49 protein-coding genes (2 of these 49 running past the window's edge) are annotated in these 56969 nt (G+C 62.4%); 29 read left to right on the top strand and 20 right to left on the bottom strand.

What is annotated here, in order from left to right; genetic code table 11:
- A protein-coding gene (locus MRBLMS1_RS23775; protein ID WP_485882394.1) for an SDR family oxidoreductase crosses the window boundary here: on the top strand, window positions 1–407 show its 3' portion. 310 nt of this gene lie to the left of the window's left edge; only the last 407 of its 717 coding nucleotides appear in the window; its start codon lies off the left edge, out of view; it ends in the stop codon at window positions 405–407.
- Window positions 408–426: 19 nt separating this feature from the next.
- Here MRBLMS1_RS23775 and MRBLMS1_RS23770 read toward each other — a convergent pair whose 3' ends face one another.
- Window positions 427–948, bottom strand: coding sequence for a DUF1993 domain-containing protein (locus MRBLMS1_RS23770; RefSeq protein ID WP_485882392.1), 522 nt, complete (start codon window positions 946–948; stop codon window positions 427–429).
- A 133-nt stretch (window positions 949–1081) separates the two neighbouring features.
- Between MRBLMS1_RS23770 and MRBLMS1_RS23765 the strand changes: the two genes are divergently transcribed.
- From MRBLMS1_RS23765 to MRBLMS1_RS23710, 12 genes are all read left to right on the top strand, one after another.
- Complete coding sequence (locus MRBLMS1_RS23765) at window positions 1082–1504, top strand: hypothetical protein (protein WP_485882390.1); 423 nt, start codon at window positions 1082–1084, stop codon at window positions 1502–1504.
- Window positions 1505–1574: 70 nt separating this feature from the next.
- Window positions 1575–2531 (top strand): bifunctional helix-turn-helix transcriptional regulator/GNAT family N-acetyltransferase, encoded by a 957-nt coding sequence (locus tag MRBLMS1_RS23760; RefSeq protein ID WP_485882388.1) that lies wholly within the window; start codon window positions 1575–1577, stop codon window positions 2529–2531.
- 94 nt (window positions 2532–2625) lie between these two features.
- A complete protein-coding gene (locus MRBLMS1_RS23755; protein WP_485882386.1) occupies window positions 2626–3264 on the top strand; it encodes a TetR/AcrR family transcriptional regulator in 639 nt (212 codons plus the stop codon).
- 116 nt (window positions 3265–3380) lie between these two features.
- A complete protein-coding gene (locus MRBLMS1_RS23750) occupies window positions 3381–4202 on the top strand; it encodes an alpha/beta fold hydrolase (protein WP_485882384.1) in 822 nt (273 codons plus the stop codon).
- Window positions 4203–4350: 148 nt separating this feature from the next.
- A complete protein-coding gene (locus MRBLMS1_RS23745) occupies window positions 4351–6555 on the top strand; it encodes a TonB-dependent receptor (RefSeq protein WP_485882382.1) in 2205 nt (734 codons plus the stop codon).
- 84 nt (window positions 6556–6639) lie between these two features.
- Entirely contained in the window at window positions 6640–7635 is a 996-nt protein-coding gene (locus MRBLMS1_RS23740; protein WP_485882380.1) for an extracellular catalytic domain type 1 short-chain-length polyhydroxyalkanoate depolymerase, read from the top strand.
- A 213-nt stretch (window positions 7636–7848) separates the two neighbouring features.
- Complete coding sequence (locus MRBLMS1_RS23735) at window positions 7849–10644, top strand: type VI secretion system Vgr family protein (protein ID WP_485882378.1); 2796 nt, start codon at window positions 7849–7851, stop codon at window positions 10642–10644.
- 18 nt (window positions 10645–10662) lie between these two features.
- Window positions 10663–12954, top strand: a complete 2292-nt coding sequence (locus MRBLMS1_RS23730; protein WP_485882376.1) for a T6SS effector phospholipase Tle3 domain-containing protein — start codon at window positions 10663–10665, stop codon at window positions 12952–12954.
- Between the two features lie 58 nt (window positions 12955–13012).
- A complete protein-coding gene (locus MRBLMS1_RS23725) occupies window positions 13013–14629 on the top strand; it encodes a type VI lipase adapter Tla3 domain-containing protein (protein ID WP_485882374.1) in 1617 nt (538 codons plus the stop codon).
- Window positions 14630–14642: 13 nt separating this feature from the next.
- Entirely contained in the window at window positions 14643–14909 is a 267-nt protein-coding gene (locus MRBLMS1_RS23720) for a PAAR domain-containing protein (protein WP_128140402.1), read from the top strand.
- Between the two features lie 85 nt (window positions 14910–14994).
- Window positions 14995–15669 carry a hypothetical protein gene (locus MRBLMS1_RS23715; RefSeq protein ID WP_485882371.1) on the top strand — a complete coding sequence of 225 codons (675 nt, stop codon included), beginning with the start codon at window positions 14995–14997 and terminating at the stop codon, window positions 15667–15669.
- A gap of 39 nt (window positions 15670–15708) precedes the next feature.
- Entirely contained in the window at window positions 15709–16143 is a 435-nt protein-coding gene (locus MRBLMS1_RS23710) for a DUF695 domain-containing protein (protein WP_052755885.1), read from the top strand.
- Here the strand turns inward: MRBLMS1_RS23710 and bla are convergent, their stop codons facing one another.
- On the bottom strand, window positions 16144–17037 hold the full coding sequence (gene bla / locus MRBLMS1_RS23705; protein WP_128140400.1) for a class A beta-lactamase: 894 nt from the start codon (window positions 17035–17037) through the stop codon (window positions 16144–16146).
- Complete coding sequence (locus MRBLMS1_RS23700) at window positions 17030–19705, bottom strand: hybrid sensor histidine kinase/response regulator (RefSeq protein WP_485882368.1); 2676 nt, start codon at window positions 19703–19705, stop codon at window positions 17030–17032. The genes bla and MRBLMS1_RS23700 overlap by 8 nt, the downstream gene beginning before the upstream one ends.
- Here MRBLMS1_RS23700 and MRBLMS1_RS23695 point away from each other — a divergent pair.
- Together MRBLMS1_RS23695 and MRBLMS1_RS23690 are read left to right on the top strand one after the other, a co-directional pair.
- Entirely contained in the window at window positions 19704–19916 is a 213-nt protein-coding gene (locus MRBLMS1_RS23695) for a hypothetical protein (RefSeq protein ID WP_485882366.1), read from the top strand. The genes MRBLMS1_RS23700 and MRBLMS1_RS23695 overlap by 2 nt on opposite strands.
- Before the next feature lie 299 nt (window positions 19917–20215).
- A complete protein-coding gene (locus MRBLMS1_RS23690) occupies window positions 20216–22462 on the top strand; it encodes a TonB-dependent receptor (RefSeq protein ID WP_485882364.1) in 2247 nt (748 codons plus the stop codon).
- 77 nt (window positions 22463–22539) lie between these two features.
- Here MRBLMS1_RS23690 and gluQRS read toward each other — a convergent pair whose 3' ends face one another.
- The 7 genes from gluQRS to MRBLMS1_RS23655 all read right to left on the bottom strand — a co-directional run bounded on the left by gluQRS (window position 22540) and on the right by MRBLMS1_RS23655 (window position 28574).
- Window positions 22540–23460 carry a tRNA glutamyl-Q(34) synthetase GluQRS gene (gene gluQRS / locus MRBLMS1_RS23685; RefSeq protein ID WP_485882362.1) on the bottom strand — a complete coding sequence of 307 codons (921 nt, stop codon included), beginning with the start codon at window positions 23458–23460 and terminating at the stop codon, window positions 22540–22542.
- Between the two features lie 163 nt (window positions 23461–23623).
- The gene (locus tag MRBLMS1_RS23680; protein WP_485882360.1) at window positions 23624–24013 is read right to left on the bottom strand and encodes a VOC family protein; all 390 of its coding nucleotides are present in this window, start codon (window positions 24011–24013) and stop codon (window positions 23624–23626) included.
- Between the two features lie 267 nt (window positions 24014–24280).
- On the bottom strand, window positions 24281–24433 hold the full coding sequence (locus MRBLMS1_RS23675) for an RHS repeat-associated core domain-containing protein (RefSeq protein WP_485882358.1): 153 nt from the start codon (window positions 24431–24433) through the stop codon (window positions 24281–24283).
- The gene (locus MRBLMS1_RS23670; RefSeq protein ID WP_485882649.1) at window positions 24378–24533 is read right to left on the bottom strand and encodes an RHS domain-containing protein; all 156 of its coding nucleotides are present in this window, start codon (window positions 24531–24533) and stop codon (window positions 24378–24380) included. The genes MRBLMS1_RS23675 and MRBLMS1_RS23670 overlap by 56 nt, the downstream gene beginning before the upstream one ends.
- 235 nt (window positions 24534–24768) lie before the next feature.
- The gene (tssG, locus tag MRBLMS1_RS23665) at window positions 24769–25809 is read right to left on the bottom strand and encodes a type VI secretion system baseplate subunit TssG (RefSeq protein WP_485882356.1); all 1041 of its coding nucleotides are present in this window, start codon (window positions 25807–25809) and stop codon (window positions 24769–24771) included.
- Window positions 25773–27632, bottom strand: coding sequence for a type VI secretion system baseplate subunit TssF (tssF, locus tag MRBLMS1_RS23660; protein WP_485882354.1), 1860 nt, complete (start codon window positions 27630–27632; stop codon window positions 25773–25775). The genes tssG and tssF overlap by 37 nt, the downstream gene beginning before the upstream one ends.
- Window positions 27633–27710: 78 nt before the next feature.
- On the bottom strand, window positions 27711–28574 hold the full coding sequence (locus tag MRBLMS1_RS23655) for an outer envelope protein (RefSeq protein ID WP_436835961.1): 864 nt from the start codon (window positions 28572–28574) through the stop codon (window positions 27711–27713).
- Window positions 28575–28961: 387 nt separating this feature from the next.
- Between MRBLMS1_RS23655 and MRBLMS1_RS23650 the strand changes: the two genes are divergently transcribed.
- The 6 genes from MRBLMS1_RS23650 (at window position 28962) to MRBLMS1_RS23625 (ending at window position 36271) form a co-directional block, all read left to right on the top strand.
- Window positions 28962–30476 (top strand): ABC transporter ATP-binding protein, encoded by a 1515-nt coding sequence (locus tag MRBLMS1_RS23650; protein ID WP_485882352.1) that lies wholly within the window; start codon window positions 28962–28964, stop codon window positions 30474–30476.
- A complete protein-coding gene (locus tag MRBLMS1_RS23645; RefSeq protein ID WP_475413413.1) occupies window positions 30469–31545 on the top strand; it encodes an ABC transporter permease in 1077 nt (358 codons plus the stop codon). Before MRBLMS1_RS23650 ends, MRBLMS1_RS23645 begins: the two co-directional genes overlap by 8 nt.
- Window positions 31538–32467 carry an ABC transporter permease gene (locus MRBLMS1_RS23640; protein WP_485882349.1) on the top strand — a complete coding sequence of 310 codons (930 nt, stop codon included), beginning with the start codon at window positions 31538–31540 and terminating at the stop codon, window positions 32465–32467. Before MRBLMS1_RS23645 ends, MRBLMS1_RS23640 begins: the two co-directional genes overlap by 8 nt.
- Before the next feature lie 21 nt (window positions 32468–32488).
- The gene (locus MRBLMS1_RS23635; RefSeq protein WP_485882347.1) at window positions 32489–33565 is read left to right on the top strand and encodes a BMP family ABC transporter substrate-binding protein; all 1077 of its coding nucleotides are present in this window, start codon (window positions 32489–32491) and stop codon (window positions 33563–33565) included.
- Window positions 33566–33681: 116 nt separating this feature from the next.
- The gene (locus MRBLMS1_RS23630) at window positions 33682–34518 is read left to right on the top strand and encodes an HDOD domain-containing protein (protein WP_128140386.1); all 837 of its coding nucleotides are present in this window, start codon (window positions 33682–33684) and stop codon (window positions 34516–34518) included.
- Between the two features lie 136 nt (window positions 34519–34654).
- A complete protein-coding gene (locus tag MRBLMS1_RS23625) occupies window positions 34655–36271 on the top strand; it encodes a M28 family peptidase (RefSeq protein WP_485882345.1) in 1617 nt (538 codons plus the stop codon).
- 22 nt (window positions 36272–36293) lie between these two features.
- Here MRBLMS1_RS23625 and MRBLMS1_RS23620 read toward each other — a convergent pair whose 3' ends face one another.
- A complete protein-coding gene (locus MRBLMS1_RS23620; RefSeq protein ID WP_485882343.1) occupies window positions 36294–37307 on the bottom strand; it encodes a zinc-dependent alcohol dehydrogenase family protein in 1014 nt (337 codons plus the stop codon).
- A 174-nt stretch (window positions 37308–37481) separates the two neighbouring features.
- Between MRBLMS1_RS23620 and MRBLMS1_RS23615 the strand changes: the two genes are divergently transcribed.
- Window positions 37482–38402 (top strand): LysR family transcriptional regulator, encoded by a 921-nt coding sequence (locus MRBLMS1_RS23615; RefSeq protein ID WP_338680981.1) that lies wholly within the window; start codon window positions 37482–37484, stop codon window positions 38400–38402.
- An 11-nt stretch (window positions 38403–38413) separates the two neighbouring features.
- On the opposite strand, the gene MRBLMS1_RS23610 is transcribed toward MRBLMS1_RS23615, so the two are convergent.
- Together MRBLMS1_RS23610 and MRBLMS1_RS23605 are read right to left on the bottom strand one after the other, a co-directional pair.
- Window positions 38414–39628: an MFS transporter gene (locus MRBLMS1_RS23610; protein ID WP_485882341.1), complete on the bottom strand. Its 1215-nt coding sequence runs from the start codon at window positions 39626–39628 to the stop codon at window positions 38414–38416.
- A gap of 144 nt (window positions 39629–39772) precedes the next feature.
- Window positions 39773–40768 (bottom strand): LLM class flavin-dependent oxidoreductase, encoded by a 996-nt coding sequence (locus MRBLMS1_RS23605; protein ID WP_139090224.1) that lies wholly within the window; start codon window positions 40766–40768, stop codon window positions 39773–39775.
- A gap of 260 nt (window positions 40769–41028) precedes the next feature.
- On the opposite strand from MRBLMS1_RS23605, the gene galT reads away from it, so the two are divergent.
- The 5 genes from galT (at window position 41029) to MRBLMS1_RS23580 (ending at window position 50105) form a co-directional block, all read left to right on the top strand.
- The gene (gene galT / locus MRBLMS1_RS23600; protein WP_485882339.1) at window positions 41029–42132 is read left to right on the top strand and encodes a galactose-1-phosphate uridylyltransferase; all 1104 of its coding nucleotides are present in this window, start codon (window positions 41029–41031) and stop codon (window positions 42130–42132) included.
- Window positions 42129–43235: a M24 family metallopeptidase gene (locus MRBLMS1_RS23595; protein ID WP_485882337.1), complete on the top strand. Its 1107-nt coding sequence runs from the start codon at window positions 42129–42131 to the stop codon at window positions 43233–43235. The genes galT and MRBLMS1_RS23595 overlap by 4 nt, the downstream gene beginning before the upstream one ends.
- Window positions 43232–44299 (top strand): galactokinase, encoded by a 1068-nt coding sequence (gene galK, locus MRBLMS1_RS23590; protein ID WP_485882335.1) that lies wholly within the window; start codon window positions 43232–43234, stop codon window positions 44297–44299. The genes MRBLMS1_RS23595 and galK overlap by 4 nt, the downstream gene beginning before the upstream one ends.
- A gap of 180 nt (window positions 44300–44479) precedes the next feature.
- The gene (locus MRBLMS1_RS23585; RefSeq protein ID WP_485882647.1) at window positions 44480–46219 is read left to right on the top strand and encodes a glycoside hydrolase family 2 protein; all 1740 of its coding nucleotides are present in this window, start codon (window positions 44480–44482) and stop codon (window positions 46217–46219) included.
- 55 nt (window positions 46220–46274) lie between these two features.
- Window positions 46275–50105: an NAD(P)-binding protein gene (locus tag MRBLMS1_RS23580; RefSeq protein WP_485882333.1), complete on the top strand. Its 3831-nt coding sequence runs from the start codon at window positions 46275–46277 to the stop codon at window positions 50103–50105.
- 455 nt (window positions 50106–50560) lie between these two features.
- Here MRBLMS1_RS23580 and MRBLMS1_RS23575 read toward each other — a convergent pair whose 3' ends face one another.
- Entirely contained in the window at window positions 50561–51103 is a 543-nt protein-coding gene (locus tag MRBLMS1_RS23575) for a hypothetical protein (protein WP_485882331.1), read from the bottom strand.
- A gap of 278 nt (window positions 51104–51381) precedes the next feature.
- On the opposite strand from MRBLMS1_RS23575, the gene MRBLMS1_RS23570 reads away from it, so the two are divergent.
- Complete coding sequence (locus tag MRBLMS1_RS23570) at window positions 51382–51681, top strand: hypothetical protein (protein ID WP_485882329.1); 300 nt, start codon at window positions 51382–51384, stop codon at window positions 51679–51681.
- Here the strand turns inward: MRBLMS1_RS23570 and MRBLMS1_RS23565 are convergent, their stop codons facing one another.
- From MRBLMS1_RS23565 to MRBLMS1_RS23545, 5 genes are all read right to left on the bottom strand, one after another.
- Window positions 51682–52095 (bottom strand): VanZ family protein, encoded by a 414-nt coding sequence (locus MRBLMS1_RS23565; RefSeq protein WP_485882327.1) that lies wholly within the window; start codon window positions 52093–52095, stop codon window positions 51682–51684.
- A 568-nt stretch (window positions 52096–52663) separates the two neighbouring features.
- The gene (locus MRBLMS1_RS23560; RefSeq protein ID WP_485882325.1) at window positions 52664–53428 is read right to left on the bottom strand and encodes an SDR family NAD(P)-dependent oxidoreductase; all 765 of its coding nucleotides are present in this window, start codon (window positions 53426–53428) and stop codon (window positions 52664–52666) included.
- An 84-nt stretch (window positions 53429–53512) separates the two neighbouring features.
- A complete protein-coding gene (locus MRBLMS1_RS23555) occupies window positions 53513–54034 on the bottom strand; it encodes a TPM domain-containing protein (protein WP_485882323.1) in 522 nt (173 codons plus the stop codon).
- Window positions 54034–54870, bottom strand: a complete 837-nt coding sequence (locus MRBLMS1_RS23550) for a TPM domain-containing protein (RefSeq protein WP_139090233.1) — start codon at window positions 54868–54870, stop codon at window positions 54034–54036. Before MRBLMS1_RS23550 ends, MRBLMS1_RS23555 begins: the two co-directional genes overlap by 1 nt.
- Before the next feature lies 1 nt (window position 54871).
- Window positions 54872–55486, bottom strand: a complete 615-nt coding sequence (locus MRBLMS1_RS23545; protein WP_485882320.1) for a LemA family protein — start codon at window positions 55484–55486, stop codon at window positions 54872–54874.
- Between the two features lie 157 nt (window positions 55487–55643).
- Here MRBLMS1_RS23545 and pyrF point away from each other — a divergent pair, with 157 nt between their 5' ends.
- On the top strand, window positions 55644–56468 hold the full coding sequence (pyrF, locus tag MRBLMS1_RS23540) for an orotidine-5'-phosphate decarboxylase (protein WP_485882318.1): 825 nt from the start codon (window positions 55644–55646) through the stop codon (window positions 56466–56468).
- Window positions 56469–56701: 233 nt separating this feature from the next.
- Here pyrF and sbcB read toward each other — a convergent pair whose 3' ends face one another.
- On the bottom strand, window positions 56702–56969 hold the end of the coding sequence (gene sbcB / locus MRBLMS1_RS23535) for an exodeoxyribonuclease I (protein WP_485882316.1). 1181 nt of this gene lie beyond the right edge of the window; 268 of the gene's 1449 nt are visible here — the last part of the coding sequence; its start codon lies off the right edge, out of view — the gene reads right to left on this strand; the stop codon is at window positions 56702–56704.

Genomic DNA, 56969 nt, shown 5'->3' with positions numbered 1-56969 from the left:
TCAATACCAACATCACGGCAACGATATTGCTGCTCAAGCGCCTCGTGCCCCGCTTGCTGGCCAGCGACAAGCCGCAGCTGATACTCACGGGGTCGACGTCCGGCTTGCGCCAGAGCGGCCGCCCGGAAGTGACGTTCAGCGCGTCGAAATTCGCGCTGAACGGCATTGCCGACGCCTTGCGCGAAGGTTTCCGCGAACAGGGACTGGCCGTGACGGCGCTGCAGCTGGGCTACCTGAATACCTATGATGGCTTGGCCGTGCCGCTGGCGGACGCTGCCGCGCGTGGCGAAGGCGAGCTGATCCCCGTGCATGACGTTGTCGCCGTCGTGCGCATGCTGCTGAGCCTGTCGAATGCCTCGTTCGTGCGCGAACTGGTGATGCCGGCGCTGCGCGACGAGCGCTTTTAGGATTTACGCGCCCTCGTCGTTATGCCGGGCGTGCATAGGCAAACATATGCTGTACATACTCGGCCTTGCCAAGCGGCACGCCGTTATGGCGCAGGATGTTGTAGGCCGTCACCATGTGAAAATAGAATTGCGGCGTGGCCCAGTTGACGGCGTATTCCTGGCCCGTCATGTCGAAGGTCAGGTCGCCGGCCAAGGTGATCGATACTTGCCGCTCTGCGCCAGCGTCGACCGCTGCACGGTCCGCCGCAGCGAGCATTGCCAAGGTGTCGTCGATCAGTGCCCTGGCTTGCGGCAGGTTGGCGGGCGTGGCGAGCTGGGGTAGTGCTTGCCGCGTCAGCCGGCACACGGCTTCCTGTGCCTGGGTGCACGTAAATTCCACCTGGCGCGCCAAGGTGTGCATGTCGGGCGCCAGGCGCGCATCGAGCAGGTTTTGCGCATCGAAACCCAGCGCCTGGGCGCGTTCTTCGCCTTTGTTTAACAGCGTCGTCAGGGAGCGCAGCATCTGTGCAAAGCAGGGGATGGTGATGGCGTAGACCGACATGGATTTCCTCAAGTAAAGGGCGAGAGCGATGCCGGCATTATGCCCGGGCCAGCCGTGTTTCAGCGTGCCGGTTGAACATGCTACAGTCCGCCTTTGCCGCCAGCCCAGCGCGGCTTTGCCTGGATCATGCGCTATGCCCACCTGGACTCCCCCGCCCCAACTCGTCGCCTTGGCCGCCTTTTATGAACAGGCGCAAGCCCATCCGGAAACGCTCAGTGATGCTGTCTTCCTGGACACCGTGAAAGCCGCCCACTGGCCCACCAATTGCTGGAGCTATGTGGAAGCGTCATTCGCCATCATCGCGCCCGCTTGCCTGCTGCGTCCGCATTTGACCACCGAGCTGATCGCCTTGCCCATCGCCGCCATGATCGCCGGCGGCCTGGAGGATGCGGAACAAGTCATCGCGATCGGCCTGGCCTGCGCCACGCGCGACGCGCCGTATGTGGAGCCGAGCGAGGAGGGCAGGCGCTGGCTGACGCAAGTGTGGCCGGGACTGGGCGAGATGGCTGGGGCGGTATTCCGGGCCAAGCTCCAGGCGGCGATGGAAGAGGACTAAGCCTGCGCTTGACCTGCAAGACCGGTTTACGTTACGGTATACGTAACTACTTACATATATCCTGTTAAACATGTCCTCCACCCTGCAAACCTACGGCTCCCTGATGCTGGCCAGCCGACTGCGCCGTCTTTCCGATCAACTGTATGCCGGTGTCGATACCAGTTATGTGGCGGCTGGCGTCGAGCTGACGTCACGCTGTTTCCCTTTGTTATTGCTGCTGCGCGACAACGGCCCCACGTCAATCACGGTCCTGGCCGCACAGATCGGGCAGACGCATCCGGTGGTGGTGCAACTGGGACGCAAACTGCTCGATGCGAGTATGGTAGTGGAGATGCCGGACGCCAAGGATGAGCGGCGGCGCCTGCTGGCGCTGTCCGACGCCGGGCTAGCCTTGCTGCGCGATATGGCACCGCTGTGGGACGACGTGCGCGCGGCTGTCGACACCGTGTTCGAGCACGATACGCCGCAACTGATGGTCAGCCTGGACCGGGCGGAAGCGCGCCTGCAGGCGCAAGGTTTCGGCGAGACGATCGCCGCCTGCCGGCGCCAGCGCGAGCGGGCCGCCGTGGAGATCATCGATTACGCGGCACCCTATGCTGCCGACTTCAAGCGCCTGAATATCGCCTGGCTGGAACGCTACTTCTATGTCGAGGCGCTCGATGACAAGGTGCTGTCCGATCCGCAAAGTTCGATCCTTGATGCTGACGGGCAGATTTTCCTCGCGCGCCTCGATGGCAAGATCGTCGGCACGTGCGCCCTGATCCGCGCCGATGGCGCCAGCATCGAGTTGTCGAAGATGGCCGTCACGCCAGAGTGCCAAGGCCTGGGCATCGCGCGCCGGCTGATCGAACGGGCTTTCGACGCCTTCGAGGCCAGTGGTGCGCAACTGCTGTTCCTGGAGTCGAACAGCAAGCTGGCGCCCGCCATCCGCCTGTATGAAAGCAGCGGTTTTACGCACGTGGCGCGGCCGGCCGGCGACGCCCATTACCAGCGCGCCGACGTCTACATGGAGTGGCAGGGCCGGTAGCACATTTGAACGCACCCATCGGCCGTCTCCCGCGTTACAATACGCGCACCCATAACGGAACCACGGTTCCACTATCGAGAGACGCCGACGCCGCATGCCTTCCTTTCCGATGCCCTTCCCGCAGATGATCGTTCCCCCCGAGCCCACCCAGGCGCGCAGCAAGCAAGCGTTCGAGCGCTTGCTGCAGGTCGGTGAACAGTTGCTCGCGGAAAACCGTTTCGATGAAATCGGCGTGGCCGACCTGGCGAAACTGGCGGAAACCTCGGTGGGCACGTTTTACCGTCTGTTGGGCGACAAGGACACCTTGAGCCGTTTGCTGCTGCAGCGTTTTTTTTCCGACATGGTGGAAAAGGTCGAAACCCTGACGGAGCTGCGCCAGTGGGAAGGGCGCAGCCTGGAAGAGTTTATCCGCGCCATGGTGGCCATGTTCGTGGCCGTGAATGGCGGGCGCAGCGGCGTGCTGCGAGCCCTGATCACGCGGGCGTCGCAGGATGCGCAATTTCGCGACAGGGTGCACCAGATCAATCATTTGATTTCTCAACGCACTGTCGCCGTGCTGGCCAGCAAGTCATCGAGCATCCGCCACCCGAATCCGACAAAGGCGATGATGGTGGTGCCACCCGTGCTGCTGGGCATCCTCAACCAGCACACCCTGACGGGCTCGCTGTCCTTTTTGTCGGGCGCGGCGCTCGAGGATGAACTGGTGCGTGTTGCTTTAAATTACCTGACTTGAACTATTTAGCGATTTAACTTGAAATCGGAATTCGGATTCCGTATTATGTTTTCCAACAGCGGGAAAACATATTCCTGCACCTGAACACAAAGCATGTTCAACAGCAAGGAGACAGAATGCGGCGTCACACGACATCCGATGTTCCATTGCATTACCTCGACCTGGGTCTCGGCACTGAGACGGGGAAGGGCGAGCCTGCGCAGTCAGAGCCCGTTTTCTTGCTGCACGGCCTCGGTTCCTGCGCCGAAGACTGGCGCCCGCAAATCGACGCCCTTGGCGGTACCTTTCGTCTGATCGTGCCCGACCTGCGCGGCCATGGCCGCAGTCCCGCGCCCAATGGCGACTGGCAGATCGGCGACTTCGCCAACGACCTTTTCAACCTGATGGACCAGCTCGACGTGCCGCGCGCGCACATCGTCGGCTTTTCCCTGGGCGGCATGGTGGGCCTGGAGATGGCCAACCGCGCGCCGGGCCGGGTGGCCAGTTTGTGCCTGATCAACTCTCAACCGTTCCAGGGCAGCAAACCTGCCGCGCTGCTGTTTGCCTACTGGCTGCGCCGCACCGTGATCGCCACGTTTGGCCTGAAAACCATGGGCAAGATTATCGGCAAGAAATTGTTTCCCGACCCTGCCCAGCACGCGCTCGTCGAGCGCTTCGCCACGCAGATGGCGGGCATGGACAAGCGCGCCTACCTGGCCGCGCTGGACGCCATTTTTCACTGGGATATCGACATCCATTTCCAGGCCCTGGCCATGCCCGTTTTCATTATGGCGGCCGACCAGGATTACACGCCCGTCGCCAGCAAGCGGGTCTTTGCCGCACAGTTTCAGCATTGCGAGTTCGAGGTCATTGCGAATTCGCGCCACGCCACGCCCCTGGACCAGGCGCAGCGTGTGAATACCTTGTTGCAGTCCTTCCTTACCATAAATTCAAAATAAACAGGCCACTCGCCGCACGGGCCGAGGGCCGGGAAACAGTCATCGCAGGGCAGGTGCTCGCATTGCGCGCGCGGGTACCGTTACGTCTTGCGATCCTGGCATCCGGCCGTCTTCCCTGGCAGTAAGCAAGCCTGACATTGGAGACGCTATGAAACTTGCTTTGAAATTGATGCCCGCCGCCCTCGCCGTTGCCGGCGCTTTTGCCACCCAGGCCCAGGCGCAGGAAGCCAGCCCGGCTACTGCCATCACCACCCAGGAAGCCAGCGACGCGAAAGAACGCATGGAAACCGTGACGGTCTCCGCCCGCCGCCGCGAAGAACGCCTGCAGGACGTGCCGCTGGCCGTTACGGCGTTTTCCGCCAAGGCGCTGGAACGGGCGAATATCCAGAACCTGGCCGACTTGCAGGAGCGCGTGCCGAACCTGACCGTGTACGCGTCGCGCGGCACGAACACCACCTTGACGGCCTTCATTCGCGGTGTGGGCCAGGCCGATCCCGTCTGGGGTGTGGACCCGGGCGTGGGCATATATTTCGACGACGTCTACATGGCACGTCCGCAAGGCGCGCTGCTCGACGTGTTCGATGTGCAGCGCATCGAAGTGCTGCGCGGCCCGCAAGGGACCCTGTACGGCAAGAACACCATCGGCGGCGCCATCAAGTACATTTCGCGCCCCTTGGCGAAGGAAAACGGCGCGTCGGCGGAAGTGGGTATCGGCAACTACAACCAGCGCAATTTCAAGGCCGCCTTCAATCTGGCCAACGAGAGCGGCACCTGGCGCGCGCGCCTGGCGGCCGCCAAGCTGGACCGCGATGGTTTCGGCCGCAACACCTTCAATGGCGAACAGGTCAGCGACCAGGACAGCACCGCCGCGCGCCTGTCTGTCGGCTATTTTCCGCAAGACATCCCTTTGACCGTCGTGCTGAGCCTGGACGCCACGGACGACAAGTCCGGCGTGCGCGGCTTCCAGCGCATGGGCGTGAGCGCGTTCGACCCGCTCAAGCGGCCGGCCAGCACAGATGCGTACGATATCCAGAGTGGCATGCCGGGTCATAACTTCACGCACAACCGGGGCGGCTCGCTGGTGGCCAACTACACCTTGTCGAACGACTGGTCCGTCAAAGTGATCGGCGCCAAGCGGCGCAGCACGTCCGAGCAAACCATCGACTTCGACGGCTTGCCGCAGCCGATTGCCGACGTGTTCGGCGACTCGCGCGACGAGCAAAAGAGCCTGGAATTGCAGGCGTCGTACAGCGGCGATTACGGCGCCGGCGTGATTGGCCTGTACCGCTTCGAAGGCACGGCCGGCGGCGGCATCTACAACAATTTCCTGGGACGCCAGTTCACGGCCGCCGTCAGCACGGTGGAGACGGACAGCACGGCGCTGTACACGGACTGGACCTGGCCGCTGGGCAAGGTGTGGAGCATCAATGCGGGCTTGCGCCACACGCGCGAGGAAAAGCGCGCCATCGTGCTCAACCGCGCCTTTGCCGACGTGGGTTTTACGCGGCCCATTCAGACGGCGGCCGATTTCGATAAATCACTCTCCGTCAGCAATACTTCGCCGAAACTGTCCGTGCGCTACGAAGCGTCGAAGACAACGAATTTCTACAGCAACCTGTCGCGCGGTTTCAAGTCGGGCGGCTATAACGTGCGCGCCAACAACCTGGTGGTGCCGGACTCGGCGCGGCCGTACAAGGATGAAAAACTCGACGCGCTGGAAGTGGGCATGAAATACGCGGCGCCGGACGACACGTTCGACGCCAACGTGGCCCTGTTTTACAACCGCTACAAGGATATCCAGTTGTCCGTGTTTACCAGCTATGTGCAGCCGGGCGGCGTGCCGGGCTTCTATGGCGACTTCACGAATGCGGGCAAGGCGACCGTGAAAGGCGCCGAGTTCGAATTTTCGTGGCGGCCCAATCGCCAGTGGGAAGTCAACGGTTTCCTCGCCCTGCTGAACGCCAGCTATGACGAGTTCATGAGCGGTGGCAAGAACATCGCGGATACGCAAAAGTTCAGCAACACGCCAGCCCGGCAAGTGGGTTTGAACCTGACGCGCACGGACCGCGACGTCTTCGGCGGCGCCTTGCGCAGCATGGTCGGCTATGGCTACCGCAGCAAGGTCTACCCGACCACGGACTTGAGCGAAACGCTGGCGCAGGGCGGCTACAGCATCTGGACGGCTGGCGTCGTGTGGGAAGCGCCGAAGAACTGGACCTTCAGCCTGCACGGCAGCAACCTGGGCAACAAACGCTATCGCACGGATGGCTACAACATTCCGGCCGTGTTCATTCTCGACGGTTTCTACGGTCCGCCGCGCCAGATCATCGCCAAGGCCGGCTACAAGTTCTAAAAGGTTGTTGAAGTGCCAGCCTGGTTAGCGCCAGGCTGGTTTGTTGTCGCTGTTTTCGTCGTGAATAACAATCAGGAGACTGGCATGGCACATCTGAATCATCAACTGCGTCACTACTTATCTGCACTCATCGCCGCCTGCGGCTTGCTGGCCGCGCTGCCGGCTGCCGCCGGGCAGTGGGACTTCGGCCTGTATGCGAGCCTGTGGGGATCGCGCGAATACCAGGTCTGGCTACCGAGCAACTACAATCCAAACACGCCGCTGCCCGTCGTGCTGATGCTGCACGGCTGCGGTTCCGAGCCCAACAGTATGGCCGCCGTCAGCCGCTACAACCAGCTGGCCGACAGTGAAAACTTCATCGTCGTCTATCCGCGCCAGAACGTCACGGCCAACCCCATGCGCTGCTGGAATTTCATGTTGCCGCTGAACCAGGAGCGGGGCACGGGCGAGCCCGCCGTGCTGATGGGCATCTTGAACAAGGTCAAGAACCAATATGCGGTGCAGGATAGCCGCGTGTATGTGACGGGCATTTCGGCGGGCGGCGCCATGGCTTCCATCATGGCCGCCTGCTACTCGGACGTGTTCGCCGCCGTGATGGTGCATTCGGGCGGCATGTACAAGGGCGCCACCGGCCTGGTCACGGCCGCCGACTCGCTGTTCAACGGCAGCTCGTTCGATCCGAAAGTACGGGGCAAGGATGCGTGGCGCTGCTCCGGCTCGCCGCGCCGCCTGATGCCGACGATGGTGTTCCACGGCACGTCCGACATCGTCGTCAATCCCGTCAACGGCGAGCAAACCATCGAGCAATTCCTGCAGACCAGCGACTATGGCGACGATGGCCTCGACAATGACAGCGTGCGCTACCGTGCCGACAGCATCGTGCGCCAGACGGTGCCGTACGGCCGCAGCTACTCCATCGACACGTATCTGCGCAACGGCGCCGTCATCGCGCAAAAATACACGGTCGAGGGCATGAATCACGCATGGAGCGGCGGCCCTCCCGGCTGGCCCTTCAGCGATGAACTGGGCCCGGACGCCACCGTGATCAGCTGGAATTTCTTCAAGAATTACCAGCGCTGATGGCGTGAGGAAGTTGCAGCTTGGAGCATGGGGCGCTGCGATGGCGCCCCATTGTGCTGCTCAAGGCCGGCCCTGCTGGCCAAGCGGAAAAGGTTGATGGAAGTATTGGACACCTTGGCGGATTCTTACTAAATATCAAGTATTTCCCTGTCATCCCATGGCATTGTCGGTTCTCCAGCTTGATTAGAGGCAAGTGTGAACGAGGAGAACGCCATGGACGGTGACGAGTTGATATCGGGTACCCAGCGTCCCTTGCGCCTGCGCTTGGGTGTCTCGCCCAAGGTGCCCGCCGGTGTGCTGATACCGCAGCGTATTGCCGGCAGAGAGGCGATATGTGGCGGCCTCGAATACCGCGTGCTGTGTGTCTCGACACATGCCGACTTGCCGCTCAGTAGTTTGATTGCCTTGCCCGCGGCTCTCGATATCGTCACCGACCAGGGTCAGCTGCGCAGCATCTGCGGTCTTGTCACGCAAGCGAGCGCCGGCGACAGCGATGGCGCGCTGGCCACCTACCAGCTGGTGCTGACGGATGCCTTCGCCATCATGGAAAAGCGCTGCAATACGCGCGTCTTCCGGCGTTTGACGGATATCGAGATCGTCAAGACTTTGCTCGACGAATGGATACGCAGCAATACCGTGCTGGCGCATGCGTTTCAGTACGCGTTTGCCGATTTCTTCGAAGCGCAGACATATCCGCAGCGCGAGTTTGTCATGCAGCACAATGAGTCGGATGCCGCCTTTGTGCGGCGCCTGCTCAAACGCAGTGGCGTCGCCTGGTTTTTCCGTGCGGAGGGCAATACGGATGCACATGCCGAGCCGGCGCATACCTTGGTGCTGTTCAACCATGCCGACGGCTTGCGAAAAAACATGGCGGACACCGTGCGCTATCACGCGGACCGGGCAACGGAAGAACGCGACACCCTCACCTCGTGGAGCGAAGTGCGCAAGCTGCAGGCGGGCAAGGTAACGCGCCATAGCTGGAATGAAGAACACCCGCGTGCGCGGCCGTTCATGGCTGCCGATGCCTTGGGACGGGGGCAGCAGGGCATGCATGGCAATGCCATTGCCGCCACCCTTGATGATTACCGCGTGCTGCCACCGCGCGCGGGCGTTGACCATGAGGCGTTGTGCCAGCTGGGCCTGCTGGCCATGCAGCAGCACGATTACGAGAGCCATTGCTTTCACGCCGAAGGCAGCGTACGCGACCTGTGTCCGGGTGAATACTTTACTCTGGCCGAGCACCCCGACATCGACGCCTTGCCAGCGGCCGAGCGCGATTTTGTCGTCACGTCGCTGCAGGTGGCGGCGCAAAATAATTTACCTAGGGAGCTAGCCGCCAGGGTGGCACGCCTGTTTGCGCGCAACCGTTGGCTGGACGATGAGGGCGTGCACAAGCAGCGTGATCTGGCGGCCGAAGTGGACGGCGGCCCCTTGCGCATGCATATTGAACTGACTGCCGTGCGGCGCGGCGTGCCCATCGTTCCGGCCTACGACACACGCATCGACCTGCCGCCAGTTCCCATGCAAAGCGCCGTGGTGGTGGGGCCGGCCAATGAGGAAGTTCATTGCGATGCGATGGGCCGTGTCAAGGTACGCTTCCCCGCCACGCGCAAGGTGGACCACGAGCATGCCGGCGGAACGGGCGCTTCCGACACGGACGCCGATTCGGCCTGGGTAAGAGTCGCGTCGAGCTGGGCGGGAAGCGGACCCGGCAGCATGCTGCAATGCGGCTATCTGGGTTTGCCCCGCGTGGGCAGCGAAGTCTTGCTGGCCTTTCTCGGGGGCGACCCGGACCGGCCCATCATCGTGGGACAGTTGTACAACCATAGCGCGCAGCCGGTTGCCTTGAGCAAGGCAGGCGACCTGCCCGGCAACCGTTATTTGTCCGGCATCAAGAGTCGCGAGATCAAGGGCACGCGTGGCAACCAATTACGCTTTGATGATGTCCATGGACAAATCAATGCCCAGCTTGCCAGCGATCATGGTTCCACCCAGCTCAACCTGGGCTGGCTGACGCAGGACCGGCGCAACGGCCAGGGCGACGCGCGCGGCGAAGGCGCCGAACTACGCACCGACGAGCAGTTGGCCATGCGGGCGGGCAAGGGCATGCTGATCTCGGCCTGGAAGCGCCTGAATGGCGATGGTAGCCACATGGCGCGCAGCGAATATCTGGGCCTGATGGAAAACTGCCTGGAATTGTTTCGCTCGCTGGGCAGCTATGCCGCGACGTATCAGGCACTGGAGCAGGACGAGCAGGCGCAGCAGGAATTGCAGCACAGCTTGAAAGGCTGGGAAGGCGGCAGCAATACGGAACCCCGTGCCGAACTGGGCGGTGCGGCGGCGATCACCATGACGGCGCCCGCGGGCATCAGCTTTGCCAGCTCGAAAGCCATCGTCAGCTATGCCGTCAGCAATATCGATACGGTGGCGCAGCAGCACCTGCAAGCGGTGGCAGGCCAGCGCTACAGCGTGAATGCGGGCAAGGGCATTTCGCTGTTTTCCCACGCAGACGGCATCCGCGCCATCGCGCACCATGGCAAGTTCCTGCTGCAAAGCCAGCATGACGACATGGAACTCAATGCGGGGAAAAACCTGAAGCTGACGGCCAGCGACGGCAAGCTGACGGGCATGGCCGATGAAATCGTGTTGATTTCCAAGCACGGGGCTTTCATCCGCATCGCCGATGGCATTACCTTTGGCAGCAAGTCGCCGCTGAACTTCAATGCGCCCAACTTCGTCTTCAACGACCCGCAAAGCATGGAGGTGCAATTGCCAAGTTTTGCCGAGGGCAAGGCCGATCAGCAGTTCATCTTTCAATATGAGGGCGATGACCATCCCGCCGATGGCGTGCCGCCAGCACCGCAACTGGCGCCGCAGGCGCACTTTGCCGTGAAGCTGGGCGATGGCTCGTCCGCCGATGGACGCAGCGACGGGGGCGGCAAGACGGTCGTGCTGGAGCGTGCAGCGATGCACCTGGCCGCCATCGAAGTGTTCAACAACAAGGATTGATGACGCCAGGAGAGTGCGATGGGTAGCTATCCGAAAATACCGTACGTCGTGGGCGAGGACGTGGCGATCCTGCATTGCGAACGCAGCGTGTGCAAGAAGGTCAAGATACGCCGCAATTTGCCGGGCAATATCATCGTCATTCATGGCGTCAACGATGTTGGCGTCAGCTACAAGGCGGTAGAGGACGGCTTGTGTACCGGCCTCGCTGCCAGGCTGGGCCGTTCATTTACGCCTGCCACCTACCGCATGCCTGTGGCGGCGGACAAGGACAAGCTGGAAGACGATCCAGACGCCGTCTTTTTCAAGCGCACTGTTGCCAAGGATACCAACAGCCCCGTGATTCCGTTTTACTGGGGCTGCCGTGAAGTCGAAGGCAAGAGTAGCACCATCAATGGCCAGTTTGTCGACCGCTACGGCAACCGTCTCGACAAGGACTTGTCCAAGGAAGGCGGCCCCTTCGGTAACGCTACCAGCAATTTGCCCGACATGTGGCGTCCGGGAATCTATGCGCCAGTCGATCCCATGGGCGATGCCTTGCGTCCATTGAGGACTGCACCCGGGCGCATGTACATGGTACTGGCGGCCCAGCGGCTGGCCGCACTGATTTCCATGATCCGCGATTACGACGCGGATGATACCGTCAGCATCGTTGCGCACAGCCAGGGCTGTCTGCTGTCGCTGCTGGCGCAAGCGATGCTGATGGAAAAGGGCTTGGCGCCGGCCGACAATTTGATACTCACGCATCCGCCTTACAGCCTGGTGGACAGTCTGCCTCTGTTGATGCGCGGAGCCGCCTGGTTCGATGGCGGCGAAGATGCGGCGATGAAGCCCTATTACCATTTGCTCAGTGGCGCGCAGACGCTGGGTGCGCGCCTGAAGACCTTGGTGAATATCGTGGCTGGTGTGGCGAAAGGCAACGGCCAGGCTCGCCAGCCGCCGTTTGTCGACTTGAAAAAGGATGAGCATCGCGGCATGGTTGGCAGCCGTTGGCAGAGTGCAGAGGACCGCGATAACCGCCGCAAGGTTTATCTATATTTCTGCCCGGAAGACATGACGGTGGCACTGGATAACATCCAGGGAATAGGCTGGGATGGCGTGCCCGATTATGCATCTGGAAGCGAATTGGTTGAAGAAGAGGAGACATCCAGTCTTGATGGGTACAGTGTCTCATCCGGGCACACCAAGATAGTGGAACATAAAAAGGTGCGCAGCGCGCTGGCGGAACTGGGCGGCAGATTTTATCAGCGGGTATTCAGCAACAAGACCAGACTGGATCCAGCTACGGGAAAAACCACAGCGTCGTTGGTTGGAAAGCCGCCGCCTTTTGATTTTCCATTAAGGCTCATGACAGAAAGCGAACAGTCCCATGTGGAGCTTTCCTTGCGTAGTCATCGTGCACAACACAAGGCGGTGGTTTGGCCTGTCAATACCAGGTTGAGCAAAGTGGAACAACGTAATGGCGTACGCACCATCAATGGGGAAGCGTTGAAACAGCCGGTGTTGGCTGATTTGCGTGGCACTTCGCAAATCGATCCAGCCAATGTTCCCACAACGTCCGTGATGAGAAACCGTAATGTGGCAGATCAGGGTCCTGCAGAGGAAGTCGATTCCTGCGACGCTTCGGTAGCACCGACCAGCGGAAGTGGCATGCAGCTACGCAGCGAATATCGTCCTGACCCGGGAGGCTATCAAAAGTTTCCTGAACGGGAAGAGCATCTCAGCCCTCGGGAACTGGCATTGATGACGGCAAGCTACAACAAGGAAAAAGGACTGGACGTGAAAGACAAGTTGGATCAACGCGAAGTTGTTTCCGCGAAACGCTACCCAGACAGCAAGGTCGTGGCTCAGATTCAGGAAAGTCCGAATGAGTCACGCTTGCGTTGGCAACGCGAAGTCAGTCCCAAGTCTTTTCATAGTTCGATTATCGGTAGTGCTAAAAATCACAGCCAGGTAACTGCGTATGACGTGGCGATTGGCAGCGGAAAGGCATCATCCGATCCGCTGTTTTATGCGTATCTGTGTGCGGTGGCGGATTGGCGGGTGAAGATGCTGAAGAAAGGTGAGCAACCGAGAGACGGAATAATATTAATGCATCGATTTCGTGCTTTGTATTCTTCTTATCTGGATGTCGAACCAGCATGGCGGCAATCAATTATTGAAGGAAATATTGCCTATTACAACAGCGGAAATTTGCCTGCTGGCCTACCATTATTGTCGGGCGCTTTATGGAAGATTGTTGTATCGCAAACAAAAAATATGAAAATAGTGGCTGAGAAAACGATAAGTAGCGTGTCCAAGATGCATCGATAACAGCTTATTTGGACTGATTGTGCTTCCTTCGGAACTGCAGACTCAAAAGGTGAAAAACATGTTGATGCTTCGTTGGCTGGGGATATCGATAGTTGTTGTAATTTTATTTGCCGGCTGGTTATGGCTAGGCGCCGCATCTAAGAGTCAGGCACGTGAAATTGCGTCACAGTTGCAGGCGCAAAAGCCAAAGAAACCTGTGGAGCCAGGGCAAGAGTACGTGCTGGAAGTGATCGGATTGGGTGTGACGCTGGATAAATACCGTCAGGGAAAACTGTGGGAAGCCTTGCAAAAAGGAAGTGCTTATACCAGCATACGTGAGAAGGATCCGACGAAGTATCCGTGGAAAGGAATGGATAAGGATGGGCAGGGGGGAGGCCGAGCGTGCGACGCATTGGAAAACGGCGTTAATTTCACACCTATGTATTGGGGCTTGCCATCGTTTTATGCTGGTTCTCCTGTTCTTGATCCTGATGAGCAACCCAGTTTGTACGGGCCAATGGCTGGACTGGTAGCTGGTGCATCGACAATTGGCCTGCCAGCACATTTATTTTCGATAGGTCCTTGGAAATTGGATGAGAGACCGGATCGCTTGTTGATTGAAGTCTTTGAATTTTTCGACCAACATCCAGAGCTGCCTTATGTTGTCGTACATTCCGAAGATAGTATGGGTACGCGCGATGGGAGTCGCAAGCCGGGTGATGCGATGAGACTAAAGGATGGCTATTACATCCCTGAGATGCCCGATGCCACTGCCGTGTTTGTGCTGGCGCGCCGCGAAAGAATAGATCCTTTGCGCTCTTACGTATGGGAGGATCCCGAGAATAAGTTTGTACAGGGGTACTTCAAGGCCATGTATTACGATTTGAAGAGTTCATTGGCCAGGCCAGTCAAATCAATATGGTCCAGTTTTAGTATGCCTCGTCAACCCACCGTCGCAGAATGGCTCGCCGCTGCTGCCGCCTTCGCCCAGCGCCCCGATATCCGCGGCGTGGGCTTGCATACCTTTGACAAACTCAATCCCTGGGAAAATCGTCCCCCGCGCGACTGGAAGCCGACGCCTTGGTTTCCCATTCCGTGGAATCGGGAACAGATGGAAACCTTCGACCGCTTGCCCTCGTTCGGTTTCGTGCACCGGCCCGTCTTTGTCAAATTCGCGGATGAAGAGGGCAAGCCTGTCACGCGGCGTGACCAGCGCCAGAAGATGTTCAATGCGGGCTGGCAGCAGGCGCTGCAAACCTTGCCGGTGGCGGAGCGCGGCATGGGGCCAGCGCGCATCGTGGCCGGCACGGGAAATCAGCCGGAACAGTTGCTGATGCTCGAAGGTATGTTGCATGACTATGCGTCACAAGGCGGTCCGGAAATCGACAGCAGCAAGAGCACGCAGTTCATCAATACCGATCATCGCCTGGGCAACACGGGCGCGGCCACCTGGTTCATGCAGATGGCTATCGGTGTGATGGGCAGCTATCGCGATGGCGGCGCCAGTGCGGCGATTAATTTGCGCGACGGTAATGAGGCCAGCATCATCTTTATCACGCCGCCATCGGATGCCAAACGCCAGCAGCAGGATGCCAATGGCGATATCTTCCGCAGCCGCGTCACGCCGTCCGTCGATCCGGCCAACTATGCGGCGCCATCGGTGGAAGCCATCCTGGAAAGCCAGGCGGGACAATAATTCGGGAGGCAGCATGCGCAAAGTCATCCGGTTGGGCGACGCCACGTCGCACGGCGGCAAGGTGCTCAGTTGTGCCGCCACGCATTTTACGGTCAATGGCATTGCCGTCGCTTGCGTCGGGGACTTGTGCAGCTGCCCCATCAAGGATCATCAGGGCTGCAAGATCGCCAGCGGCTCGTCCCGGCACAGCATCAACGGTATCGCCATCGCCTTCGAAGGCGATACTACCACTTGCGGCGCCAGGTTGCTCGCTGGCGGCGTCAACTTCCGCACCTCCTGACGCCGTACGCTCCCGGTATTTCCTGCTAACTATATAATCTGCGCTTGGGCGATACCCGCCCTTGAACGTCGATTGAAGGAATGCCATGCCAGGATACATGCCAGCTTATTTCGTGCGCCCCTTGGCGCTGTGTGTCGTGTCGGCACTGTGCCTCTCTGCCAGTGCCGCCGAGGCGGTGGCGGTCGATGCGCAGCAGCGCGCGTCCTTGCTGGAATTTTATGCGCAGCAATATCCGGGCGAGCCGGCTGCACGCACCGTGTTCGAGAGCGTGCCCGTGGTGGGCGGACGCGGCAGCGAAGTGGTGGGCAGCGTGGAAACGTCGCCGTATCGCGGCCATGGTGCGCTGTGCCGGACGCAGCGCACCAAGTTCGTGCTGCACGGCGAGGGCAAGCAGGCGCGCTGGCAGGAGGCGGGGATGGAGTATTACGCCTGGCTCGACCGTGGCACCTGCCGCGCGGTGGCAGAACCCGTGCGCATGCTGCAGCGTGTCCCTGATGGGGAACTGGAAGGCGTGTTGCTTTATCAAAAGTCGCTGCTGGAACGGGCGCGCTTGCTGATGGCTGGCAATACGGCCTGCGCCCCGTTGCGGGCGCTGAAGTTTTCGCTGGCGGCCGTCGATGTGGGCGCCGCCGCACCGCGTGCCGAAGAGCGCTATGCGCTCGTGTTCAAGAGCGAGCGCGACAGCTACGCCCGTGTCTGGCTGCGCAAGAGTGGTGCCCAATATGACGCATGGAATGTGACTTGCCCGCCAGTGCTGTAAGCTGCGCACCCTCGATTTATTTTTTTGACTGTTGCAACCATGAACGAAAATTCCACTTCCGCCCGCAGCTGGGGCACCATCGTCACGCATAGCGACGAGATGGCCATCATCTACCGCTATGTCGACACCTTCCATGACGACTGGGACCTGTCGTCGCAGCCGGACCGCATCATCATTGCCTGGCGTTACGAGGACGAAACGGGCATGCCCGCACCGAACGAGCGCGAGCACATGGAAGAACTGGAAGCGGCGCTGGCGCCCGTGGTGGAAGAAGACGGCTTCGCCACGCTGGCGCTGGTGTCCACGGGTGAAAACTTGCGCGAATGGATTTATTACACGCAGTCGGGCGAAGAATTCTTCAATCGCCTGAACACGGCGCTGGCGCCGCGTCCAAAGTTCCCGATCGAAATCCGCAGCGCGGCCGACCCCGCCTGGTCCACGTATGCGGGGTTTATGGCGGCGTTACCGAAGTAATTACACCAATGCGGCCGTCACGATGCGTGTGGCGGCCGTGATGATGTCCTGATTCGTGTCCGCTTTTTTCTGTTCGCGCGTGTAATACACGGCGATCACCAGCGGTGCGCCGCTGGCCGGGTAGGCGACGCCGATGTCGTTGACACTGCCATACGCGCCCGAGCCCGTTTTATCGGCCACTTGCCAGCCGGCCGGCACGCCGGCGCGGATGCGTTTGTCTCCCGTCGTGTTGCCGCGCATCCAGGTATCGAGTTGCTGGCGCTGCGGTGCCGGCAAGCTATTTCCCAACAACAATTGCTGCAAGCTGTGCGCCATCGAAGCGGGGCTGGCCGTGTCGCGCACTTCGCCTGGGATGGCGCTATTCAATTCCGTTTCCCAACGTTCCAGCTGGAACACCGTATTGCCGATGCTGCGCGCAAACGCCGTCACGGCTTGCGGCCCGCCTAATAATGTCATCAAGAAATTGGCGGCGCTATTGTCGCTGTACTGCAAGGTGGCGGCGCACAGGTCGGCCACGTTCATGCCGTCGGCCAGGTGCTTTTCCGTGATGGGCGAGTAGGTGACCAGTTCTTTTTTCTCGTAACGCACATGCTGGTCCAGCAAGCCCGGCTGGCTGACGCTGCGGGCCAGCACGGCACCCGCCAGCATGGCCTTGAAAGTGCTAGCCAGGGGAAAGCGTTCGTCGGCGCGATAGGCAATGCGCAGCTCGCTGCCCTGGCGCCAGGCGGCAACGCCGAGGCGTCCGCCTGCGGCTTGTTCCAGCGCGGCCAGTTGCGTCTGGGCGGTGGCGATGCTGGTGGCGGGTGCGGCAAACAGCAGCGGTGCCGGGCACAGCAGGGTAGCGCCGCCGGCCAGCAGGAGGTTGCGGCGGACGTGGTTCAGGGATTCAGTCATGGTTTGTCGATGCTTTCGGAGTGGAAAGGGTGGCCAGCAGTTCGCCGATGGCGAGCAGGTTGGCCGGTTTGGTCAGATGGTGGTCGAAGCCGGCCGCGCTCGATTGGCTGCGGTCGTTTTCGGCGCCCCAGCCCGTCAATGCGACGAGCACGACGTTGGTGCCGGCCGGTATCCGGCGCAACGCGCGCGCCACTTCGTAGCCGTTCATGCCGGGCAAGCCGATGTCGAGGAAGATGACGTCCGGTAAAAACTGCGGCGCCACGGCCAGGGCCTGTGCGCCATCATGGGCCACTTGCGTGGCATGGCCCATCATGTCGAGGACGGCAGCGAGGGTAACGGCCGCGTCGACATTGTCGTCGACCACCAGCACGCGGAACTGCGGTCCGCTGGCGGTGACGGTGGGCACGGCAGGCGCGACGGAGGCGGCTGGCTGCGCCGCCAGCAGGGGCAAGCGTACGCTGAAGGTACTGCCCAGGCCGGCGCCGGGACTGGCCACCGCGGCACTGCCGCCATGCAACTCGGCCAGGCGACGCACGAGCGACAGGCCGATGCCCAGGCCGCCCTGAGCCCTTCCCATGTTTTGCCCCACTTGCGTGAACATGTCAAACACGGTCGTAATCGATTCAGCGGGTATGCCCACACCGCTGTCTTCCACCTCGATCAGCGCCGCGTTGCCGTCGCGCCGCGCGCGCAAGGCGATGTGGCCGCCGGCCGGCGTGTACTTGGCGGCATTGTTGAGCAAATTGCCCAGCACTTGCGCCAGGCGCGTGGGGTCGGCCTCGAGCGGCAGCGCCTGTTCGTCGAATTCTACACGCAACTGGTGACGGCCCGCTTCGATCAGCGGCATGCTCGTCTCCACGGCGCAAGCGATGATGGCTTTCAAGTCCGTGCGTTCGAGCTTGAGTTCGATCTGGCCCCGCGTGATGCGGGCCACGTCGAGTAAATCATTGACCAGATGCACCATCTGATTGACTTGCCGCTCCATCACGTCGCGCACGCGCGCCACGGTGGCGGGCTTGTCGGCGGCCAGGCGCATGATCTGCAAGCCGTTGCGGATCGGCGCGAGCGGGTTGCGCAGTTCGTGCGCCAGGGTGGCGAGGAATTCCGTCTTGCGCCTGTCCATTTCGGACAGATTGTCGGCCAGCTGGCGCAATTGCTGCTCCGAGCGCTTGCGCTCGCTGATGTCGCTGAACAATACCGTCAGCAGGCGGCTGCCGGGGCCGCCAAGGCGCGCGGCGAAGACCTCGAACCAGCGCTCCATGGCCACGGCTTCGTTTTCATAGCGCACGGGTTCGCCGGTCTTGACGACCTGGTCGTACAGGTCAAACCAGTGCTGGTCGTGGTCGGGCACGAAGCTGCGGATGGTCTTGCCGATGGCATTTTCCAGTCCCGACTGCTTGACGAAGGAGGGATTGCCTTCGAGGTAGCGGAAATCCACGGGGCGGCCCTGCTCGTCGTACAGCATTTCGATCACGCAAAAGGCCTGGTCCATCAGTTCGATCAGGGTGCGGTAGCGCTCCTCGCTGCGGCGCAGCGCATCTTCCACCTGCTTCTGGCGCGTGATGTCGAGCAGGACACCGGGCAATTGCAGGGGCGTGCCATCGGGCGCGTATTCCGCGCGGCCCCGCGCGATGACCGAGCGGTACTGGCCATCGCCGGCGCCGACGCGATAACTGGCCTCGAACGGCGTGTGCGCCTGCAGCGCCTCGGTAATCTGCGCGCTGACTTGCTCGCGGTCATCGGGATGGATGATGTCCATGTAGCGCGCCAGCGGCGCCGCCGTGGCCGCATCGGCATTGACGGGGAACAAACGCGCCATATTGCTGTCGGCTGTGACCCGGTCGGCAACGATGTCCCAGTTCCAGGTGGCCACTTCGCCGGCCGCCAGGGTCAGGCGCAGGGTTTCCTCGTTTTGCTTGCTGGCCGTCAGGTCGAGCGAGATGCCGGACAGGGCGATCACATTGCCGGCGCCATCGCTGGCGCAGGTGCCGCGCATGTGCGCCCAGTGCAGCGAGCCATCGGGCCAGCGCACGCGGATGTCGATTTCGAAATCGCCGGCGCTGGCGATGGCCGCGTGCACTACCGCCTGCCAGTGCTGCAGGTCGCCGTCGAGCATGGCGCCCGTCAGCTGCGCGTAATCGATGTGGTTGTCAGGGGGCAGGCCCAGATTGGCCTTGAAGGCATCGGAGCCGGCCATGCTGCCGCTGCCCAGGTCGATTTCCCACGTGCCCATGCGGCCACCTTGCATGGCCAGGCGCAGCCGTTGTTCCGTCTGCCGTTGCTGCGTCACGTCGCAATGCGAGCCCAGCCATTCAACGATGCTGCCATCGGGCGCCAGCACGGGCAGCATGCGTACGAGCATATTGCGGTAGGCGCCGCTGACGTGGCGCAGCCGGTATTCCGCTTCGAACACGCTGGTCAGGTGCGAGGGCACGACGTAAGGCAAGTTGCGGTCATCCGGATGCAGGGCATTGACCCAGCCGCGGCCCAGCAGTTCGGCCTCGGTCTGGCCCGTGAAGGCGCGCCACGTGGGCTGGTCGGCATCGAACTGGCCGAAGGTTTTTGTGCTCCAGACGATGTCGCAATGGGCGCTTAGCAGTAAATGCGCCGCCTGGGCGGCGACGGTGGAGGACGGGACGGCATTGCTGGGCAGGCTGGGTTCTGGCATGGCGGCGATCAACGATGGTGCAGGGGGCCGCCGCCGCACTGGAATGGGGCGGCATGGCAGCGCAAGTCTGGCGATATTACAACTATTTTTACCGTCGGGGCTGTCTTGCAGGATGCCAATTCCGCTTTCGTCTGGCCTGGCGAAAAAGGCATGCCATACGGAAAGTCATCAGGGCAAATTGCAAGGCAAGGGCGTTATTGTGGCTGAATAACCACTAGTGGGCCCTTTATGTTGATGAATGAATATTTTACATAACAATATTCTTGCAGCGCATAAGGCGCTTGAATTAAATTGGCGCCTTACTCAAAAGTTGGTGTTCATCAGACATCCCGGAGATGCGGCCGCTACCGCTGTCAGCCAGCACGACAGCCAGGGCAGAGCCAGTGACGCCAGGAGCGGAGAGACATCCGCTCGCGCTGCTGCACCGTGATGGTGCACACGATCATCCAGCGCCGTACATAAGCCGGAGACAGGTTTCGCAATTCTTTTTTTAAACTTCTGGGAAACAACATGATCAAGATGTCCAAGATGCACAAGCGGTTGTGCGCCAAAAGCGCCGCCATGCTGGCACTGTCCGCTGCCCTGCCTATCGGCTCGGCTTATGCAGATGAAGTCGCTGCTGATACGGCGCCTGCCGCCAGCCAGCTGGAAACCGTGACCGTGACGGCGCAGCGCCGCAAGGAAAATATCCGCGACGTACCCGTCTCTGTCTCGCTGCTGCGCGACGAGAAGCTCGACGTGCTGGTCTCCAGCGGTCAGGATATCCGCGTGCTGGCCGGCAAAGTGCCGAGCCTGAATGTGGAATCGTCGAACGGCCGCACCTTCCCCCGCTTCTACATCCGCGGCTACGGCAACACCGATTTCAACATCTTTGCATCGCAACCTGTTTCCCTGATTTACGACGATGTCGTGCAAGAAAATCCTATCCTCAAGGGCTATCCGATTTTCGACGTGGCTGGCGTGGAAGTATTGCGCGGCCCGCAAGGCACCTTGTTCGGCCGCAATACGCCTGCCGGCGTGGTCAAGTTCGAATCCGTCAAGCCGAACCTGGACAAGGTTGAAGGCTATTACAACGTTTCCGCCGCCACGCACAACACGACCAACTTCGACGGCGCCGTCAACGTGCCGCTGAGCAAAGAATGGGCGCTGCGCTTCTCGACCCTGCGCCAGCACCGCGACGATTACGTCGACAACACGTTTACGGGCCAGAAAAACGCGCTGGACGGCTACGACGAACACGCCGAACGCGTACAACTGCTGTACGCACCGAACACCATGTTCAACGCCCTGTTCAATGTGCACCAGCGCAGCACCACGGGCAGCGCGCGCATCTTCTACGCCAACATGATCAAGCAGGGCACGAACGATATCGTTGACGGTTTCGACCCGAACAAGTCGTTCACGAATGCACCGAATTTCCAGCGCCTGCGCACCAACGGCGCCAGCGCCCGCCTGAGCTGGGACCTGGACGGTATTAAACTGTACTCGATCACCGGCTTTGAACAGGTCGGCAATTACGTGTCGCATGGCGACATCGATGGCGGCACGCCGAACGGACTTGGCCCGACCAGCCCCAACTTCATTCCTTTCCAGGTTGAAACGGCTGGCGGCATCACCAGTGTGAAGCAGTACTCGCAAGAATTCCGCGCCGAATCGAAAAATGCCGGTCCGCTCAATTGGCAGGCTGGCGTGTACTACTTCAATGAAGATGCCAACGGTTTCACCGACAACTTCGATACCAACACGCATGTGCTGACCACGCATCTGGCCAGCCGCCAGAAGAACTCGGCCTGGGCAACGTTTGGTTCCGTCAACTACGCCGTCAACGATGACTTCATGCTGCGCGCCGGTTTGCGCTACACCAAGGACAAGAAGGATTTCAACACGGTGGAAGCGACCAACATCGTGCAGGTCAGCCCGACCAGCGCCGATGTCAGCAAAGCCAAGGTCAACTGGGACTTGAGCGGCACCTATAAATACAACAAGGACGTGAACTTCTACGGCCGTGTCGCCACCGGTTTCCGCGCGCCAAGTATCGCTCCGGCCAGCACCAGCGTGCCTGTCACCGTGGCCGATGCCGAAACGATCACCTCGTTCGAAGCCGGCATCAAGGCCGACCTGTTCGAGCGCCGCGCCCGCGTGGCCTTCAGCCTGTACAACTATCAGGTGAAGAACCAGCAGTTGACAGTCGTTGGCGGCACCTCGAACGTGACGCGTTTGATCAATGCAGCCAAGACGAACGGCCGCGGCGCGGAACTGGAACTGGAAGGTTTTGTTACGCCGAGCCTGAAGATGTCCCTGGGCGGCAGCTACAACTTCACGGAAATCAAGGATCCAAGCCTGTCGATCGCTACCTGCGCCCAAACGCGTTGTACCGTGACCGATTCGCTGACCACTGGCAACCGTGCCATCATCGACGGCAATCCATTGCCGCAAGCGCCGAAGTGGACGATCACTGCCACGGGCCGTTATTCGATCCCGATGGAAAACGGCGAATTCTTCGTCTTCACGGACTGGGCTTACCGCAGCAAGATCAACTTCTTCCTGTATGAAGCAACCGAGTTTACCGGCAAGGCAATGGTCGAAGGCGGCTTGCGCGTGGGCTACACCTGGGATGCCGGCAAGTATGAAATGGCCGTTTTTGGCCGCAACATCACCGATACCCAGCGCATCACGGGCGCCATCGACTTCAACAACCGTACGGGCTTCATCAATGAGCCACGCCAGTTTGGGGTACAGTTCAAGGGCAACTTCTAATTGCCTGATACCAGGCGCCGGCCCTTGCGGCTGGCGCCTGCATTGCTACCCGCCGACGGTTCGCCGCGGCGGGTTTTTTATGCCCGCTCGGGAAGTTGCCCCAGCCGTTGCGCCCAGGCGGGAATGGCTTGCCGCCAGAAATCTTCCACGTTGTCGGCACGCACATCAAGGCCGAGGAAGCGGGCGGCCGGCAGCAGTGCCGACGCTAGCAGTTCGGTGGCTTGGGTTCCTGTATCGAAGGCGAGGGCGCCCGTCTGCTTGGACAGCTTTTCGCCGCTGTCGTTCGTAACGACAGGCACGTGCAGGAAGCCGGGGTGCGGCAAGCCCAGCACATCCTGCAGATACAGCTGGCGCGGTGTGGAGTCGAGCAAGTCCGCCCCGCGCACTACCTGCGTGATACCCTGCGCGCCATCGTCCACCACCACGGCCAGCTGGTACGCCCAGTAGCCATCGCCGCGCAGCACGATGAAGTCGCCCACCTCGCTGGCCAGGTCCTGCTGCTGCGGACCCGCCCAGCGGTCGGCAAAAGCGTACATCGCATCGGCCCCCTGCGGCACCCGCAACCGCAAGGCCCGCGCCACCTTACCCGGCGCCAAGCTGTGACGGCACGTGCCCGGATACACGGCGGCCCCATTCTTCGGCGTTCCCGCCTGCAAGTTCGAATCCTGAATCTCCTTGCGCGAACAGCCGCACGCATACACGAGCCCATCGTCCTGCAATTGCTTGAGCGCCGCCTCGTACAGCGGCAACCGCCGGCTCTGCCACGTCGCCTCGCCATCCCAATGCATGCCGCAGCGCTGCAGGCTGGCCAGGATGCCGGCGTCGGCACCTTCGACATTGCGGTCATAGTCCAGGTCCTCGATACGCAACAGCCACGTGCCCCGATGCACCTTCGCATCAAGATAACTGGCCATGGCGGCAACGAGCGAGCCCATGTGCAGGGGACCGGAGGGGGAGGGGGCGAAGCGGCCGATGTAGGGAAAATTGAGGGAGGGCATGCGGATGGATATTGATGGAGATCTGGTGTATTGGTATTGCGTTTACTGAATAACTTGCCAAAGGCGTGCAAGGAGAAGTATGGTTCAGAGTGAAAGCCAAGTCAAATGTGGAATATTTACTGGTGAAAATTGCAATAAATGCAAGATAAATATTCTATTTTTTTTAAGCTCTTTCATAGAGGCAAATATTATTTCCCATTGGATCTTCTACGGTTAGAAAGCTGGCATATGGTGTCTCTATATAGTTTATGAAAAATAGAGTGTTCTCTAGCTTATTTTTCAGTGAGTCTATATTGTGTGTTGGTAGAGTTAAAAGATTAATTGTTCCTCCACTTTTCCCAATTCTGTTAGCCTCTTCGAGGCATGTTGGTGCGATAAATTCTATTTCTAAATTAAGTGCCAATGCGTGAAGAAGAATTGTTCGCCTACTTTCCTCTGATTGAATTTCAGTTTTTTCATTGAATTTAGATTTGAAACCAAGGTTTTCGATGTAGAATTTTTTTGCCTCATCAAAATCAAGACAAAGTATTCCAATATAAATATTCTCGTCCATTTTCATTTCATCGTTATTTTGTAGATATTTTTATAGTTTCTTGTTTTTATTTCGTTTAATTCCATTATGTAGAATTTACTTTCTGGCGTCTTACCTTTAGGTCCTATGTCATATATGGTACATTTTTGATCCATTTTTTCATTGATCCATTTTCGATTAATTCAATAGATTTTTTCTCATGCAGTTCTTCAATGTATGGGGAATAAATGAGGTGTTTTGGCCACTCATCTGTAATAACAGTTGCGCCCAATTTTTTTGCAGCAGGATTTACTCGCCTTCTTTGATCTTCCCCAATGTCAGGTATCTTGCTACATCCGGATCATAGTAGCGGTAACGGTTATAAAACAGCCCAGTCTCTTGATCCTCATACTGCCCCTGAAACCGCAGCGGCTGCTCGATTTCTCCCTCTACTTGCAGCAAACGCCCCCCAAGCCTTGTAGCGCCCGCTCCAGACCACGTTCCCTTGCGCATCCGTCAGCTCGCGCGGCGTGCCCAGGTGGTCGCAGTGGTAGTGGGTGATGTGGTCGTGTGCTGCCGCATCATCGGCTGCTGTTTGGGTACCTTGCCATGCCGATGCATGAAGCGCTTCGGTGTCCGCTTGTTCTTGCGCAATCGCGGCCTGCAGTTCGGCGTCGTGCCGGGTTGCGGGTAAATTCCACTGCGAGGAACTGACTCATCGCGCGTCGCTTTACGGTGGGAATCGTTGGCCGACTGTAAGCAATAGCGAACACAAGCGTGTTGCGCGGCCGCAAGTATTAATCGTTGAATGAGGGCATCAATTGCATTTCATAATGTTTGTCATCGCGGTGGCGTGGCGTTGCCGCATCGCCAAGGAAACTGTTGCAGCCTAAGCCGCCTTGTGGCGCGGCCGTCAATGTCATTCCTCGCACATCGCTGGCGCGCAGCACCAGCACGATGTCGTAGCGCACGAGCGGCTGGCCGAACAGCATCAGCATGCGCCGAAGCGCTTGGCTGCCAGGGGCGCGCGGCAGGAAGCTGGCGTGCTGCTTGGCGGTGAGCGGGCCCAGGCGCAGGCGCACGGCCAGGTCGGGGCGGCGGCAGCGCTCGCCGACGAGGGCGCGCTGGCCCAGCACGGCATTGTCCGCGCCCAGCGTCGTTTGTTCGCGCGGCGCGAGCGCGTCCATGGCGCCCGTCGCCTCGTCAATGTGGCAGGGCACGCCGAAGTGGTCGGCAAGGATGCGCGCCATGACGATGGACGAGATGTTGCGCTGCTGCAGCAAGCCGCTGTACAGGCCGGCGGCCGCCTCGTCCTGGCCCGGGTGGCATGCGGCCAGAGCCAGCAGGCGCGACAGGAAGTCCCCGCTGTGGCCGGCCTGTTCGATGCGGTATTTTTGCCAGGCCTGGTAAAACAGGGCCACGGCGCGGCTGGAAAACAGGTCGAGAAAGGCGCGTGCGCTGTTGTCGCGTTCGCTGTATTGGTGCGCGGCGATGCGCTCCGAATAGTGGCTGGGCAAGCTGCCCTGGCAACCCAGCAGGCCCATGAAGGCGGGCGTGAGGTGGATGTGCTGGCCGTGGCCGGACAGCAGCGCTTGCAGCAGGGAATCCGCATCGTCGGCGCCGCCTGTCGTGAGCGCCTCGAGCTGGCTGGCGGGAAAGCGTAGCGAGACGCTATTGTCGAAGCGCACGAGCTTTGCCAGCGCCGTGTGTTCGTCGACGCCGTGTTCGGCCAGCCAGGCCAGCAGCAGGCGCAGTGCCTGGAAGCACTCGAAGCGCTGCGGCGCGTCGAGCAATTGCTGGATCACGCTGGCGTGGCGTCGGCGCTGCGTTCTGGGCATCGGATGAGTTCCTCGCCGCTGCGGTGCGACAGCAGCGTCAGTTGGCTAAAGCAGTTGAGCTGGCTGTTCAGGGCGAAATAGCGCTGCAGCACCTGGGCAAAAATATAGATGCTGCAGCCGACGAAGGCTTGCTCGTCGATGCCCAGGCGGATGGCGATGCCGGGCATCAGGGTGGGAAACGGCACGGTGGGCATCCACGCGCGCGTGCTGCCGTGCTCGAGCATGACGATGCCCTGGATCAGGCGTTGCGTGGTGGGCGAGCGGGGCAGGTCGTACAGGCCCAGCATTTTCTGGAATTCGCCCAGGCCCGCTTGCGTCAGGCTGGAATAGTTGAGCGACAGGTGCGCAATCAGCCGCCAGTGCGCGCTATTATCGGCCAGGAAACGCACGCTGGACGTGGGCTTGCGCAGGAAGCGCGCGGGGATGCCGTCGGGCACGTCTTCGGCCAGCAGGTCGCCGCCGGGCAAGCCGTAGTGCAACTGCGTGGGCAAGTCGCGGTTGCTGCACAGCAGCTGCGTCGAGACGGTGGCGCAGGCCGCGCTGCTTGGTGAAAACTGCGGGTCGATCAGGCTCAACCGCGTTTCATGACCGGGACTGATGGCCGCCACGGCGTCGTCGCGACGTGCCAGCCAGTACTGTCCATGCTCTGGTCCATGCTCTGCCTGGGCGCCTTGCAGCGAGGCATACAGCGGCATGAAGGTGCTCAGGCGCTCGCCGGTCTCGTCCTTGCGCACGAGGGTGACGGCCTCGATGCTGTGGATGTCGTAGGCAAACGCATGCGTGGCATCGGCCACCAGGGCGTAGTCGGGCTCGGTATGCGTGAGGCGGATCGGCACGCCGGACTTGGCAAACAGGTTGACGACGGGCGTGCAGCCAGGCAACAGGTTGTCGCGGCTGACGCCGGACAACAGCCGCGCTTCGTGGCTGTCGCTGCGCACGCTCTTGAGCGGCAGGTGCAAGGTGAACTGGCGGCACTGTTTCGGCAGCAAGGGCGCCAGCAACGACCAGGCGATATCGATGAAATGAAATTTTTCCGGAAACGCGAAATACTCGGTCAGCAGGCGCAGGGCCGGGTGCGAACGGGCGGAAACGGGGATCAGCGCCTCGTCGTCCGCATAGCCGGCCGGCGCCAGCAACGCGCCATCGACGGCTTGCCATGGGCCGTGTTTGTCCAGCGCCACGTACGCGCCCGCGCCGTGCAGGAACAGGGCGTCGAGCAGGGCCGCGCGCACCGATGGTTCGCCATCGGCAAACAGGCGCAAGCTGGCAAAGCCGGCCTGGTCAAGGTGGTAGTTGTCGCTGCCGCTGGTGAACTGAATGCTGAGCAAGGCGCTGGCGCCATCGGGCAGGCGCAGGCCGGGCGGGGCGTCGATGATTGGTGAGAAATGCAGGCGAGAAATGGCCAGCGGCGCCAGGGTCACGTCGTATGCGCTCGTGAATTTGCAAGCCACGCCCTGCACCGGCTGCGAGCGCAGCACCGTGCCGCGTGCAATGTGGGCCACTTGGGCCAGCTGGTTGCCGGCTGGCGCTTCGTCGGCGGCGATGCGCATGATGGAGCACGATGGAAAGGGCCGCAGGTAGTGCGGGTACAGGGTTTCGAGCAGGGAATGGGTAAATTGCGGATAGGCGTCATCGAGGCGCTTGGCGACCCTGGCAGTGAGCAGGGCAACGGACTGGATCAGGCGCTCGACGTGCGGGTCTTCGCACGTCTCGCCGGCGATCAGCAGGCGCCCGGCCGCCTTCGGATAACGGCTGGAAAACTCGCGCGTGTACTGGCGGAACAGGCCCAGCTCGCGCTCGTAATACGGTAATAGTTGTTCCACGGTCGCGCTCTCCGCCAGCAGGAAAGCTTCATGCTGGCATCAGGCGCGACCGTGAGTGTTGATACGAAACAATGAATTTTAGAAATGATACTCCGCACGTATCATCGGCGTCTTCGCCGTCTGGCCCACGTTGCCCGTGGTGGCGGGCGAGTTGCCGAACTTGTTCTTCCAGTACTGGTATTCCAGGCCCACGCGGAAGGTGTTCTTGGCGCTGCCCAGGGCCGCGCCCACGTCGAACATCACTTGCATGTCGATGTTCGTTTCCACCGCCGTATCACGGCCGACTTCATCCTTGCCTTTCGAATCGATGAGGTTAAAGAAGCCTTCGAACGAGAACAGCGGCGACAGGGGGATGGCCCAGGCGCCCGTCAGCATGGCGTGCGTTTTATAAGTGTAGCGGCCCGTCACTTGCGAGATGGGCGGGAAGGCGCCGCTGGGGGCGTTGCTTTCGCGCAGCAACAGCAGGCTGGTGTTGAAGAAGCCGGGCACGTCCCACATCAAGGTGGGGCCGGCTACCAGCATGCGCTTGCGCGAGTTGTAGCCGACGTCGTTCTTGGTGTTGACGTCAAAGCCCAGGGTGACGCCGACACCGCGCACGGGGCCGAACTTGATGTCGCTGCCGCGCACCTTGCCGATGTCGATGGTGTTGCGGTACACGAGATACGCTTCCTGCGCGCCGGATGTTTTACCGAGCGCGCCAGGGTCCTTGCTGTCGGACATGAGGAAATCGAGGTTGACGAAATTGCTGCCGTATTTGTAGCCGCTGGCGTGCGTGATGGCGAAGATGTTTTTCTTGATGTCGTCCGGATTGAACGGCTCGCGGTAGTCGTTGCCGGCGCGCCAGCTCAGCGCGGTATCGCTCCATTCGGCAGCCTGGGCGGTTGCGCCCGCGCCGAGGGTGGTAGTGAGGCAGAGCAACAGACACGGTAGGGTTTTTGGCACTTTCGGCTCCTGATGGTGTGAGAAAACGGGAACGGGAATAGCAGGGTGCGTAGTGCGCACGAAGCGTTGCGATGAGGAAAATTGCGCACCGTTCAATCCATGATGCGAGAAGCGCCGCGTCGGGCGATATGTCTTGTCTGCATACTTACTATCAGTTCTTGCATATAATCATCGCACCTTCCCACCCTTGCGGGGCAAGGCGGCCGCTGTAAAGCTGATAATTTTTTTCAAAATTGTATACAGGTGTTGTTTTTTTGCGGAAATAGAAATGCGCGCCGCGGCGCCCGCTCCCCAAGCGCCGCGGATGCCGATACGATAGAGACAGAGTGTTGATTTTTTTCACCGATCAACATCCCGCATACCACGCAGCGAGGCACGAAAAAAACAATGACGGCACGCCTGGAACTCCTCGATATCAGCAAGCGCTATCCGGCCGTGGTGGCCAATGACGGCATCCATTTGACCGTCGCGCCCGGGCAGATCCATGCCGTGCTCGGCGAAAACGGCGCCGGCAAATCGACCCTGATGAAAATCATCTACGGCGCCGTGCAGCCCGATGGCGGCCGCATCCTGTGGAATGGCCGCGAAGTCGAGATCGCCAACCCGTCGGCCGCGCGGGCGCTCGGCATCGCCATGGTGTTCCAGCACTTTTCCCTGTTCGACACCTTGACCGTGACGGAAAACATCGCCCTCGGTTTGCCGGCCGGCACCAATATGGCGGAGCTGGCGCAGCGCATCGAAGACACGGCGCGCCAGTACGGCCTGGACCTGGAGCCGCAGCGCCACGTCCACACCTTGTCTGTCGGCGAATGCCAGCGCGTGGAAATCGTGCGCGCCTTGCTGGCCAAGCCGCAACTGTTGATCCTCGACGAGCCGACTTCCGTGTTGACGCCGGGCGCCGTGGAAAAATTGTTTATGACTTTGCGCCAGCTGGCGGCCGAAGGCTGCAGCATCCTCTACATCAGTCACAAGCTCGACGAGATCCGCGCCCTGTGCCATACGTGCACGGTGGTGCGCGCCGGCAAGAACGCAGGGGTATGCGACCCGTCGCAAGAGTCGGCGGCCAGCCTGTCGCGCATGATGATCGGCGCCGAGCCGCCCGCCGTCACGCGCGTGGCGCGCACGCCCGGTGCGGCCATGCTGAGCGTCAGGGGCCTGAACTTGCCGAAGAGCCACCCGTTTGCCACGCAATTAATCGATATCCATTTCGACGTGCGCGCGGGCGAGATCGTCGGCATCGCGGGTGTGTCCGGCAATGGCCAGCAGGAATTGCTGGCCGCCCTGTCGGGCGAGGACATGCGCGCGTCCGCCGACAGCATCGTGCTGAATGGCACGCCGGCCGGACGCTTGCCGCCGGGACGCCGGCGGTCCCTGGGCTTCGGCTTCGTGCCCGAGGAAAGGCTGGGACGCGGTGCCGTGCCCGACATGGCGCTGGCCGACAACGTGCTGCTGAGTTTGCAGACACCGGCCACCATCCGCCACGGCTTCGTGCGTCATACCGTCATCGCGCAGCGGGCGGCCGCCATCATCGCCCGTTTCCAGGTGAAAGCAGGCGGGCCGCAGGCGCTGGCGCGCAGCCTGTCGGGCGGCAACTTGCAGAAATACATAGTTGGCCGCGAAGTCATGCGCGAACCCACGGTGCTGGTGGTGGCACAGCCGACCTGGGGCGTGGACGTGGGCGCGGCCGCGCAAATCCGCGCCGAATTGCTGGCCTTGCGCGACGCTGGCTGCGCGCTGCTCGTCGTATCGGAGGAGCTCGATGAATTGTTCGACATCAGCGACCGCTTGCTGGTGATGGCGAAGGGAAAGATTTCGCCGTCGCTCGACGTGGCCGAGGCCAGCGTGGCGCAGGTGGGGCAATGGATGAGCGGGCTGTGGCCGCAGGAGGCAGCCCATGGCTAAGTTTGCCTTGCGCCTGGAAGCCCGTCCGTCCCCGTCGCGGCTGATGTCGTGGCTGTCGCCCGTGCTGGCCGTGCTGCTCACCGTGCTGTGCGGCGCTTTGCTGTTTCTTGCGCTGGGACACGATCCGCTGGCGGGACTGGCCGTCTTCTTTGTCGAACCCTTGCGCGACGCGCACGGCTGGTCCGAGCTGGGTATTAAAGTCGCCCCTTTGCTCTTGATCGCCGTCGGCCTGGCCATCTGCTTTCGCGCCAACATCTACAACATCGGCGCGGAAGGGCAGCTGACCCTGGGCGCCATCTGCGGTGGCGCGGCCGCGCTGTACCTCGATGACGGCGTCGGCGGCGCGGCCATCATCGGCGTGTCCTTACTGGCCGGCATGGCGGGCGGCATGGCGTGGGCGGGCCTGGTGGCGTGGCTGCGCGACCGCTACAACGCCAGCGAAATCCTCGTTTCGCTGATGCTCGTCTACATCGCGCAATTGCTGCTCAGCTATCTTGTGTATGGCGTGCTGCGCGACCCGGAAGGATTCAACTTCCCGCAGTCGAAACTGCTGTCCGACGGCTTGCTGTTGCCGATGGTCATCAGCGACACACGCTTGCACGTGGGTATCGTGTTTGCCTTGCTGGCCTCGCTGGGCGGCTGGCTGTATTTATCCCGCAGCATCGCTGGCTTCCGCCTGCGCGTGGGCGGCATGGCGCCGGCCGCCGCCCGCTATGCGGGCTTTTCCTCGCGCAAGACCTTGTGGTCGTCCTTGCTGATCTGCGGCGCCCTGTCGGGCCTGGCGGGCGCCTGCGAAGTGCTGGGACCGATGGGGCAGTTGACCCCCACGGTCTCGCCCGGCTACGGCTTTGCCGCCATCATCGTCGCCTTCGTGGGCCGCTTGCATCCCGTGGGCGTGATTTTTTCCAGCTTCGTCATGGCCCTGTTTTATATCGGCGGCGAACTGGCGCAGTCGCGCCTTGGTCTGCCCAGCGCTATCACGGGCGTGTTCCAGGGCATCTTGCTGTTCGCCTTGCTCGCTTGCGACGTGCTGATCCAATACAAACTGCGCTGGAGAAAACATGGATAACCTGCTGCTGACCATCGTGCCCTTGATCGCCGCCAGCATCAATGCGGGCACGCCGCTGATGCTGGCCGCGCTTGGTTTATTGGTGAACGAAAAGGCGGGCGTGGTGAACTTGGGCGCGGAAGGCATGATGCTGGTCTCCGCCATCACGGGCTTTGCCGTGGCCGTCAACACGGGCAGCCCCACCCTGGGCTTCCTGGCAGGAGCGGGCGCCAGCATGGTGCTGTCCGGCTTCTTTGCCTGGCTGACCGTGTGGCTGGGCACGAACCAGTATGCGACGGGTCTGGCCTTGTCGCTGTTTGGCGCGGGCGCGTCCACGTATATCGGCTTGAAGTACGTGGGCAACAGCTTGCAGAACGGCCGCTTCGGCATCCCTGTATTGGAAGACATTCCCGTGCTGGGCCCGGCCGTGTTCCGCCAGCATCCGATGGTGTATCTGTCCTTGCTGCTGTGCGTGGCCATCGCCTGGTTTTTGTACCGCACGCGGGCAGGATTGGTGCTGCGCGCCGTGGGCGAGTCGCCCGCGTCCGCGCATGCGCTCGGCTATCCCGTGCGCCGCATCCGCCTGGCGGCCGTGCTGTTCGGCGGCGCCTGCTGCGGTCTGGCCGGCGCCTTCTTGTCGCTCGTCTACACGCCGCTGTGGGTCGAAGGCATGGTGGCAGGACGGGGCTGGATCGCGCTGGCGCTCACCACGTTTGCCACCTGGCGTCCCGCGCGCGTGGTGGGCGGCGCCTATCTGTTCGGAGGCATCACGATTCTGACGTTCCACGCACAGGCGCTGGGCGTACCCATCGCGTCGCAACTGCTGTCGATGCTGCCGTACGTGGCGGCCATCGTCGTGCTCGTGCTCATTTCCAGCAATGCCAATTACATCAAGCTCAACATGCCCGCTTCGCTGGGGAAAAATTTCAATCCCGGAAATTAATCACTGACCACAAGGAAAACCATGTCCAAGAAACTGTTGTGCGCCGCCGTTTGCAGTGTTGTTTTGATGCCCGCCATGGCCGCCGCGCCCGCGACTGCTCCGCTGAATGTCGGCTTCGTGTATATCAGCCCCATCGGCGACGCGGGCTGGACCACCCAGCATGATCTGGCTCGCAAGGAAATGGAAAAGGCGCTGGGCAGCAAGATCACCACCAGGTACGTGGAAAACGTGCCGGAAAGCGCCGATGCGGAACGGGTGATCCGCGACCTGGCGCAGACGGGGAGCAAGCTGGTCATTACGACCTCGTTCGGCTACATGAATCCCACCTTGAAAGTGGCGAAACAATTTCCTAATGTGAAGTTCATTCATTTGACGGGCTACAAGACGGCCGTCAATGTGGCCAACACGAATGCCCGTTTCTACGAGGGCCGCTACCTGGCCGGCGTGTTGGCCGGCAAGATGAGCAAGACCCACGTGGCCGGGTATGTGGCGGCATTCCCTATCCCGGAAGTGTTGCAAGGAGTCAACGCTTTTACGCGCGGCATGCGCAGCGTCGACCCGAAGGCGGAAGTGAAAGTGGTGTGGGTCAATAGCTGGTTCGACCCGGGCAAGGAACGCGACGCGGCCATCACCCTGATCGGCCAGGGCGCCGACGTGGTCACCCATCACACGGACTCGACCGCCGTGGTGCAGGCGGCCGAAGAGAAGGGCAAGTATGCGATCGCCTACCACTCGGACATGAAAAAATACGGACCGAAAGCGCAGCTGGCCGCCGTCACTCACCATTGGGGCGACTACTACACGAAGCAGGCGCAAGCCGTGCTGGACGGTACGTGGAAGTCCAGCAGCACCTGGGGCGGCATCAAGGATGGCATGGTCAAGCTGGAAGGCATCAACGCCGCCGTGCCCTCCGACGTGAAACAGTTTGTATTGGCGCGTGAGAAAGAGTTGGTAGCTGGCAAGCTCAATCCTTTCAGTGCGCCGATCAAGGATAACGATGGCAAGGTACGCCTGGACAAAGGCGTGCTGGACGATGCGGCGCTGACGAAGATGGATTATTTTGTCGAAGGCGTGGCCGGGAAAGTTTCCGGAAAGTAATAGGTTTGAGTATGAACTTGCTGTAATATTGCCGGAAACGGGAGCCGGGCCGGGAGCGCATTCCCGGCCCGTCCAACACAGCAGCGCCTGAACAGGCCCGTACCGGAGATTGACCCATGGACAGACTGGAAGTATTCAAGATTATCGCGTTGCAAGCGAGCAAGGGCGAGCTGACGTTCCCCGCCAACGTCAAGGCCACCTTGAAGCTGCAGGAAGCGCTGGACGACCCCGATTGCCATATCGAAGCGGCCGCTCGCATGGTCATGGCCGAGCCGCTGCTGTCGGCCCGGGTCGTGGCATTGGCCAACTCGGCCGCCTACAACCGTTCCGGCAATGAAATCGCCAATGTGCGCGCGGCCGTCTCGCGCCTGGGCTTTGCCACCCTGAAATCGATGGTGGCATCCGTCATCGTGCGCCAGCTGGGCAGCCAGATCACGGACCCGCAATTGCGCGCCAAGGCGGCCCGGCTGTGGGAACACACGGCCCATGTGGCCGCGCTGAGCCAGGTGATCGCCAAGAAAGTTACGCACGTGGACGTGGAAACGGCCATGTTTGCCGCCATCGTGCACGAAGTAGGCGGCTTTTATCTGCTGTCGCGCGCCGAGGAATATCCGGGTTTGCTGGACGACAATACCGAAGACTGGATCGAATACGGCGAAAAACTGATCGGCCGCGGCGTGCTGCGCCAGCTGCAAGTGCCGGACCTGGTCTTGCAAGCCGTGGAAGGCATGTGGCACGGCGGCAGCACGTTCCCGCCCCGCACCTTGGGCGCAACCCTGGTGCTGGCCAACGACTTGTCGCCCGTCGGCTCGCCTTTGCACCCGCCGGAAAGCGCCGCGCGGCGCCAGGCGGCGGCCAAGATCGATTTCGGCATCGGCGGCAGCACCTTGCACACCATCCTCGAGGAATCGGCGGAAGAGATCGAATCCCTGGCGGCGGCCCTGCTGGTCTGAGCGTTCTTCCTGGATCATCCCCGCCCTTGCCGCGGGGATTTTTTTCGTCCGCATTTTGATGCGCCTTTCCCATGGCATACAATCGCCGGCTCGGCTATCCGCCGTTCCGCTTTCCTCCTCTTACCCAAAGGATCTTATGCAGAAGCTGTTTTCTTCCCTGACCTTGACCGCGCTGGCGTTTTCCGCCCACGCCGCGACCGGTTTGCCCGTGGTGCAGGAAGCGCCCTTGCGCGCCCACCTGGCTTTCCTGTCCAACGATTTACTGGAAGGCCGCGGCACGGGCCAGCGCGGCGCCGACCTGACGGTGGCCTACCTGGAAACCCAGGCGCAGATGGCCGGCTTGAAACCCGTGCGCGGCAACAGTTACCGCCAGAGCGTGCAAATTGCCGGCGTGAAATCCTTGCCGCAAGATAGCAGCCTGCAGGCGGTGGCCGGCGGCAAGGTCGTGCCGCTGGCCTTCGGTCCGGACTGGGTCTGGGCCACGGGCGACTCCGTTGCCGCGCACACGTTCGACGCGCCACTGGTATTTGTCGGCTACGGCATCACGGCGCCGGAAGAGGGTTGGAACGATTTCAAGGGTGTCGATGTCAAAAACAAGATCGTCGTCATGATGGTCAACGACCCCCAGCCGACCATTGCCGAGCCGAATCGTTTCGCCGGCAAGGCGCTGACCTATTACGGCCGCTGGACCTACAAATTCGAGGAAGCCAGGCGCCAGGGCGCGGCTGGCGTCTTGCTGATCCACACGAAACCGTCGGCATCGTACGACTGGAGCGTGGTGCAGAACAGCTGGAGCGGCAGCGAGCGTTTTCAATTGGCGGACCGCACGGCCGGCACGCCGCTGCAAGGCTGGATCGCGGAAGACGCGGCACGCCGCCTGTTTGCGGCCGGCGGCCAGGACCTGGACGCCTTGCGCGCCCAGGCGGAAAGCAAGGATTTCAAAGCCGTCGCATTGAACGCCAAGCTGTCGGGCGAGATGAAGTCCATCGTGCGCAAGGTGGAACAATTCAACATCGCCGGCATGGTGCCGGGCACCGACCCGGCATTGAAGGATGAAGCCGTCATCTACAGCGGCCACTGGGATCACCTGGGCAAGCAGGGAGATACTGGCGATACCATCTACAACGGCGCCGTCGACAATGCCTCGGGCACGGCCGGCTTGTTGGCCATGGCGCAGGAAGCCGTGAAAAAGCCTGCGAAGCGCACGCAGATTTTCCTGTGGGTGGCGGCCGAGGAACAAGGCTTGCTGGGCAGTGCAGCGTATGCGGCCGATCCGCTGTGGCCGTTGAACAAGACGGCGGCCGCGCTGAATCTGGACAGCCTGAACTTTGTTGGCGCCACGCACGACATCGGCGCGCAAGGCAGCGAGCGCACGGAGCTGGGGGCCATGGCCGCCACGGTGGCGAAATCCATGGGCATGCACATCGCGCAAGCGCGTCCGGACCTGGCCGGCGGCTACTTCCGCAGCGACCATTTCAGCTTTGCCAAGGCGGGCGTACCCGCGTTTTCCATCAATGGCGGACGCGAGTACATCAAGGACGTGGAAAAGTCGAAAGCCAAGGCGGCCGCCTATGGGCCCCGCTACCATCAAGTGACCGATGAGTACGACGCCAGCTGGGATTTGTCCGGCATGACGCAGCAGGCGCAATTTACCTTGAACCTGGGTCTAGCCGTGGCCAATGCGGTGAAGATGCCGGCCTGGAAGGCAGGCGATGCGTTCGGCAAGGCGCGCGAACAGGCCAGCGCCAAATAAGCGAAGTAAGCCAGGTCGCCGCTTAGTTGGCGACCTGGATGACGACCTTGCCAAAGGCACCGCGCGACAGGTGTTCATAGGCTTGTACGGCTTCTTCGAACGCATACACATGCTCGATCACGGGCTTGATGTTGTGCTTGTCCAGGAACGGATTCATGCGGTCGAACGAAGTGCGCGGCGCCACGGCGATGCCGCGTATCGTCGTCTGGCGGAAGATCAGTGGCATCAGTTTCAACGCCGTGGTCTGTCCCGTCAGGAAACCCACCTGTGCGATCACGCCGGCCGCCTTGGTGGCGGCAACGGACTGGTTCAGGCCATCGCCGCCGGCCACGTCGATGGTGATGTCGACGCCTTTGCCATCCGTCAACTCCAGCACCTTCTGTTCCCACTGCGGATACGTCCGGTAGTTGATGCCGTCTGCCACGCCCAGCGCCTTGATCCTGGCCAGGTTGGCATCGCTGCTGGACGTGGCGATCACGCGCGCGCCATGCGCCAGGGCGATCTGCGCGGCAAAGATCGATACACCGCCCGTGCCTTGCACCAGCACTGTCTGGCCCGGTTGCAAGTTGCCCACATCCATCAGCGCATACCAGGCCGTGAGGGCGGCGATGGGCAGGGTGGCGGCCTCGGCGTCGCTCATCATGTCCGGCGCCCTGACGGCGCTGTCTTCATGGATGATCATGAATTCGGCCAGACCACCTGGCAAGGGCGAACCGAAGCAATAGTTGGGCTCGTTGGGGCCTGGCGGGCCGTCGATCCAGCGCGAATACAGGTGGGAATTGACGCGCTCGCCCACCTTGAAACGGCTCACGCCGGCGCCCACGGCCACCACCACGCCGGCGGCGTCGGACACGGGAATCAGGGGCTTGGGCACCATGTGCGGCTCGTAGATGCCGTCGACAATCGCCTTGTCGCGGAAGTTGAGCGAGACGGCGCCCACTTTTACCAGCAGCTCGCCCGCCTGCGGCACGGGCGTCGGCACCTCTGCCATCTGCAAATTGTTCAAGCCGAAATCCTGTAACAGCCATGCTTTCATGTTCTTCTCCAGTGAACCATGCCGGGCAAGTGCCAGGCCGTGCAACGATGAAGACAGTGTAATTGCATCCTTTGGTGAGAGTTAGGGGGTAAAAGGATGGGCACTGCATCCTGTAATTCCAGAATTGGCTATACTGGGCACGATTGCATTGAACACTTTTGAAATGGCGATGACATGGAAGATCGTTTTGCAGGCATCCGCGAGTTTGTCGCGGCCGTTGACGGCGGCAGTTTTACGGCGGCCGCGCAGGTGCTGGGTGTGACCGGCTCGGCGGTCGGCAAGAGTATTTCGCGGCTGGAAGCGCGTCTGGGCGTGCAGTTGCTGCATCGCACGACGCGCCGCATCGACCTGACGACGGAAGGGGAAGCATACCTGGGCAGTTGCCGGCGCGTGCTGGAAGAGCTGGAACAGTCCGAAGCCTACCTTGCCACCGGCCACCAGCAGCCCGTCGGACGCCTGCGCATCGACTTGCCGACCACCTTTGGCCGGCGCCATATCTTGCCAGCCCTGCTGGCGCTGGGCGAGCGCCATCCCCGGCTGGACCTGTCCATTTCCCTGCGCGACAGGGCGGTGGACATGGTGGGTGAAGGCATCGATATCGCCGTGCGCATCGGTACCTTGGGCGATCATGCGGACCTGGTGGCCCGCCGCCTGGGCGAGCAGCATCTGGTGATCTGCGCCTCGCCCGCCTACCTGCAGCGGCGCGGTACACCCTTGACGCGCGCCGATCTGGCCAGCCATGCTTGCCTGGCCGGCTGGCGCCGCGGCAACCGGCCGGCATGGCTGTTAAGAAATGAACTGGGAGAAACCGCGCTGCAGGAAATCCATGCCCGGCATGAACTGGCCGATGGCGATGCCTTGCTGCAGGCTTGCGTGAGCGGCAGCGGCCTGGCGCAGCTGCCGACCTGGCTGGCAGGCGAGGCCTTGCGTAGCGGCGCCTTGCTGCCCGTCTTGCCCGACATTGCCGGCGCCGCCATGCCCATCCACGTGCTGTGGCAGAAGACCTGGCATATGCCACCCAAGGTAAGGGTCACGGTCGATGAATTGCTGCGCCTGGCTGCGGCCGACAGCGCCGTCTTCGCGGCCGCCGCTTAGTTCACGCCAGGTCAGGCTAGCCCTTCGAGCCGCCGCTGCGTGTGCCGGTACTTGCTCCACACGATCAGCATCAGCAGCGGCATGGCGCCGCCCACCATGCACAGGGCGGGCCAGCCGCCGGCGGCAAAGCTGGCGCTGGCCAGGGCCGAGCCTGCCGATGCGCCGATGAAGCCGCCCGCGATGAACACGGTGGTCACCCTTGCGCGTGCATGTGGCGCCAGTTTATAAATGATGGACTGGTGCGTCACTTGCAGGCCCATCACGCCCATGTCCAGCAGCACGATACCGATCAACAGCAGCACGAGCGAATGAGCGCCAAAGCCGATCAGGGCCCAGCCCGCGATTGAGGCGACGGCCAGCAGCCACGTGGCCTGGCGCGCGTAACCGCGGTCGGCCATGCGGCCCGCCGTGTTGGCGGCAAACGCGCCCGTGGCGCCGGCCAGGCCGAACAGGCCGATCTGCATTTCCGAGTAGTGATAGGGTTCGCCGCTGAGCAAGAAAGTCAGGCCCGTCCAGAACACGCTGAAGGTACCCAGGCCCAGGCCAGAGAACAGGGCGCGCTGGCGCAGCAACGGTTCCTGGCGGATGATGTCGGCCAGGGAAGCCATTAATTTTCCGTATTGCAGCTTGCCACGCGGCGCCTCGTTCGGCAGGATGCGGCGCAGCATGACGAGCAGGGCGGCCACGACGATGGCGGCCAGCACGTAGACGGTGCGCCAGCCGCCGCTGATCTGCGACACCGTGCCGGAGACGGTACGCGCCAGCAAGATGCCCAGCAACAAGCCCGTCATGACGGTGCCCACCATGCGGCCCCGGCTGTGATCGGGCGCGTACGAGGCCACCATGGCCGTCACCACCATCAAGGCGCTGGACGTGATGCCCATCAAGACGCTGGCGATGGCAAAGACGATGATGTTCTGGCTGGTGGCGGCCAGCAGCAGGGCGGCTATCTTGGCGATCAGCATCCACGTCAGCAGCTTGCGGCGGTTCAGCACGTCACTGAGGGGGACCAGGAAGACGATGCCCAGCACATAGCCGATCTGCGTGGCCGTGACCAAGTAGCCCGCTTGCGGCACGCTGACGCCAAACGAGGCGGCCAGCATGGAGGTGAGCGGCTGCACATAGTAGAGGCTGGCGACGAGCACGCCGGCGGACAGGGCGAACAGCAGGATGCGGGTCGACGTCAGCAGGGCGCTGGTATCGACATTCGATGGTGCGGATTTCATGCGATACAACTTTCTTCAGTGATGCTTTTGGATAAGCATGATAACGGGGCTGCGCATTTCTTGCCGGACAGGCAAAAAAAATCCCGGCGATCGTTGCCGACGGCCGGGAAAAGGGTATATGGGGATATACCGAGGGAGGAAAGTTTACTGCTGCGCAAGCTCCGCATGCACCTGCGCCGTGATTTCATACGAGCGCAGCCGGTGCTGGTGGTCGAAGATCTGCGAAGTGATCATCAGTTCGTCGGCGCCCGTTTCGGCAATGAAGGCGGCCATCTTCGCCTTGACGGTGTCCGGGGCGCCGATGGCCGTGCAGGACAGGACGGAATCGAGCATGGCGCGTTCCTGCGGACCCAGTTGCTCCAAGTAGCCGGGCACGGGCGGCTGCAGACGCGACGGGCGGCCCGTGCGCAGGTTGACGAAGGCCTGCTGCATCGACGTGGCGCGCAAGTGCGCCTCGGCATCCGTATCGGCGGCAAAGACGTTAAAGCCCAGCATCACGTACGGTTTCGCCAATTGTTTTGAAGGCTTGAAATGTTCGCGGTAATAGGCCACGGCTTGCATCATCATCTGCGGCGCGAAGTGCGAGGCGAATGCATACGGCAAGCCCAGGTGGGCGGCCAGCTGGGCGCCGAACAGGCTCGACCCGAGTATCCACACGGGCACTTTCGCGCCCTTGCCGGGCACGGCCAGCACGCGCTGGCGCGGCTCGTCGGACATATAGTCGATCAATTCCAGCACGTCCTGCGGAAATTGTTCCGCATCGGACTGCAAGTCGCGGCGCAGCGCGCGCGCCGTCGTCTGGTCGGAGCCGGGCGCGCGGCCCAGGCCCAGGTCGATGCGGCCCGGATGCAGCGCTTCCAGGGTGCCGAACTGTTCCGCGATGACGAGCGGCGAGTGGTTCGGCAGCATCACGCCGCCCGCGCCCACGCGGATGGTTGTCGTGCCGGCCGCCACATGGGCGATGACGACGGCCGTGGCGGCGCTGGCGATGCCGGGCATGCCGTGGTGTTCGGCCAGCCAGTAGCGGTTGTAGCCCCAGCGTTCGCCATGCTGCGCCAGGTCGAGCGTGTTCTTGAACGACTGGCTGGCGTCGCTGCCTTCGGCGATGGGGGCCAGGTCGAGTATGGAAAATGGAATCATGGTAGCGATATCGGGACGTGGTGGAAAATCACAATGGACGATTTGTCTATCCCCTGACGACAATAGGGTCGGCCTTGAAAGCGGCAGAGATGACAGGCTGTGCACATGATAATGCGAATCGGGAATTTGCGTACTGATCGGTAAAAAACTCGTGCCGGTCGGGATCGGTGCTGCTTGAACTGACGGAGTCGCCGCAAACTCTGGAACTTTCCTTGCCAGCCCCAGTCTTAAGAATTCGTGCCTTAAGATTGTGAAACATCATGTATTGCGAGCAACTCGTCAAACCCGACGGGCGCCAGCTGACCCTTTACAGTAGGCGTCCCATCGTCGTCGCTGGCGTTGCACCGAGCCCTTTCCCCTTGCCGCAGGAAGCCAATCCGCACTTGCGCTGGCATCCTTTGCGCGGCGAGTGGGTGGCGTACGCGGCCTATCGCCAGGGCCGCACCTTTCTCCCTCCGGCGGAGTACAACCCGCTGGCGCCCACGCGCGATCCCGCGCATCCGACGGAGTTGCCTGCAGGCGATTACGATATCGCGGTTTTCGACAACCGCTTTCCCACCCTGGCGCTGAGCGCCCACGACCCGCCCGACCTGACGGTCGCCACGGCGCCTGCCAGCGGCCAGTGCGAAGTGGTGGTGTTCGCCCAGGATGCCGGCGCCTCGCTGGGCACCTTGCCAGTGAGTCACATCGTCTTGCTGCTGCAAGCGTGGGCCGGGCGCACGCAAGAACTCGCCAAGCGGCCCGGCATCGCCTATGTGCTGCCGTTCGAAAACCGTGGCGCGGAAGTGGGCGTGACCCTGCACCATCCGCATGGCCAGATCTACGCCTATCCTTTTGTTCCGCCGGTGCCGGCGCGCATGCTGGAGCAGGAACGCATGTATTTCGCCGAGCATGGCCAGGCCCTGCTGGTGGACATGGCGCGGCGCGAAGCCGATGGCGGCACGCGGGTGCTGTACCTGGGGCCGGAGGCCATCGCCTTTGTTCCCGCCTGTGCCCGCTACCCGTATGAAGTGTGGGTGATGCCGCTGCGGCAGACGGACAGCTTTGCGGCCTTGTCGCTGGAGCAGCGCGAGGATCTGGCGCGCGCCCTGAAGACCGTCCTGCTGAAATACGACGGCCTGTGGCAACGCGAGATGCCCTACCTGATGGCCTGGTACCAGGCGCCGACAGACGGCCGCGCGCATCCGGAAACGCAGCTGCACGCACAGTTTTATCCGCCGTACCGCACGCGCGAACGGCTCAAATACCTGGCCGGCACGGAGCTGGGCGCCGGCATGTACGCCATGGATGCCTTGCCCGAGGAGTCGGCGCGGCAGCTGCAGGAAGTGCGCGTGGCATGGAATATGGCAGAGGAAATCGCATGAACTGGAATGTCGAACTGGAAATTGCACATAAGCTGGCGCAGATGCGCGGCTGGCTGGAACAGGAAAGGGCTGGCGCGGTGCGCTTGCGGGGCGTGGACTGGTTCGCCTGGGCCACGGCGGGGGCGTCGGGCAGCGCCGGCCACTCAGCCGAGTGCGGCTGTGCCGAGGTGCTCGTCACGCGCGATGCGGCCTACATCCTGACGGATGCGGCCGAGGCGCAGCGGCTGCGCCAGGAAGAAGTGCGCGGCAGCTGGACCTGGCAAGTGACGCCGTGGATGCAGCCGCGGCTGGCCGAATTGCGCGAGCATTTCGTGCAGCATGCGGCGGCAGGGCGGCCCGTGCTGTGCGACCGGCCCGGCCTGCAAGAACGCTGCTTGCCTGTTGCCCTGCGCGAGGAGCGCCTGCCCCTGCTGGCGCCGGAACAGGCGCGCTACCGCGAAGTGGGGCGACAGGCCGCCGCGGCCGCCAGCGAAGCGCTGCGCGCCGCGCGTCCCGACTGGAGCGAGCAGGACCTGGCCGGCGCCTGTGCCCGTGCCCTGTGGTCGCGCGGCCTGCATGCCGTGTACGTGCTGGCGGCCGGTGCCGAGCGCTTCGAGCGCTACCGGCGCGCGCCGCCGGCCGCCTCGCCGCTGGGCGAGCGGGCCGTGCTGGCGCTGTGCGCGCAGCGCTTCGGCCTGTGCGCCAGCCTGAGCCGCCAGCGCCGTTTCCGCCCCGCGCGCGACGGCATCGGCGAAGCGGACGCGGCCATCCTGGCGCTGGAAGCGGTGGCGCTCGACGCCTGCGTGGCGGGGCATGCGCTGAGCATGGTTTATCACGCGCTCGACAGCGCCTATGCGTATGCGGGCCAGCCCGACACGGTGCAGGAGTTCCGGCAGGGCGGCATCGCCGGCTACCGCGCGCCCGAGGTGGCCGCCGGCGCGCACACGGAAATCACCCTGAAGGACGGCATGGCCCTGGCCTTCCATCCCAGCTTGCCCGGCAGCATGGTAGAAGACACTTTCCTGCTCAGCGGCGGGCGCCTGCACAACCTGACCTGCGACCCGGACTGGCCAGTTACCCCGGTGCAGGGACGGCTGCGTCCGCTGACCCTGGAGTTGCCATGATCACCCCCGACGCGTATTTCGGCACCGTCCCCGTGGTGGTGGCCTCGGCCCCCGGCAGGGTCAACCTGCTGGGCGAGCATACGGATTACAACGATGGCTACATGCTGCCGTGCGCCACGCCGCAGCGCACGCGCGTGATGCTGGCGCTGGCCGCCGATGGCCACCATCAGTTCTATTCGGCGACCCTTGACGAACTCGTGCGTTTCGAGCGCCAGTGCGCCGCGCCGCCCGGTTTCGGCCGCTACCTGGAAGGCTGCATCCGCCTGCTTGAGGAGCGCGGCGTCGCGGTACCGGCCGTGCGCGGCCATATCGATTCGGACGTGCCGCCGGGCGCCGGCCTGTCGAGCAGCGCGGCGCTGGAGATCGCCATGCTGCGCGCGCTGCGCCAGCTGCTGGGGCTGCAGATTGACGACGTGTCGCTGGCGCTGATGGGGCAGCAGGCGGAAATCCGCTACGCGCAAGTCAATTGCGGCGTGATGGACCAGATGGCGTCCAGCCTGGCCGACGAGCGCCACATGCTGCTGCTCGATGCGCGTACCCTGCGCCATGAACTGCTGGCGCTGCCCCACGACAGCGAGGTGCTGGTCATCGACAGCGGCGTGGCGCGCACCCTGGCCGGCAGCGCGTACAACGTGCGGCGCGCCGAGTGCGAACAGGCGGCGCGCCTGCTGGGCGTGGCGGCGCTGCGCGACGTGCGCGAGCCGTCCGTGGTGGAAGGCTTGCCCGAGCCGTACCGCCGCCGCGCGCGCCACGTGGTCAGCGAAAACCTGCGCGTGCTGCAAGCGTGCGGCCAGCATGGTCCCGTGCTTTTCGGCCAGTTGATGGCGCAGTCGCACGCCAGCCTGCGCGACGATTACGAAGTGTCGCTGCCGGTGCTCGATGCGCTGGTGGCGCTGATGTCGGCGCAGTCGGCCGTGTACGGCGCGCGCCTGACGGGGGCCGGTTTTGGCGGCGCCTGCGTGGCCCTGTGCCGCAAGCAGTGCGCGGCCAGCGCGGGGCGTACGGTGGTGCAGCGCTTTAATGCGGATGGACACAGCGCACGCATGGTGGTTCCCTTGAATTGAGCGTGGTTTGATCTTGCTCATGCGTGATAAAGCAAGCCTCTTTCTTCGGAACTTGGCCTGTGCAGCATGCCTCCAACACACATGCTCAATGACCATCTCCCCCCATCCGATACCGATGACGGCCAGGCCGGGACCGCCCTGCCTGCTGGCACGGTCACCTTCGCGTATCCGCGCCCGCAGATGGTGCGCGAAAACTGGCAATCGTTGAACGGCGCCTGGCGTTTTACCTTTGACAATGAGCGGCGCTACCGGCTGCCCGATGACGGCATCGACTGGACGCACGACATCATCGTGCCGTTCCCACCGGAATCGCAGGCCAGCGGCGTGGGCGACCGGGGTTTTCACCGCGTCTGCTGGTACCAGCGCGAATTTTTGCTGCAGCCGGGTGGTCCTTGCGTGCTGCTGCATTTTGGCGCCGTAGACTACCATGCGAAGGTATGGCTGAACGGACACGTGGTGGCCGACCACGAGGGCGGCCACACGCCGTTTGTCGCCAACATCAGCCATGCGCTGCTGCCCGACGGTCCGCAGGTGCTGACGGTGCGCGTCGAGGACGATCCGCACGACCTGGCCAAGCCGCGCGGCAAGCAGGACTGGCAGCTGCTGCCCCATTCCATCTGGTATCCGCGCACCACGGGCATCTGGCAAAGCGTGTGGATCGAGCGCGTGGCGGCCACCTATATCGGCAAGCTGCGCTGGACGCCCGTGTTCGAGGGCTACGAGATCGGCTGCGACGTGTTCGCCATGGGCGACTTGCAGAGCGACCTCACCGTGGCCGTACGCATCTGGCATGGCGACAACCTGCTGGCCGACGACCAGTACAAGCTGATCGAAAACGAAGCGAGCCGCAAGATCGCCCTGTCCGACCCCGGCATCGACGATTCGCGCAACGAACTGCTGTGGAGTCCGGAACGGCCCATCCTGCTCGATGCCGAAGTGACCTTGTGGCATGGCGACGCGCTGCTCGATACCGTCAAGTCGTACACGGCGCTGCGTTCGGTGGCCATCAACCGCGACCGTTTCATGCTCAATGGCCGGCCGTATCCGCTGCGCCTCGTGCTCGACCAGGGCTACTGGCCCGACACCCTGCTGGCCGCGCCTTCCGACGACGCCCTGCGGCGCGACGTGGAACTGGCCAAGGCCCTGGGTTTCAACGGCGTGCGCAAGCACCAGAAGATCGAAGACCCGCGCTACCTGTACTGGGCCGACCGCCTGGGCTTGCTGGTGTGGGAAGAAATGCCATCGACGTACCGCTTTTCCAGCAAGGCCATCACACGCATGGTGCGCGAATGGACGGACGTGATCGAACGCGACTACAGCCATCCTTGCATCCTCGTCTGGGTGCCGTTCAACGAATCGTGGGGCGTGCCCAACCTGACGGCCATCCAGGCCCACCGCAACGCCGTCGAGGCGCTGTACCACCTGACGCGCACGCTCGATCCCACGCGCCCCGTGATCGGCAACGACGGCTGGGAAGCGTCGGCCACCGACATCCTCGGCATCCACGATTACGACTGCGATCCGGAACGGCTGCAGGCGCGCTATGCGATCAGCGATTCGGCCCGCACCACCTTGTTCGACCAGCGTCGGCCGGGCGGACGCATCCTCACGCTCGACGGCTTTCCGCACCGGGGCCAGCCCATCGTCCTCACGGAATTTGGCGGCATCGCCTTTGACCGGGAACAGAGCGAATCGGCGGAAACCTGGGGCTATGCGCGCGTGGGCAACGAGGCGGCCTTCCTTGATATTTACCGGCGCCTGATGAACGTCGTCAACACGGCGCAGATGTTCAGCGGTTTTTGCTACACGCAGTTTGCCGACACGTTCCAGGAAACCAATGGTCTGCTGACGGCGGACCGAACGCCGAAGGCCGCGCTGGAGCTGCTCAGCGCGGCCACCCGCAATATCCGGCTCAATTGAACGCAAGCCGGGCCCGGCACGTTTCATCTGGTTCATCACATCAAGAGGAGCAGGCATGGCCGATACCGATGGCGCGGCAGCGCCGTTCCTGACTTACTGGCAGGCGGGCTACGAGGGCGCCGACCACATCACCCATGGCGGCCAGGCGCTGGACATGAACCGCGCCACGGGCCACCTGGACCGGGTGCGCGAAGACTATTTGCTGCTGCGCCAGTTCGGCATCCGCAGCGTGCGCGAAAGCATAGGCTGGCGCCTGGCCGAGCGCGACGGCCAGTTCGATTTTTCCTTCATTGAAGAGCGCGCCGCCGTGGCGCAGGAGCTGGGACTGCAGATCAACTGGACCTTCTGCCACTACGGCTGGCCGCCCGAGCTCGACCTGTTCTCGCCGGACTTCGTGCCGCGCTTTGCCCGCTATTGCCGGGCGGCAGCGCAGTTTCTCGCGCCATATGCGGGTCGCGCGCCCATGTATTCGCCCATCAATGAAATCTCGTTTACCAGCTGGGGCTTGTCGGTGCACATGTTCCAGTGCCTGAATATGTACCGGCCCGATGCGGGCGAGGAAGGCAAGCGGCAGCTGGTGCGCGCCACCGTGGCCGGTTGCGACGCCATCCGTGCCGTCAGCCCGCAGGCGCGCTTCCTGCAATGCGATCCCCTGATCCACGTGACCGCGCCGCCCGGACGCACGGACTGGGTTGCGCAGGCGGCCGCCTGGCGTGCCTCGCAGTTCGAGGCGTGGGACATGCTGTGCGGCCGGCAAGCGCCGGAACTGGGCGGCGCGCCGCGCTATCTGGACTTGATCGGCCTGAACTATTACCACAGCAACCAGTGGGAAAGCGGCAGCAACCTGCGCCTGTGGTGGCACCTGGGCGAACCGCGCCGCATGCCCCTGCACCAGTTGCTGCTGGAAGTGCAGGCGCGCTACCAGCGGCCGCTGCTGCTGGCGGAAACGAGCCACGTGGGTAGCGGGCGCGGCACCTGGATACGCGACGTGGCCGTCGAGGCGGCGTTGGCCGTCCAGCATGGTGCCGCGCTGCGCGGCGTCTGCATCTATCCCGTGATCGACCGTCCCGACTGGGACGATGCCAGCCACTGGCACCGCAGCGGCCTGTGGGATGTCGGCCTGGACGGCGAAGGGGGAGAGCGGCTGCGGCGCATCCTCGTGCCCCCTTACGCGGCGGCACTACGGCAGGCACAGAGCCTGACCGGACAACTTTGTTCAACGTTTGCCCTGGCGGGGCAGAAAGGAACTGGCATGCGAACCATCATCGTTTTTTCCCATTTACGCTGGAATTTCGTGTATCAGCGTCCGCAACAGCTGCTGTCGCGCCTGGCGCAGTTCTACCGCGTGGTCTTCGTCGAGGAGCCCGTCTGGCACGACGGGCCCGGCACCTTGGAACTGTCCACTCCGGCGCCGAACGTGACCGTGTGCCAGCCCCGCACGGCCGTGCAGGCGCCCGGTTTTCACGACGACCAGCTGGCCGTGCTGCAGCCCCTGCTGAGCCAGATCACGCCTGCCGACGATCCCATCGTGTGGTTCTATACGCCGATGGCGCTGCCGCTGCTGCCGGCCCTGCACGCGGATCTGGTCGTGTATGACTGCATGGATGAACTGGCCGCATTCAAGAATGCGCCTCGGCAACTGCTGCAGCGCGAAACGGCCTTGCTGGCGCGCGCCGACCTCGTGTTTGCCGGCGGCCCCAGCCTGTTCGAGGCGAAGCGCACGCGCCACGCGAACGTCCATTGCTTCGCCAGCAGCGTCGATACCGTGCACTTCGAACAGGCGCTGGACCGCCACAATGGCCATCCCGCGCAAGCGGAGATCGGCCGGCCCAGGCTTGGCTATTACGGCGTGATCGACGAGCGTTTCGAGCCGGCCCTGGTGGCGGCGCTGGCCGATGCCCATCCCGAGTGGCAAATCGTGCTGGTCGGCCCCATCCTCAAGATCGACCCGGCCAGCTTGCCGCAGCGGCAGAATATCCATTACCTGGGCCAGCAGCCGTACCAGGCGCTGCCGCACTTCCTGGCCGGCTGGGACGTGTGCCTGCTGCCCTTCGCCAGAAATGAAGCGACCCGCTTCATCAGTCCGACCAAGGTGCTCGAATACATGGCGGCGCAGCTGCCCATCGTCAGCACCTCGATCACCGATGTGGCCGTGCCGTATGGCGACATCGTGGCCATTGCCGATACGCCGGAAGCCTTTGTTGCCGCTTGCGAGGCGGCGCTGGCGGCAACGCCGGAACAGCGCGCGGCGATGGCCGCCAGCATGCGCGCCATCGCCGAGGCTACCTCCTGGGATGCCACGGTGGAGCAGATGCGCACCTTGCTCGACACGACGCCGCCGGGGCAGGGCGCACGCCAGGCGGTGCCCGCCGCCGGCACGGCACAGGTCGCCACACCGGGCGCTGGCGTCAACCTCCTGCATCCCCCCGGTGCGCCGCAAGCCGTGGCCTGCGCCATCATCGGCGCCGGCCCGACGGGCCTGAGCGCCGCCTATCACCTGGGCGCCGATACCTTGCTGCTGGATAAAAATGCCGCCGTGGGCGGCTGGTGCCGCTCCATCCAGGACCGGGGTTTTACCTTCGATCACGCGGGCCACATCATGTTTTCCAACGACGACTATGTGCTCGAGATGTACCGCACCTTGCTGGGCGCCAACCTGCACTGGCAAAACCGCGAAGCCTGGGTCTACAGCAAACAGTTCTACACGCGCTATCCATTCCAGGGAGCGTTGTACGGCCTGCCGCCGGCCGTCATCAAGGAATGCATCGTCGGCGCCGTCGAGGCGCGCTACGGCAAGACACCAGCGGCCCCGGGCCATGCAGCGGCTGCGGCTTGCGCCGTTGAGGATTGCTGCGCCGACGGCGGCACGGGGCTGGAACAGGTGCACGACCCCGTGGCGGCGCCGGCCCAAGCCCAAGCTCAGACCGCGCCCAATTTCGAGCAATTCATCCATCAGGTGTGGGGCAGCGGCATCGCCCGCCATTTCGCTATTCCCTACAACAAGAAATTGTGGACCGTCCCCTTGGCCGAGATGGAAACGTCGTGGCTGGGCGGGCGGGTGCCCTTGCCGAACCTGGAAGAAATCATCGAGGGCGCGCTGGAACCGGTGGCCAAGCCGATGGGCCCGAATGCGCGCTTCGGCTATCCCTTGCGCGGTGGCTTCCAGGCATTGATGTCGGGTTTCCTGCCGCACCTGCAAGGCAAACTGGAATTGAATGCCGATGTGGTGCAGGTCTTGCCGCGCCAGCACGTGGTCGTGCTGGGTGATGGCCGTCGCTTCCGCTACCAGCACTTGCTCAGCACCATGCCATTGCCGCAGCTGGTGCGCCTGATCGGCGAGCAGGCGCCGCCGCAAGTACAGGCGGCGGCGCGCGCCTTGCGGCATATTTCAGTGCGCTGCGTCAACCTGGGCGTGGCGCGCGAAAACATCAGCGAGAAACACTGGATTTACTATCCGGAACAGACGATATTCCACCGTATTTTCCTGCAAGGTAATGCCAGCCCCCACTGCAATGCGCCGGGCGGTTTCGGCCTCACGTGCGAGATCAGTTATTCGCCCTGGAAACCGTTGCCGCTCGATGGACAGGCCCTGATTGACCGCTGCGTGGCCGATTGCATCGCGGTGGGTTTGCTGCGCGACGATGACCGCCTGCTGGTCGCCAACCAGGTGGACATGCCCTACGCCTATGTGGTGTACGACCACGCGCGGGCCGCCAACGTGGCGCTGGTAAAGGCATGGCTGTCCACGCAGGACATCGTGCTGGCCGGACGCTACAGCGAGTGGGAATACTACAATTCCGACCACGCCTTCCTGGCCGGGAAAAAGGCGGCGGAACTGATCGCCGGGCTGGCGGCAAGCCAGCGCAAGATAGGCATGGTGGAGTAGGTGCTTGTGCCGGGAGCACAGGAATGGCGCTCCCGGCGCCGATTCAGCGAGGAAGCCGGCAAGAGGCAAGAGGCAAGAGGCAAGAGGCAAGAGGCAGGAGGCAAGGAACTGCCGAAGATCATCATGGCACGTGAAGGCATGGCAAGGCAGACGGCATGGCAAGCTGCAGGGCTTAGCTAGCAGGAGATGCTAGCAGGAGACATGGCAAGGCTAAGGCATGGCAAGGAAAAGATAAAGCAAGCTATGACAAGGAAAAGGCAAGACAAAACAAGGCAAGACAAAACAGGGCAAAACAAGGCAAGGCAATGCAGGCAAGATGCCTGTCTTGCCTTGCCTTGCAGGCTTGACTGCAGTGAATGTACCTGTCCCCTGGCGTTCAGTACCCCGAACGCCAGTGGCCAGGCGTAATCAGTGCATGCCGCGCTGATCCCCTGCGCTGATCCCCGATAACGTCATCAATAGCGCTGCAGCAAGCCGTTGACTACCTTGACCCTATCGCCGATCTGGTAGCTGGGCTGGGAGTTTTGCATGATGGCCCGCGTGCTGCCGTCGTCCAGGCGCAGGGTGACCCGGTACTGCGTGTTGCCCGAGGTGGTGCCCGCCGTGCCGGAACTGCCCGATTGCATGTCGCTGCTGCCCTGATCCATGCCGCGCGGCACCGGCTCGATCGATTGCACCGTGGCGGAGGCGATGCTCACACCGGTCTGGCTGCCGTCCATGTTCATGGCGTTGTTGGCCGTGGAGGTGCGCGCGTCGGCGCTGCCGGTGCCTGCGGTGCCGCTGCTGCCCGTGCTGGTGTCGCTCATGGTGCTGCTGGTGCCGGTGCTGGTCCCGGTGCCGGCCGACGTGTTGCCAGTGCTGCCCGTCCCGGCCGTATTGCTGTAGCTTTCACCGCTGCGGCCGTTCGTGCTGCTCATGCTGGTGCGGTTCGGATCCGAACTGCAGGCGGCCAGCGTACACAGCAGGCCAGCCAGCGCCATGGTTTTTTTTACTCTCATCTTGTTCTCCTCTTGGTCTGACAAAGTGTTAACCCGGTTTCCAGGGTGTGGCGGAGGTCAGCGTCAATGGCGCATGCCAGGCATGGCCGCAACTGCTGCTAGTAAGAGAGCAGGAGGACTGAGATGTTCGGTACTTGTTATTTCACATTGAGGTACATCAAGTGCTTCAATTGTCGAGCTTGGTATAAAAGACATTCTTGCGCAGGGCGGGCACGGCGTTCGCGCATTGCCTTTTTCCCCCATTGCCTTGTTCCCCGTTGCTTATCTCAGGAGAATAAATGTCTGCCGATTCCCATAGCGTCAAGCTGATCAATGAGTTGGTGATTGCCGTGTACGGCGCCCCGGGCGCAGCGAACGGGGCGCGCGCCCGCTATGCGCTGACCCAGGCCCTGCATGCATTGACGAGGCTGTCACGGTCGGAACAGTTGATGGAGATGCAGCGCGATGCGGCGCGTGCGGCGGGAGCGGCCAGCCGGCGCGAGATGCGCACGGTGCTGCGCCGCATCGCCGGGCGGGCGGCAGCGGGCCAGGGCCAGTTGCCGCTGGCGCTAGGCGCCGGCGATGACGCCGCGCCGTGATCAGCCCTGCTGTTTTTTCAGCGCGGCGGTGGCCATGCCGGGCCAGATGAAAGCCAGTGGCAGCACCACAGCCACGGCGGCCGTGATATCGACCACCCAGTCGCTGACGGCGCCCCGGCGGTACGGCAGGAAACTCTGGATGAATTCGTCCAGCGCGCCCATGGCCGCCACCATCAGTACCGACAGCAGCGCCCGGCGCGCCATGCTGCCGGCCGTGCCGCTGAACAGGATCAGTGCCAGCACGCCATAGCCGAAGGAATGCAGCACGCCGCCCGACGCATATTGGCCCACGTCCGCGCGCACGCCGGGGATGTCGCCGATCAGGATTACCAGGGCATACAGCACCAGCGCGGTGCGGTAGCGCAGGCGTTCGTAGCGGTCGGAAAAACAGAGTTCGGGCAATGGAGCGGGCATGATGCGTGAGGACGGTTGGAAAGGCAGTCACAATATCATGTGCGTGGCGGGCCACCGTGTTTTTGCGCAAGAGCTTGCCGTGCGGGCAAAAAAAGGCCCGCGGGGGGCGCGGGCCAAAAACCCAAATGAAATGGGTCAAGAGTTGAGAGTTGCTCGGTACTCACCATCTCGCGCGCCTTGCCGGCGCCCGCCATGGTCATGAAAGGGGAGTGGTGTGCCATCGCGGCACACCTGTCTGTAGTCAGGCATATCGGTTGCCTGTACAGCAGATGAAGCAAGTATAGGGGGCGAAAATGACGGCCTGATGACACGCCGCAACATTTTTTTGCGGCAGGCAGAATGACCGAAAAAATTGTGCGTCGTGGCAGGAATGACCATGTTTCAGCATTGATAGCAAAAAAAAAGCCCGCTGGTGAAAGCGGGCTTAAAACTATTTTCTTGGAGGAGAATAGTGGAGACAGGTGCATTATGCTGCGTCGCACGATATGTGTCTAATGGTCTTTTCAGATAACCATTATCGTTTTTTTATATAACTGCCGTTTTTTGATATAACTTCCTCCTCTTGCCCTCATTCCTTCACGGCCACCGTGTAGTTGAGCGCCATGCGCCCGCCATCGACATAGATGGTCTGGCCCGTCATGTAGGTGGCGTCGTCGCTGGCCAGGAAGGCGGCGATGCCGGCCACTTCCTCCGGCTCGCCGCAGCGGCCCAGCGGCGTGCGCGACAATATCGTGTGGCGCGCCTGCGGGCTCGACAGCACCGCCTGCTTGGCCAGTTCCGTCAGGATGGTGCCCGGTCCGATGCCGTTGACGCGCACGCCGTGCGGTGCCAGGTTCAGGGCCATGACCTTGGTCAGCTGGTTGATGGCGCCTTTCGACACCACGTATGGCACCTGGTTCGGGATCGCCAGTTCCGCATTCACGCTGGACATATTGATGATGCAGCCGTTGTTGCGCTTGACCATCTCGCGCGCCACGGCCTGGCCGCACAGGAACATCGATTTCAGGTTGATGCGCATGACCCGGTCGAAATCGTCTTCGCACACGTCGAGGAAATCGGCCGCGTGCGTGACGCCCGCATTGTTGACGAGGATATCGATGTGGCCGAACTGGGCCAGCGTTTCCTTCAGCATGGCGTCGACGTCCGCCTTCTGGCTGACGTCGGCGCAAAAGAAGCGTGCCTGCGGTCCGAGGGCGGCGGCCGCCTGCGCGCCTTCTTCCTTGATGTCGACCAGCATCACTTGCGCCCCTTCGGCGATCAGGCGGGTGGCGCAAGCCAGGCCGATGCCTTGTGTGGCGCCCGTGACGATGGCGGTTTTATTGATCAGTTTCATGTGTGCTCCTCGGCGAGTAATAGGGGCGCTGCCCAGGCCACGGGCTTGCGCGGCAATGGGCAGATTTTAATCCCTGGACAGGAATCAGAGGAGGATGGGTTCGTTGGGCAACTGGTTGCCGCGCGTACCGTCAGCGGGGAAGTGGCTTTGCAGCAAGGTATTCAACTGCTGCAAGGCATCGAGCGTGCTGTCGTGGTAATTGCCGTCCTTGAAACCCTTGGTCATCGTGCGGCACACGGTTTGCCATTGCTCCGGCGTGATGCGGCGGCCCACGTTGCGGTCGGCAACGATATCGACCTGGTGTTCGGCCAGGTTGATGTAGATCAGCACGCCAACGTTGTCTTCCGTATCCCACACGCCATACTGGGTGAACAGTTCGCGCGCCCGCTCGCGGTTGCTCACGCCCTGGTAGGCCATGCCTGGCGTCAGGGCCGCTTCGACGATCAGGCGCACTTCCGCCCGGTGCATCGTTTCACCGTCGGCGATGGCCGTCTCGATGGCTTTCAGGGTGCGTTCCGGAAACGCCTGGCGCGCCGTCGCCGGCGTGCCCCGCAAATGTTTCAAGGCGCGTCCGCAGCGCTGTCCGAATGTCAGTTGTTTCGTCATTACCAATCTCCCGAGGCGCCGCCGCCGTCAAATCCGCCGCCGCCGCCACCGAAACCACCGCCGCCACCGCCACCGCCAAAACCACCTCCGCCGCCGAAGCCGCCACCGCCGCCCCGGTTGTTCAGGGCCTGGCTGAGAATGCTGCCCAGCACGACGCCGGTGGCGCCGCTGGACCAGTTGCTGCCGCGCTGCAGGCGGTTAGGCCCGCCGCGCGAACGGAACAGGGTCAGCATGACGAGAAAGCCGAAGAACAGCAGCGGCAGCCAGAAGGTCATGCCGCCCGCGTCCACCGTGGCCGGCGCTTTCTGCTGGGCCGGGGCGGGGAATTGCTCCTGGTTCAGCAGGGTGGCAATCGACCCCACACCGGCGACCAGGCCGCCGTAATAATCATTCTGCTTGAAATGGGGGGCGATCACGTCCTGCAAAATGCGTTTCGATTGCGCATCCGTCAGCACGCCCTGCACGCCGCGGCCCGCTTCGATGCGCAGGCGGCGCAGCGACGATGGATTGTCCTTCGCCACCATCAGCAGCACGCCGTCATCGACGCCCTTGCGGCCCAGCTTCCAGGCATCCGTCACACGGATGCTGTATTGCTCGATGGCTTCCGGTTCCGTGCTCTTGACCAGCAGCACGGCGATCTGGCTGCCCGTCTTGGCTTCGTAATCGGCCAGCACGCCTTCCAGCGCCGCTTTCTGCTTGGCGTCCAGCATGCCGGCGTTGTCCGTCACGCGCGCCGCCAGCGGCGGCACGGGCTGCAAGCCCTGTGCGCCGGCTGGCGGCATCGTCCACAGCAGCAGCGCCGTCGCCAGCGCCGCCAGATAAGACCAGGCTTTCATCTTATTTGCCAAAGTTGACGGTCGGCGCGGTCGAGATGGCTTTTTCGTTTTCCACCGTGAACGATGGCTTGACCTTGTAGCCGAAGACCATGGCCGTCAGGTTGTTCGGGAAGCTGCGCGCATGCACGTTGTAATCCTGCACGGCAACGATGTAGCGCTGGCGCGCCACGGTGATGCGGTTTTCCGTGCCTTCGAGCTGCGACTGCAAGTCGCGGAAGCTGGTGTCAGCCTTCAGGTCAGGGTATTTCTCGGACACCACCATCAGGCGCGACAGGGCCGACGACAGCTGGCCTTGTACTTGCTGGAATTTCTCGAACGCGGCCGGATCGTTCAGCACTTCGGGCGTGATCTGGAAACTGGTGGCGGCGGCGCGCGCCTTGGTCACCGCTTCCAGGGTTTCGCGTTCGTGCGTGGCATAGCCCTTGACGGTGTTGACCAGGTTGGGAATCAGGTCGGCGCGCCGCTGGTACTGGTTGACCACTTCGCCCCAGGCGGCCTTGGTGGCTTCGTCCTTGCTCTGGAATTCGTTGTAGCCGCAGCCCGTCAGGATGCCGGCCAGGACGGTGACGCTCAGGGCCAGGCGCAGCCATTTGGTGAATTGATTGATGATTTGCATGATGGGTTCCGTGCAGAGTAAAGGAGGTGAGGCAAATATACCTGAAACGGCCCGCAATGTCGGTTTAATAAGCGCCGGCCGCGGCCCCTGGCTGCCTTCCCAGGTCCATGCCGCGTTACAATACGGGGTTTGCAACTGAATATAGAGAAGGTGTGCCGTGAATTTCATCAATAAATTATCCGCCGCGTGGACGGCCAATAATTCCCTGCTGTGCGTGGGCCTGGACCCGGACCTGGCGAAACTGCCGGCCGAACTGCGCGACTTGCCTGATGGAATCACCACCTTTTGCACGCGCATCATCGACGCCACGGCCGACCTGGCCTGCGCCTTCAAGCCGCAGATCGCGTATTTTGCCGCGCTGGGCGCGGAAAAGCAGCTGGAAGACATCTGCCGCTACGTGCGCGAGAATTACCCGCACATCCCGCTGATCCTCGACGCGAAACGGGGCGACATCGGCGCGACAGCCACGCAATACGCGCGCGAAGCGTTCGAGCGCTACGGCGCCGACGCCGTCACCGTGAACCCCTACATGGGCGAGGATTCGCTCGATCCCTACCTGGCGTGGAAAGACCGCGGCGTGATCATCCTGTGCCGCACCTCGAACCCGGGCGGCTCGGACCTGCAATTCTTGAATACGGATGGCGAACCGCTGTACCAGCGCGTGGCGCGCCTGGTGGCCGACAAATGGAACAAGAACGGCCAGTGCGCGCTCGTCGTCGGCGCCACATTCCCTGAAGAACTGGCGCAAGTGCGCGCCATCGTCGGCGACATGCCGCTGCTGGTGCCCGGCATCGGCGCCCAGGGCGGCGACATCGCCGCCACGGTCGGCGCGGGCCAGACGGCCAAGGGCATGGGCATGATGATCAGCTCGTCGCGCGCCATCATCTACGCCACGCCGCAAGCGGATGAAGACTGGGCCGACGCTGCCCGCCGCGTGGCGATCGAGACGCGCGATGCGATCAATCAACACCGTTCGGTTTAAGCGCCATCCATAAAAAATGTAGGTCGGGTTAGGCCAGCGGCCGTAACCCGACAACACCGGTAACGTCAACAATGTTGTCGGATTACGCGGGCCTTCGGCCCGCTAATCCGACCTACGGCTGCAAATTGAGCGCGCGATGTGATCAAAGCGCACCGTGCGGGCTGAAAAATTACATTCAGCAGGCCTCACAGCGCCTAACAAAACCGACGCGCAGTAGGTTTAGTTAGGTGCGACTAATCGCGCATGGGCGCCACCATCTCCGCGTAATCGTACAACTCTCCCAGAATTTCCTCACCCCGCTCATCGACCGATTCCGACAGCCCGTCGATTTCCGTAAACAGCATTTCGATGGTGCGGGCGCCGCCGTCGCCGTCGAACAGGCGGGCGGCGCGGTGCTGTTCCCAGCGCAGGCTTTCCGCTTCGCTCAGGGTTTGCGGGAAATTGCGGGCGCGGTAGCGGAACAGCAATTCCTGCAGGCGCTCGTCGGCAAACGAAGGGCGG

This window comes from Massilia sp. LMS1-1-1.1, assembly GCF_040815535.1.
Taxonomy (GTDB): domain Bacteria; phylum Pseudomonadota; class Gammaproteobacteria; order Burkholderiales; family Burkholderiaceae_D; genus Janthinobacterium; species Janthinobacterium aestuarii.
Note: the sequence above shows the minus strand (reverse complement) of the source record. Positions and strands in the feature narration are given on the sequence as shown.

What these genes read in the sequence shown, in the direction of transcription:
- MRBLMS1_RS23770 (WP_485882392.1), bottom strand. Translation starts at nt 948, where the DNA reads ATGTCGGTCTACGCCATCACCATCCCCTGCTTTGCACAGATGCTGCGC.
- MRBLMS1_RS23765 (WP_485882390.1), top strand. Translation starts at nt 1,082, where the DNA reads ATGCCCACCTGGACTCCCCCGCCCCAACTCGTCGCCTTGGCCGCCTTT.
- MRBLMS1_RS23760 (WP_485882388.1), top strand. Translation starts at nt 1,575, where the DNA reads ATGTCCTCCACCCTGCAAACCTACGGCTCCCTGATGCTGGCCAGCCGA.
- MRBLMS1_RS23755 (WP_485882386.1), top strand. Translation starts at nt 2,626, where the DNA reads ATGCCTTCCTTTCCGATGCCCTTCCCGCAGATGATCGTTCCCCCCGAG.
- MRBLMS1_RS23750 (WP_485882384.1), top strand. Translation starts at nt 3,381, where the DNA reads ATGCGGCGTCACACGACATCCGATGTTCCATTGCATTACCTCGACCTG.
- MRBLMS1_RS23745 (WP_485882382.1), top strand. Translation starts at nt 4,351, where the DNA reads ATGAAACTTGCTTTGAAATTGATGCCCGCCGCCCTCGCCGTTGCCGGC.
- MRBLMS1_RS23740 (WP_485882380.1), top strand. Translation starts at nt 6,640, where the DNA reads ATGGCACATCTGAATCATCAACTGCGTCACTACTTATCTGCACTCATC.
- MRBLMS1_RS23735 (WP_485882378.1), top strand. Translation starts at nt 7,849, where the DNA reads ATGGACGGTGACGAGTTGATATCGGGTACCCAGCGTCCCTTGCGCCTG.
- MRBLMS1_RS23730 (WP_485882376.1), top strand. Translation starts at nt 10,663, where the DNA reads ATGGGTAGCTATCCGAAAATACCGTACGTCGTGGGCGAGGACGTGGCG.
- MRBLMS1_RS23725 (WP_485882374.1), top strand. Translation starts at nt 13,013, where the DNA reads ATGTTGATGCTTCGTTGGCTGGGGATATCGATAGTTGTTGTAATTTTA.
- MRBLMS1_RS23720 (WP_128140402.1), top strand. Translation starts at nt 14,643, where the DNA reads ATGCGCAAAGTCATCCGGTTGGGCGACGCCACGTCGCACGGCGGCAAG.
- MRBLMS1_RS23715 (WP_485882371.1), top strand. Translation starts at nt 14,995, where the DNA reads ATGCCAGGATACATGCCAGCTTATTTCGTGCGCCCCTTGGCGCTGTGT.
- MRBLMS1_RS23710 (WP_052755885.1), top strand. Translation starts at nt 15,709, where the DNA reads ATGAACGAAAATTCCACTTCCGCCCGCAGCTGGGGCACCATCGTCACG.
- bla (WP_128140400.1), bottom strand. Translation starts at nt 17,037, where the DNA reads ATGACTGAATCCCTGAACCACGTCCGCCGCAACCTCCTGCTGGCCGGC.
- MRBLMS1_RS23695 (WP_485882366.1), top strand. Translation starts at nt 19,704, where the DNA reads ATGGCGGCGATCAACGATGGTGCAGGGGGCCGCCGCCGCACTGGAATG.
- MRBLMS1_RS23700 (WP_485882368.1), bottom strand. Translation starts at nt 19,705, where the DNA reads ATGCCAGAACCCAGCCTGCCCAGCAATGCCGTCCCGTCCTCCACCGTC.
- MRBLMS1_RS23690 (WP_485882364.1), top strand. Translation starts at nt 20,216, where the DNA reads ATGATCAAGATGTCCAAGATGCACAAGCGGTTGTGCGCCAAAAGCGCC.
- gluQRS (WP_485882362.1), bottom strand. Translation starts at nt 23,460, where the DNA reads ATGCCCTCCCTCAATTTTCCCTACATCGGCCGCTTCGCCCCCTCCCCC.
- MRBLMS1_RS23680 (WP_485882360.1), bottom strand. Translation starts at nt 24,013, where the DNA reads ATGGACGAGAATATTTATATTGGAATACTTTGTCTTGATTTTGATGAG.
- tssG (WP_485882356.1), bottom strand. Translation starts at nt 25,809, where the DNA reads ATGCCCAGAACGCAGCGCCGACGCCACGCCAGCGTGATCCAGCAATTG.
- MRBLMS1_RS23650 (WP_485882352.1), top strand. Translation starts at nt 28,962, where the DNA reads ATGACGGCACGCCTGGAACTCCTCGATATCAGCAAGCGCTATCCGGCC.
- MRBLMS1_RS23645 (WP_475413413.1), top strand. Translation starts at nt 30,469, where the DNA reads ATGGCTAAGTTTGCCTTGCGCCTGGAAGCCCGTCCGTCCCCGTCGCGG.
- MRBLMS1_RS23640 (WP_485882349.1), top strand. Translation starts at nt 31,538, where the DNA reads ATGGATAACCTGCTGCTGACCATCGTGCCCTTGATCGCCGCCAGCATC.
- MRBLMS1_RS23635 (WP_485882347.1), top strand. Translation starts at nt 32,489, where the DNA reads ATGTCCAAGAAACTGTTGTGCGCCGCCGTTTGCAGTGTTGTTTTGATG.
- MRBLMS1_RS23630 (WP_128140386.1), top strand. Translation starts at nt 33,682, where the DNA reads ATGGACAGACTGGAAGTATTCAAGATTATCGCGTTGCAAGCGAGCAAG.
- MRBLMS1_RS23625 (WP_485882345.1), top strand. Translation starts at nt 34,655, where the DNA reads ATGCAGAAGCTGTTTTCTTCCCTGACCTTGACCGCGCTGGCGTTTTCC.
- MRBLMS1_RS23620 (WP_485882343.1), bottom strand. Translation starts at nt 37,307, where the DNA reads ATGAAAGCATGGCTGTTACAGGATTTCGGCTTGAACAATTTGCAGATG.
- MRBLMS1_RS23615 (WP_338680981.1), top strand. Translation starts at nt 37,482, where the DNA reads ATGGAAGATCGTTTTGCAGGCATCCGCGAGTTTGTCGCGGCCGTTGAC.
- MRBLMS1_RS23610 (WP_485882341.1), bottom strand. Translation starts at nt 39,628, where the DNA reads ATGAAATCCGCACCATCGAATGTCGATACCAGCGCCCTGCTGACGTCG.
- MRBLMS1_RS23605 (WP_139090224.1), bottom strand. Translation starts at nt 40,768, where the DNA reads ATGATTCCATTTTCCATACTCGACCTGGCCCCCATCGCCGAAGGCAGC.
- galT (WP_485882339.1), top strand. Translation starts at nt 41,029, where the DNA reads ATGTATTGCGAGCAACTCGTCAAACCCGACGGGCGCCAGCTGACCCTT.
- MRBLMS1_RS23595 (WP_485882337.1), top strand. Translation starts at nt 42,129, where the DNA reads ATGAACTGGAATGTCGAACTGGAAATTGCACATAAGCTGGCGCAGATG.
- galK (WP_485882335.1), top strand. Translation starts at nt 43,232, where the DNA reads ATGATCACCCCCGACGCGTATTTCGGCACCGTCCCCGTGGTGGTGGCC.
- MRBLMS1_RS23585 (WP_485882647.1), top strand. Translation starts at nt 44,480, where the DNA reads ATGGTGCGCGAAAACTGGCAATCGTTGAACGGCGCCTGGCGTTTTACC.
- MRBLMS1_RS23580 (WP_485882333.1), top strand. Translation starts at nt 46,275, where the DNA reads ATGGCCGATACCGATGGCGCGGCAGCGCCGTTCCTGACTTACTGGCAG.
- MRBLMS1_RS23575 (WP_485882331.1), bottom strand. Translation starts at nt 51,103, where the DNA reads ATGAGAGTAAAAAAAACCATGGCGCTGGCTGGCCTGCTGTGTACGCTG.
- MRBLMS1_RS23570 (WP_485882329.1), top strand. Translation starts at nt 51,382, where the DNA reads ATGTCTGCCGATTCCCATAGCGTCAAGCTGATCAATGAGTTGGTGATT.
- MRBLMS1_RS23565 (WP_485882327.1), bottom strand. Translation starts at nt 52,095, where the DNA reads ATGCCCGCTCCATTGCCCGAACTCTGTTTTTCCGACCGCTACGAACGC.
- MRBLMS1_RS23560 (WP_485882325.1), bottom strand. Translation starts at nt 53,428, where the DNA reads ATGAAACTGATCAATAAAACCGCCATCGTCACGGGCGCCACACAAGGC.
- MRBLMS1_RS23555 (WP_485882323.1), bottom strand. Translation starts at nt 54,034, where the DNA reads ATGACGAAACAACTGACATTCGGACAGCGCTGCGGACGCGCCTTGAAA.
- MRBLMS1_RS23550 (WP_139090233.1), bottom strand. Translation starts at nt 54,870, where the DNA reads ATGAAAGCCTGGTCTTATCTGGCGGCGCTGGCGACGGCGCTGCTGCTG.
- MRBLMS1_RS23545 (WP_485882320.1), bottom strand. Translation starts at nt 55,486, where the DNA reads ATGCAAATCATCAATCAATTCACCAAATGGCTGCGCCTGGCCCTGAGC.